The sequence below is a fragment of the Bartonella sp. AP9QHHD genome (assembly GCF_042195625.1).
Lineage (GTDB): Bacteria > Pseudomonadota > Alphaproteobacteria > Rhizobiales > Rhizobiaceae > Bartonella.
Window position 1 is genome coordinate 1 of the sequence record NZ_JBHIOP010000047.1, and the last position, 57,671, is coordinate 57,671.

At 36.8% G+C, this 57,671-nt stretch carries 48 protein-coding genes and 5 pseudogenes (1 of these 53 running past the window's edge); 35 read left to right on the forward strand and 18 right to left on the reverse strand.

What is annotated here, in order from left to right; genetic code table 11:
• The 11 genes and pseudogenes from ACFIK4_RS03540 to ACFIK4_RS03590 form a co-directional block, all read left to right on the forward strand.
• Positions 1-454: pseudogene (locus ACFIK4_RS03540) on the forward strand (filamentous hemagglutinin); the annotation flags it as partial.
• A complete protein-coding gene (locus tag ACFIK4_RS03545) occupies positions 451-864 on the forward strand; it encodes a hypothetical protein (RefSeq protein WP_273790553.1) in 414 nt (137 codons plus the stop codon). The pseudogene ACFIK4_RS03540 and the gene ACFIK4_RS03545, both read left to right, overlap by 4 nt.
• A gap of 12 nt (positions 865-876) precedes the next feature.
• Entirely contained in the window at positions 877-1,641 is a 765-nt protein-coding gene (locus ACFIK4_RS03550) for a filamentous hemagglutinin (protein WP_375675005.1), read from the forward strand.
• Entirely contained in the window at positions 1,638-2,042 is a 405-nt protein-coding gene (locus tag ACFIK4_RS03555) for a hypothetical protein (protein ID WP_375675007.1), read from the forward strand. Before ACFIK4_RS03550 ends, ACFIK4_RS03555 begins: the two co-directional genes overlap by 4 nt.
• A complete protein-coding gene (locus ACFIK4_RS03560) occupies positions 2,030-2,200 on the forward strand; it encodes a hypothetical protein (RefSeq protein ID WP_375675009.1) in 171 nt (56 codons plus the stop codon). Before ACFIK4_RS03555 ends, ACFIK4_RS03560 begins: the two co-directional genes overlap by 13 nt.
• A 21-nt stretch (positions 2,201-2,221) precedes the next feature.
• On the forward strand, positions 2,222-2,698 hold the full coding sequence (locus ACFIK4_RS03565) for a hypothetical protein (protein WP_375616816.1): 477 nt from the start codon (positions 2,222-2,224) through the stop codon (positions 2,696-2,698).
• Between the two features lie 727 nt (positions 2,699-3,425).
• Positions 3,426-4,439: pseudogene (locus tag ACFIK4_RS03570) on the forward strand (hypothetical protein); the annotation flags it as partial.
• Positions 4,434-4,732: pseudogene (locus ACFIK4_RS03575) on the forward strand (glycoside hydrolase family protein); the annotation flags it as partial. The pseudogenes ACFIK4_RS03570 and ACFIK4_RS03575, both read left to right, overlap by 6 nt.
• 53 nt (positions 4,733-4,785) lie before the next feature.
• Positions 4,786-5,013, forward strand: coding sequence for a hypothetical protein (locus ACFIK4_RS03580; protein WP_375612620.1), 228 nt, complete (start codon positions 4,786-4,788; stop codon positions 5,011-5,013).
• Positions 4,946-5,152, forward strand: a complete 207-nt coding sequence (locus ACFIK4_RS03585; RefSeq protein ID WP_375633750.1) for a hypothetical protein — start codon at positions 4,946-4,948, stop codon at positions 5,150-5,152. The genes ACFIK4_RS03580 and ACFIK4_RS03585 overlap by 68 nt, the downstream gene beginning before the upstream one ends.
• The gene (locus tag ACFIK4_RS03590; RefSeq protein WP_375611113.1) at positions 5,145-5,363 is read left to right on the forward strand and encodes a hypothetical protein; all 219 of its coding nucleotides are present in this window, start codon (positions 5,145-5,147) and stop codon (positions 5,361-5,363) included. The genes ACFIK4_RS03585 and ACFIK4_RS03590 overlap by 8 nt, the downstream gene beginning before the upstream one ends.
• A gap of 60 nt (positions 5,364-5,423) precedes the next feature.
• Here ACFIK4_RS03590 and ACFIK4_RS03595 read toward each other — a convergent pair whose 3' ends face one another.
• On the reverse strand, positions 5,424-5,696 hold the full coding sequence (locus ACFIK4_RS03595; protein WP_375668549.1) for a type II toxin-antitoxin system YafQ family toxin: 273 nt from the start codon (positions 5,694-5,696) through the stop codon (positions 5,424-5,426).
• A gap of 9 nt (positions 5,697-5,705) precedes the next feature.
• Positions 5,706-5,986: pseudogene (locus ACFIK4_RS03600) on the reverse strand (type II toxin-antitoxin system RelB/DinJ family antitoxin).
• A 277-nt stretch (positions 5,987-6,263) separates the two neighbouring features.
• On the opposite strand from ACFIK4_RS03600, the gene ACFIK4_RS03605 reads away from it, so the two are divergent.
• The 3 genes from ACFIK4_RS03605 to ACFIK4_RS03615 all read left to right on the forward strand — a co-directional run bounded on the left by ACFIK4_RS03605 (position 6,264) and on the right by ACFIK4_RS03615 (position 9,310).
• Positions 6,264-7,226, forward strand: a complete 963-nt coding sequence (locus tag ACFIK4_RS03605; protein WP_375611114.1) for an L-threonylcarbamoyladenylate synthase — start codon at positions 6,264-6,266, stop codon at positions 7,224-7,226.
• 2 nt (positions 7,227-7,228) lie between these two features.
• Complete coding sequence (locus ACFIK4_RS03610; protein ID WP_375611115.1) at positions 7,229-8,638, forward strand: FAD-binding oxidoreductase; 1,410 nt, start codon at positions 7,229-7,231, stop codon at positions 8,636-8,638.
• Between the two features lie 144 nt (positions 8,639-8,782).
• A complete protein-coding gene (locus tag ACFIK4_RS03615; RefSeq protein WP_375638047.1) occupies positions 8,783-9,310 on the forward strand; it encodes a DUF6101 family protein in 528 nt (175 codons plus the stop codon).
• 1,086 nt (positions 9,311-10,396) lie between these two features.
• Here the strand turns inward: ACFIK4_RS03615 and purD are convergent.
• Complete coding sequence (gene purD, locus ACFIK4_RS03620) at positions 10,397-11,671, reverse strand: phosphoribosylamine--glycine ligase (RefSeq protein WP_375638048.1); 1,275 nt, start codon at positions 11,669-11,671, stop codon at positions 10,397-10,399.
• A gap of 90 nt (positions 11,672-11,761) precedes the next feature.
• Here purD and ubiA point away from each other — a divergent pair, with 90 nt between their 5' ends.
• Complete coding sequence (gene ubiA, locus ACFIK4_RS03625; RefSeq protein WP_375628320.1) at positions 11,762-12,766, forward strand: 4-hydroxybenzoate octaprenyltransferase; 1,005 nt, start codon at positions 11,762-11,764, stop codon at positions 12,764-12,766.
• A 238-nt stretch (positions 12,767-13,004) separates the two neighbouring features.
• Here the strand turns inward: ubiA and pdxH are convergent, their stop codons facing one another.
• On the reverse strand, positions 13,005-13,628 hold the full coding sequence (pdxH, locus tag ACFIK4_RS03630; RefSeq protein WP_375628318.1) for a pyridoxamine 5'-phosphate oxidase: 624 nt from the start codon (positions 13,626-13,628) through the stop codon (positions 13,005-13,007).
• 325 nt (positions 13,629-13,953) lie between these two features.
• On the opposite strand from pdxH, the gene ACFIK4_RS03635 reads away from it, so the two are divergent.
• The 8 genes from ACFIK4_RS03635 to ACFIK4_RS03670 all read left to right on the forward strand — a co-directional run bounded on the left by ACFIK4_RS03635 (position 13,954) and on the right by ACFIK4_RS03670 (position 22,580).
• Positions 13,954-14,859: a DnaJ C-terminal domain-containing protein gene (locus ACFIK4_RS03635; protein ID WP_375675014.1), complete on the forward strand. Its 906-nt coding sequence runs from the start codon at positions 13,954-13,956 to the stop codon at positions 14,857-14,859.
• Positions 14,860-14,986: 127 nt separating this feature from the next.
• Positions 14,987-15,805: an enoyl-ACP reductase FabI gene (gene fabI, locus ACFIK4_RS03640; protein ID WP_375675016.1), complete on the forward strand. Its 819-nt coding sequence runs from the start codon at positions 14,987-14,989 to the stop codon at positions 15,803-15,805.
• A gap of 147 nt (positions 15,806-15,952) precedes the next feature.
• Entirely contained in the window at positions 15,953-17,041 is a 1,089-nt protein-coding gene (aroC, locus tag ACFIK4_RS03645; protein WP_375613029.1) for a chorismate synthase, read from the forward strand.
• A gap of 15 nt (positions 17,042-17,056) precedes the next feature.
• On the forward strand, positions 17,057-18,160 hold the full coding sequence (gene ribB, locus ACFIK4_RS03650) for a 3,4-dihydroxy-2-butanone-4-phosphate synthase (RefSeq protein ID WP_375668546.1): 1,104 nt from the start codon (positions 17,057-17,059) through the stop codon (positions 18,158-18,160).
• A gap of 7 nt (positions 18,161-18,167) precedes the next feature.
• Positions 18,168-18,422, forward strand: coding sequence for an exodeoxyribonuclease VII small subunit (locus ACFIK4_RS03655; protein ID WP_375611123.1), 255 nt, complete (start codon positions 18,168-18,170; stop codon positions 18,420-18,422).
• Positions 18,423-18,662: 240 nt separating this feature from the next.
• On the forward strand, positions 18,663-20,570 hold the full coding sequence (gene dxs, locus ACFIK4_RS03660; protein WP_375675020.1) for a 1-deoxy-D-xylulose-5-phosphate synthase: 1,908 nt from the start codon (positions 18,663-18,665) through the stop codon (positions 20,568-20,570).
• Positions 20,571-20,586: 16 nt separating this feature from the next.
• Positions 20,587-21,330 carry a TlyA family RNA methyltransferase gene (locus ACFIK4_RS03665; protein WP_375613026.1) on the forward strand — a complete coding sequence of 248 codons (744 nt, stop codon included), beginning with the start codon at positions 20,587-20,589 and terminating at the stop codon, positions 21,328-21,330.
• On the forward strand, positions 21,327-22,580 hold the full coding sequence (locus tag ACFIK4_RS03670) for a class I SAM-dependent RNA methyltransferase (protein ID WP_375638051.1): 1,254 nt from the start codon (positions 21,327-21,329) through the stop codon (positions 22,578-22,580). The genes ACFIK4_RS03665 and ACFIK4_RS03670 overlap by 4 nt, the downstream gene beginning before the upstream one ends.
• Before the next feature lie 558 nt (positions 22,581-23,138).
• Here ACFIK4_RS03670 and tldD read toward each other — a convergent pair.
• Both tldD and ACFIK4_RS03680 read right to left on the reverse strand, forming a co-directional pair.
• Positions 23,139-24,563: a metalloprotease TldD gene (gene tldD, locus ACFIK4_RS03675; RefSeq protein ID WP_375611127.1), complete on the reverse strand. Its 1,425-nt coding sequence runs from the start codon at positions 24,561-24,563 to the stop codon at positions 23,139-23,141.
• 110 nt (positions 24,564-24,673) lie between these two features.
• The gene (locus ACFIK4_RS03680) at positions 24,674-25,213 is read right to left on the reverse strand and encodes an invasion associated locus B family protein (RefSeq protein WP_375628307.1); all 540 of its coding nucleotides are present in this window, start codon (positions 25,211-25,213) and stop codon (positions 24,674-24,676) included.
• A 344-nt stretch (positions 25,214-25,557) separates the two neighbouring features.
• Between ACFIK4_RS03680 and cyoE the strand changes: the two genes are divergently transcribed.
• The 4 genes from cyoE (at position 25,558) to rnhA (ending at position 29,163) form a co-directional block, all read left to right on the forward strand.
• Positions 25,558-26,493 carry a heme o synthase gene (cyoE, locus tag ACFIK4_RS03685; RefSeq protein ID WP_375613023.1) on the forward strand — a complete coding sequence of 312 codons (936 nt, stop codon included), beginning with the start codon at positions 25,558-25,560 and terminating at the stop codon, positions 26,491-26,493.
• 182 nt (positions 26,494-26,675) lie between these two features.
• Positions 26,676-27,731 carry a 4-hydroxy-3-methylbut-2-enyl diphosphate reductase gene (gene ispH, locus ACFIK4_RS03690; protein WP_375611130.1) on the forward strand — a complete coding sequence of 352 codons (1,056 nt, stop codon included), beginning with the start codon at positions 26,676-26,678 and terminating at the stop codon, positions 27,729-27,731.
• The gene (locus ACFIK4_RS03695) at positions 27,731-28,690 is read left to right on the forward strand and encodes a homoserine kinase (protein ID WP_375611131.1); all 960 of its coding nucleotides are present in this window, start codon (positions 27,731-27,733) and stop codon (positions 28,688-28,690) included. Before ispH ends, ACFIK4_RS03695 begins: the two co-directional genes overlap by 1 nt.
• Positions 28,691-28,695: 5 nt before the next feature.
• A complete protein-coding gene (rnhA, locus tag ACFIK4_RS03700) occupies positions 28,696-29,163 on the forward strand; it encodes a ribonuclease HI (RefSeq protein ID WP_375611132.1) in 468 nt (155 codons plus the stop codon).
• 26 nt (positions 29,164-29,189) lie between these two features.
• On the opposite strand, the gene ACFIK4_RS03705 is transcribed toward rnhA, so the two are convergent.
• Positions 29,190-30,068, reverse strand: coding sequence for a protein-disulfide reductase DsbD domain-containing protein (locus ACFIK4_RS03705; RefSeq protein ID WP_375675025.1), 879 nt, complete (start codon positions 30,066-30,068; stop codon positions 29,190-29,192).
• A 71-nt stretch (positions 30,069-30,139) separates the two neighbouring features.
• On the opposite strand from ACFIK4_RS03705, the gene ACFIK4_RS03710 reads away from it, so the two are divergent.
• Positions 30,140-30,724, forward strand: a complete 585-nt coding sequence (locus ACFIK4_RS03710; RefSeq protein WP_375606402.1) for a YqgE/AlgH family protein — start codon at positions 30,140-30,142, stop codon at positions 30,722-30,724.
• Positions 30,725-30,766: 42 nt separating this feature from the next.
• On the opposite strand, the gene ACFIK4_RS03715 is transcribed toward ACFIK4_RS03710, so the two are convergent.
• The 7 genes from ACFIK4_RS03715 to ACFIK4_RS03745 all read right to left on the reverse strand — a co-directional run bounded on the left by ACFIK4_RS03715 (position 30,767) and on the right by ACFIK4_RS03745 (position 41,613).
• Positions 30,767-33,652, reverse strand: coding sequence for an EAL domain-containing protein (locus ACFIK4_RS03715; RefSeq protein ID WP_375675027.1), 2,886 nt, complete (start codon positions 33,650-33,652; stop codon positions 30,767-30,769).
• 397 nt (positions 33,653-34,049) lie between these two features.
• On the reverse strand, positions 34,050-35,324 hold the full coding sequence (locus ACFIK4_RS03720; protein WP_375675029.1) for a M16 family metallopeptidase: 1,275 nt from the start codon (positions 35,322-35,324) through the stop codon (positions 34,050-34,052).
• 83 nt (positions 35,325-35,407) lie between these two features.
• On the reverse strand, positions 35,408-36,805 hold the full coding sequence (gene thrC, locus ACFIK4_RS03725; RefSeq protein WP_375631597.1) for a threonine synthase: 1,398 nt from the start codon (positions 36,803-36,805) through the stop codon (positions 35,408-35,410).
• Between the two features lie 637 nt (positions 36,806-37,442).
• Positions 37,443-37,805, reverse strand: coding sequence for a hypothetical protein (locus tag ACFIK4_RS03730; protein WP_375613017.1), 363 nt, complete (start codon positions 37,803-37,805; stop codon positions 37,443-37,445).
• Positions 37,806-38,014: 209 nt separating this feature from the next.
• Positions 38,015-38,377, reverse strand: a complete 363-nt coding sequence (locus ACFIK4_RS03735) for a hypothetical protein (protein ID WP_375628296.1) — start codon at positions 38,375-38,377, stop codon at positions 38,015-38,017.
• Positions 38,378-38,566: 189 nt separating this feature from the next.
• Positions 38,567-38,923, reverse strand: coding sequence for a hypothetical protein (locus tag ACFIK4_RS03740; protein ID WP_375668543.1), 357 nt, complete (start codon positions 38,921-38,923; stop codon positions 38,567-38,569).
• A 1,994-nt stretch (positions 38,924-40,917) separates the two neighbouring features.
• Entirely contained in the window at positions 40,918-41,613 is a 696-nt protein-coding gene (locus ACFIK4_RS03745; RefSeq protein ID WP_375613014.1) for an HAD family hydrolase, read from the reverse strand.
• 369 nt (positions 41,614-41,982) lie between these two features.
• Here ACFIK4_RS03745 and ACFIK4_RS03750 point away from each other — a divergent pair, with 369 nt between their 5' ends.
• The gene (locus ACFIK4_RS03750) at positions 41,983-43,071 is read left to right on the forward strand and encodes a site-specific DNA-methyltransferase (protein WP_375613050.1); all 1,089 of its coding nucleotides are present in this window, start codon (positions 41,983-41,985) and stop codon (positions 43,069-43,071) included.
• 755 nt (positions 43,072-43,826) lie between these two features.
• On the opposite strand, the gene mutY is transcribed toward ACFIK4_RS03750, so the two are convergent.
• Positions 43,827-44,885 carry an A/G-specific adenine glycosylase gene (mutY, locus tag ACFIK4_RS03755; RefSeq protein ID WP_375675033.1) on the reverse strand — a complete coding sequence of 353 codons (1,059 nt, stop codon included), beginning with the start codon at positions 44,883-44,885 and terminating at the stop codon, positions 43,827-43,829.
• A gap of 203 nt (positions 44,886-45,088) precedes the next feature.
• Between mutY and ACFIK4_RS03760 the strand changes: the two genes are divergently transcribed.
• From ACFIK4_RS03760 to ppdK, 3 genes are all read left to right on the forward strand, one after another.
• Positions 45,089-45,589, forward strand: a complete 501-nt coding sequence (locus ACFIK4_RS03760; protein WP_375638055.1) for a DUF721 domain-containing protein — start codon at positions 45,089-45,091, stop codon at positions 45,587-45,589.
• 82 nt (positions 45,590-45,671) lie between these two features.
• Positions 45,672-46,328 carry a DsbA family protein gene (locus ACFIK4_RS03765; protein WP_375611143.1) on the forward strand — a complete coding sequence of 219 codons (657 nt, stop codon included), beginning with the start codon at positions 45,672-45,674 and terminating at the stop codon, positions 46,326-46,328.
• A 174-nt stretch (positions 46,329-46,502) separates the two neighbouring features.
• Positions 46,503-49,169 carry a pyruvate, phosphate dikinase gene (gene ppdK, locus ACFIK4_RS03770; protein WP_375613012.1) on the forward strand — a complete coding sequence of 889 codons (2,667 nt, stop codon included), beginning with the start codon at positions 46,503-46,505 and terminating at the stop codon, positions 49,167-49,169.
• Between the two features lie 1,760 nt (positions 49,170-50,929).
• On the opposite strand, the gene ACFIK4_RS03775 is transcribed toward ppdK, so the two are convergent.
• The gene (locus ACFIK4_RS03775; RefSeq protein ID WP_375613011.1) at positions 50,930-51,763 is read right to left on the reverse strand and encodes a peptidoglycan-binding domain-containing protein; all 834 of its coding nucleotides are present in this window, start codon (positions 51,761-51,763) and stop codon (positions 50,930-50,932) included.
• 1,050 nt (positions 51,764-52,813) lie between these two features.
• Between ACFIK4_RS03775 and ACFIK4_RS03780 the strand changes: the two are divergent.
• Both ACFIK4_RS03780 and ACFIK4_RS03785 read left to right on the forward strand, forming a co-directional pair.
• Positions 52,814-53,189: pseudogene (locus ACFIK4_RS03780) on the forward strand (DUF5330 domain-containing protein).
• Between the two features lie 108 nt (positions 53,190-53,297).
• Positions 53,298-53,708, forward strand: coding sequence for a SufE family protein (locus tag ACFIK4_RS03785; protein WP_375611146.1), 411 nt, complete (start codon positions 53,298-53,300; stop codon positions 53,706-53,708).
• Positions 53,709-53,806: 98 nt separating this feature from the next.
• Here the strand turns inward: ACFIK4_RS03785 and ACFIK4_RS03790 are convergent, their stop codons facing one another.
• Positions 53,807-54,244 (reverse strand): MucR family transcriptional regulator, encoded by a 438-nt coding sequence (locus tag ACFIK4_RS03790; protein ID WP_012754848.1) that lies wholly within the window; start codon positions 54,242-54,244, stop codon positions 53,807-53,809.
• Positions 54,245-55,099: 855 nt separating this feature from the next.
• On the opposite strand from ACFIK4_RS03790, the gene ACFIK4_RS03795 reads away from it, so the two are divergent.
• Positions 55,100-57,193 (forward strand): S9 family peptidase, encoded by a 2,094-nt coding sequence (locus tag ACFIK4_RS03795; protein WP_375638056.1) that lies wholly within the window; start codon positions 55,100-55,102, stop codon positions 57,191-57,193.
• A gap of 82 nt (positions 57,194-57,275) precedes the next feature.
• Here ACFIK4_RS03795 and ACFIK4_RS03800 read toward each other — a convergent pair whose 3' ends face one another.
• On the reverse strand, positions 57,276-57,671 hold the 3' portion of the coding sequence (locus tag ACFIK4_RS03800) for a superoxide dismutase (protein WP_375668539.1). The gene runs 207 nt beyond the window's last position; only the last 396 of its 603 coding nucleotides appear in the window; its start codon lies beyond the right edge, outside the window; the stop codon is at positions 57,276-57,278.

The window sequence follows — 57,671 nt, forward strand, 5'->3', positions numbered from 1 at the left end:
AGAAGCAAAAGATTTGGTGTATAGCCATGGTATTACAGGGTTAGAACTTTATGGACATAGCCGTGGTACCATGACATTGGGGAATATGCTGAATTCTTTCAAACAAGAAGGTGTTCACGGTATAGCCGACAACACGAATATCAATTTCTATGGACCCGCCTTTAATGTTTTAGTTGCATCCGGTCTGTTAGGTTATGTGAGTGATGGCAAACAAACCACTATTGGTTTTGATGGGAATAGATATGACTTTGTAAGCAGAATTATTGGCGGCAATGGCTATACCTACGGGACACTCCCTGCTGGCAGTAACGTTTGGACAGAATGGTTGAGAGTGGCTACAAATCCCATAAGTTCCCATACCTGTCTTGGAGACGCGGGCGATAAGTGTAACGTGCGTTATGGCTCATCTCATCGTGAACAAGTTCCTTCAAGTAAATCATGGAGTAAAAAATGAAACAAACCTTAAAATTATTAAGTGCTGTAACTCTATTCAGTATCGCTGGATGTCAGTTTAATAAGCCTCCTTCAGGATACTTGACTGCTTGGGAGAAGCCAGGAGCAGATTTTACTGAAATAGGAAAAGCATTATTAGAATGTGGTATGCCAACGCCTTATGATGTATTTCCAGAAAATAGAAAGCAGAGCATCAATGCAAAAGCAACAACTTATGCTTGCATGATTCAATCAGGATTCCGCTATAAAGATGAAGAAGTAGCAAGAGCGGGAGGGTGGTGTTATACTTTTAGAGCCGAAAACTTGCCCATTTGTCGTCCAGGTGCTGTGATCCCGAGGCCCAGTGTCAAGAAGCGCTTAAACAGCCCTTTTTGTAAAAAATATAAAAATGCACCTGAATGCAAACCTTAAGTCTTGCTAGTGATGATCAACAATCCGCCATCCTTGCCTTCACTTGGAATGGCGCGATTGTTTCCTCACGCACATTATTTAACGGATGAAGAACAACAGAATTTACAAAAAGGTTCTGATGGCAAGGTTCATTTTTTCCTCAATGGTATTCTTACAACACCCTATGAGGCGGCTGTTTATGCAGAGCAACATGCGGAGAATAAAAATGAACCGCTTTATTTTGTTGTGTTCCCAGAAGCCGATTCTGCTATCTCAGAACTTCTAGTCGCGGGCTATCAGAAGTTTATGGAAAATAACTTTTGGGGTTTGACCAATTCCACACAAGTAGCAAAAGATTTGATGTATAGCTATGGTCTCACAGGATTAGAACTTTATGGACATAGTCGCGGGACAATGACATTGGGAAATATGCTGAATTCTTTCAAACAAGAAGGTGTTCACGGTATAGCCGACAACACGAATATCAATTTCTATGGACCAGCCTTTAATGTTTTAGTTGCATCCGGTCTGTTAGGTTATGTGAGTGATGGCAAACAAACCACTGTTGGCTTTGATGGGCATAGATATGACTTTGTCAGCAGAATTATTGGCGGCAATGGCTATACCTACGGGACACTCCCTGCTGGTAGTAACGTTTTGACAGAATGGTGGAGAGTGATCATGAATCCCATAAGCTCCCATACCTGTCTTGGAGATGCGGGGCGTATGTGCAACATGCTTTACGGCTCATCTCATCGTGAACAAGTTCCTTCAAGTAAATCATGGAGTAAAAAATGAAACAAATCTTAAAATTATTAAGTGCGATAACTCTATTGAGTATAGCTGGGTGCCAGTTTAATAAAACTCCTGGGGGGTATTTGAGCGCGTGGGAGAAAAATGGTGTTACTGATTTTACTGAGGTAGGAAAAGCCTTATTAGAATGTGGAATGCCAACCCCTTATGATACTGATCCAGAAAGCAGAAAGCTCAGCTACAATGCAATAGCAACCATAGAAGCTTGTATGATTCAATCAGGTTTTCGTGATAAAGTGGGAGGGGGAACTTGGTGTGTAAATCATAAAGCCGAGGATCTTCCCATTTGTCGTCCAGGTGCTGTCATACCACAGCGCAGTGTCAAGAAGCGCTTGAACAGCCCGTTTTGTAAAAAGCATCCAGAACAATATGAATGCTATCCTTAAGTTTTGCTGTTTGTGATGATCAACAATCTGCCATCCTTGCCTTTGCTTGGAATGGTGGGATTGTTTTCTCAACCAATCATCTCAATATTGTTCACCGTTGTTTAAGCAGCGATGACAGAAAATATCAACAGGCTTACGAGCTTTTTTATTGTAAATAAATCCATTGAAAGAGGGGAAGAATGAAGAAAATCTTAAAACTATTGAGTTGCATAGCTCTCTTAAATACAGCTGGATGTGTTAACCAACCTCCTCCATCAACTTTAGCATTATGGGAAAAACCAGGTGTCGATAAAGCGATGATCCAACAATCCTTATCAAAATGTGGTTGGAAACCGGTTTATGCTTCTTCTAGTGATATGAATTCGTATGCGAGTGAATTTGCCTCAGTTTATGAGTGCATGAAAAAAGCAGGTTTCCGATATAAACTGCAAGATTCAAAAGGGATCTATTTTACACAACCTCCCAAAAGTGGCTCATTCCTAAGCAATTTAATGATAGCAGGATATCAGCAATTTATGGACAATGACACCTTTGGTGTGACCAACAAAACGAAACAGGAACGGGCTTTACTAACGCATTTTGAGGATGAAAGAAAACGTCAGCAAAAGCAAAAAGCTTTACAAAAGCGATCACCAAAGCGTCCTCCCCATCGTTAAAAGGTCGTTGGATAAAATCACGAATGAAGTAGGGGATCAAAGCCGTCTCCTTCTTTATTCAAGCGGGTGGCACTTTAAATAAGGCAGCATTCATGGTGTTGGCGCTGATATTATCGCTGGTACCAATCCTGTTTATGCAAATGGTGAGCAGAGCGGGAATATCACCTTGGGAGCAGGTAAAGATATCATTTTTGAAAGTGTACAAAACCAGCTCGTGGGTGTTGCTACAGCCCTTGGCTCTTAAGACGATTCATAAGAATCATTTTTACTCCTTTCTTCTATAGTTTTTACCCACACATCAGCCCCGCTTATGATGTGCAAGCAAGTGATTTTGATTGATTCAAGATAAACAGATTTGAAATGAGAGAATCCTACGTTATTCGGGAGGCTAATTCAATATAAATAACGCTAGATTATTATTATAAATCAATATCTTGTTATATAAAAAAAACTAATCCGTAGGAGATTGTTGGAAATGTTGGAACTATCCTTGGTACTTTTGCTGGGCTTAGCAACGTCAGAGCGAAAGAAAATATCGTACGAGTAGGGCAGCGAGATGGACACAAACTCTATGAGTATAATTACAAGGGCGCCCCAGAGCGCTATCGCGGTGTAATGGCGCAGGATGTTTGAAGTCAAAACCTGAAGCTGTTTTCTTGCATAAGGCGATAGGTTTTTTGCATGTAGATTATAGCAAGCGTGGCTGTGAGATGGAAAGGGTGCAGTGATGGAACAAGAAAACACAAATTCTCTTTTAAAGTTGTTTGATCCAAAATTTTTGCGTCCTTTAATGTATCAGGTTATACCGCAGTTACCTAGATATTTATTGCAACAACGCTCGATGCCTCCAAGCACGCCGTTGGAAGGACGATACAAGCCAAGTTTTTTAGAACGGGCTGCTTGTCGCACAGACCCTTTTGATGCGAGCAATGGGGATAATACTCCACAAAAATTGAGTCCTACAGAGCTTATTCGTGGTTCTCAAGCAGGGACAGAACAAGCTGGGAAAAAAACGCCAGCAGAATTGATTATGTCTACAGATGATTTAAAGCGCCAAATGCCTCCATTGCCGGATGTTTCAAAGGATACTGTTAAGGTACAAGAGGCGCCAGAGCAACAAAAGCATGACTTCTCAGAGTAGGGAGGTGTTGCATCAATGATTCCTCAATCTCCACTTGTTGGGAACATTGATCAGTCTAGTGGGGATGAAGCTGGTCGACAGCAAAAAGATGTGATGGATTATATTGCTCAACTTAATGAGAAATCTATAGCGGCAAACTCTTTGAAAAACGATTCTGGAAATGATGAGGAAAAGCTTTTTGATGCACCTATAGGAGAAGAAAAACATTTGAATGCACACTTACCAGAAGAGGAGCATTTAAAAGCAAATGATATGCCAGAACAGGCAACCGATTATGTAAACGCCGTTGGGAACTTTATTCATAAAGATGCAAATCCAAGCAGCTTATGGGAGCGTTTTAGAAAATCAGAATTTTCCGAGCATCTCATGGATTTTTTTGCGGGGTTAGCATCAGGAAAAACACCACAAGAAAGTTTTTCAAATGCATCTATCCTTATGCGGCAGGGCAACAAGGAACGCGCACAACATAAACAAACTTTGCAATTTTTACGCTCTAAAGGGTATAGCGATGAAGATGCGCAAGCACTCACGCAATATCCAGATCTTGCCATGAAAATCATAGGCAACACGTTAAGCCCTCAAGAAGGCTATAGAACACTACTTAAAAGGCTTAATCGGGGGATTATGAATCTGTACCAACCGAATTGCAGAAATGGACCAAAGCGGGAGGCAAACGTTTACAAGGTCTTGTACACCGGCGTGTAGCAGAGGCAGGACTATGGGCGAAAGGGGCTTATGTTTCTTCCAATTATCAAACAGTAGAAACGCAAGCACCAACAGGGTTTCTCAAAGCAGAAGCATTGGCACCGATTATTGGTTCTTTCTCAGGTCTTGGCGGTTTTTTAGCGGGCAATGGTCTAGTTCAATGGGCTTTAGCCGCCATTATGGTTTGAGCGGCATGTACTGGCATTTTCTTTGTTGCTAAACGCTTTCAGGAGCACCGCCTATGATCTTATGGATGAAAAGAAACTTGATGGTAACAGGTGCGGCTTTAGCCGCTTTTTTTATTGCCTTAGCAAAAGCTTTTACTCTTGGGAAAAAAGTAGAGCAACAAAAGCAAACAGAAAAAGCTTTAAAAGCAGCCACAACACGGCTTGAGGTGGAAAGTGAAGTTAATCAAAAAAGTGATGCTGATATGCGTGCTGCTCTCTCTCACTGGTTGCGCGACAAATAAATATGCTTCTTCTTGTGTTGGCTGGTTGCCAATTTATTTAGACAAGAAAGATCTGAACGCCATCAGTTCCAATTTAGCAAGAGAGATCTTAAAGCACAATACTCTAGGTGAACGCTTGTGTGGGTGGAAACATGGTTAGAAAAAAATCCAAAAAACACACAGAGCTTACAGAATCAGAAAAAGAAATGCTTCAAGAAATGATCATCACCTATCAAAGCGTGAAAATGATGTCTCGCTTGATGAAGTGGATAGCATTTTTTCTTTTTTTGCTTATCCTTGATTTTGCACGCCTCATGGATGCAATAGACAACATCTTCGCACATTTAAAACAATGGTTCTCAAAAAATTAGAAAAACTGACATACAAGCAAAACTACGAAAAATTCTTTTTACTATGAATTGGAGATCCAATCATAAGCGTAGTTCAGAATGCAAACCAAGTCGTAAAAGCTCTAGTGTTTTGGCATCTGGCTTTCGATAGATCAAAACTAAATCTGGCTTGATATGACAATCACGACAATTGCGCCATTGACCTGTTAGCGCATGATCTCTCCAATGCGCTTTTAGCGGTTCATTCTCCGCTAACGCTTTGACTACAAGCAGCAAATCCTTCTCTAGTGTATTAGCATACCTACCTTTGCTTTCACGTTTAAGGTCAGACCGGAATGAACGCGTATAGACAATATAGCAAGCTTAGGTTTTCTTTTCAGATTTACGCATTTCGGTTCTATCTTCGCGTATCATGGTCCTTAAGCTGTCTAATGATGTACGTTCGACGCATCCCATTTCGGCATCCTCGATAGCTCGTAATGTTTCCGGATTTGGTTGAAAGATCCAAGCGGTAATGTTCGATCTCTAGCAATGCGGGTCATAAACATGCGTACTGCATCCGATACAGTTAAACCCGTAGACTTAATAACTGCACTTGCAATTTCTTGAACTTGATCAGGTATGCGGGCTTGAATTTTTCCCATTTCTAAATCCCCTATTCAATTGTAGTGCAATGTACTGCACGTTAAGTCTATGTCAAGAGTTTCAACAATAGCTTTTCACAAGAGAACTTAGCAAAATTCAAAAAATTATTAGAGAAAGTTAGAAGAATAAGATATGTTTTGTAGAAGAATATTGGAAAATCCTATTCCCTAACCTTTATTTATGAACCCCATACTTAAAAAAACATATAAATCAATGTGATATATGAATAAAAAAGAGCATAATATCACTAAAAGAGTGTTATAGAAATGATGTGTCATGACGATTCTACCACTCGATAGTGCTTCGATAAGAGAGGCAATAGCGCTTCTTGAACAAGGGAAGTTAGTAGCGTTACCAACGGAAACTGTTTATGGATTAGCGGGCGATGCAACCAATGGGAGGGCAATTTCTTCTATTTACTCTACAAAGGGTCGTCCACAAATTAATCCTCTTATTGCGCATGTTAGCGGCATCGAAATGGCGGAACGTTATGTTAAAATTGACTTTCTTTCACGCCAATTAATAGAGGAATTTTGGCCAGGGCCTTTGACATTGGTTTTGCCTTTAAAGGAACAGCATAATATCCATCCTTTAACAACCTCTGGTTTGAATACCTTGGCTGTTCGTTTTCCAGACAGTCGTTTTGCGGAAGTGGTACAACATTTTGGCCGTCCACTTGCTGCTCCTAGTGCGAATCAATCGGGGCGTCTTAGCCCTACTTCAGCTGAGGCTGTTTTTGCATCTTTGGGGGAATCTGTTCCTTTGATATTGGACGGAGGACCTGCTAAAATAGGGCTGGAATCAACGATTATTAAAATTTGTGGTGAAAATATTTATCTTTTGCGTCCAGGGGGGCTTGCGGCTGATAAAATTGAAGAGGTTGTGGGGAAGCCTTTAAAACGGATAGATCAAAGGGCGGCGATTGAAGCTCCTGGGATGTTAAAATCGCATTATGCTCCCAATGCTACGGTTCGTTTGAATGTAGAAAAGGTGGAAAATGGTGAAGCGCTTTTAGCATTTGGTTCAAAGCGTGTTATGGGGGCTGAAAATGCCGTTTCTATTTTAAACCTTAGCGAAGATGGAAAGTTGGAAGAGGCAGCCTCTCATTTATTTCAATATATGAAGGAACTAGATTCATTTAAAGTGAGATGTATCGCAGTAGAACCTATTCCATCATACGGATTAGGAGAGGCTATCAATGATCGTCTTATACGGGCTGCGGCTCCAAAGGAGAAATGAACATGGAGCAGGAATTAATTGAAGGGTTTAGGGAAATTGTTGGTGCTAAGCATGCTATAACGGATCAAGCTTTGATTGCACCGTATTTGCTTGAAGAGCGTGGGCTTTTTCATGGAAAAACACCTTTACTTTTACGTCCATCTTCTTGCGCAGAGGTCTCATCGATTATGCAGTTAGCGAGCAAAACGCGCACACCGATTGTGCCACAGGGTGGAAATACAGGGCTTGTGGGGGGACAACAACCAGATGAAGGAGGAGGGAGCGTTCTTTTATCCATGGAGCGATTAAATAAGATTAGAGCTATAAATCTTGAGGGAAATTTTGTTGTTGTAGAGGCTGGTGTTATTTTACAGGATTTACAGAAAAAAGTGGATGAATCAGGTCGTTTTTTCCCTCTTTCTTTGGCATCTGAAGGTTCTTGCCAAGTAGGAGGAAATCTTTCGTCGAATGCTGGAGGGACAGCTGTTTTAGCTTATGGCAATATGCGTGATCTTTGTCTTGGTTTAGAAGTTGTTTTACCGGATGGGCGTATTTTAGATGATTTGCGTTTTGTTAAAAAAGACAATAGCGGTTATGATTTAAAAGATCTTTTTATTGGTGCAGAAGGCACATTGGGAGTTATAACCGCAGCCGTTTTGAAGATGTTTCCAAAAATAAAAGGAAAAGCTGTTGCTTTGGTGGGATTATATAGTCCGGCGAAGGCCTTAGAGTTTTTATCTCTGGCTCAAGAATATGGAGGAGGGATGTTGACAGGTTTTGAGCTCATGGGAAATCCCAGTTTGCAAATGGCTTTAGATTATAAGATGTGTGAGAAGCCTCCTCTTCAGCGGAAACATGAATGGTATGTATTAATGAACATTTCATCGTTGCAAGGCAATGATGAGGCGTTATCGGTATTGAGTACTATTTTAGAAGAAGCTTTAAAGAACGCGGTGATAGAAGATGCAGTTGTTGCGCAATCTTTAAAACAGCAAGATTTTTTTTGGCAATTACGAGAAAGTATATCATCAGCACAAAAGTTAGCAGGAGGGTCCATTAAGCATGATATTGCAATCCCACTTGCTTCTATTCCTGATTTTATTGCTGAGGCAGCGCTCATTGTTGAAGATATTGCTCCAGGAGCACAGGTGATTTGTTTTGGACACATGGGCGATGGAAATTTACATTATAATATTACACAACCTGTAGGAGCTGATACGACAGTGTTTTTGCAGTTATGGTCAACAATGAATCATCGCATTCATAGTTTAGTGGTGGACTATAGAGGTGCATTTTCTGCTGAGCATGGAATTGGTCAGCTTAAGCGCGAAGAACTTCGTTCTTTTAAATCGCCTGTCGCATTGGATATTATGCAAGGGATTAAAAAAACACTCGATCCTTTAGGGATAATGAATCCTGGAAAAGTATTATAATTCAAGAATGGTGATCATGCATTTTTGTTTAGATTTTAATAACCAAAAAAGAAACCAGTTGTTTTTTATTCAAACTTTTAATAATCCAGTGAGAAAAAGCTGCTAAAGGGTGTATGTTATTTAAGATAAATTGGGATAATGTATATGGCTAATCAATGCTTTAATCAGGCAAAAGCGGTGCTTGAATTTCGGTTAGATCCGTGCCATTTGCCACAAACGACGACATATTTTTCATCCAAAACGGGTAATCAGGTTATTTGTTCGTTAAATGAGCGTGGTGTTTCTTTTAAAACGGATATGCCTTCAAGCTTATCGCATTTAATACCCCCTTATCATTTTCAAGGAATTGCAGCACGTACCGTAAAAACGCGTTCAGGAGAAAGAGCTGTTTCATTAGAATTACTTCATGCCGATGAGGAAGCTTGTATACCGCTTTTGGTTTCCAGAGATTTGAATAATGTTCTTCTGGATTGGCGGTTATGGGCGGATACTTATGGCCTTCCCATGCTTATGATCAATGAAGATAATCGCATTCTGGTTGTAAAAGATCGTTCTGATTTACATCGATTTTTTGGTACAACAGCACATTCTAAACAAAAGCATTTTTTACTTCGTTATAGCAATCCGTTAGGCTTGCGTTTGGTGATTGCGAATCGAATTGCACTCCAGTAAATTAACATGCATTCATTTTTGTACGACCGTCAGCATTTATCTTGTTGTGCTGTAAAACATCGTTGTTTGGGGAGGTAACATAAGGCATGTAAACTTCACACATGAAGTGTTGTTAGAAGATATGGCGAATATTCTTAAGTTTGCTTGTAGGTCTTTGTGTAAGTGCAGCATATGAGTGGGAAGCAAGAGGAACCCGCTTAATGAGAATTCAGACCTTTACAGACGGGATTTGGTGTGACTTTTGGTTCTTGAAAACAAAGAGAAAGTCAATGATTGTAAATGAGAGTTTTTTGACACCATACATTGGCAGCAGGAATCGATGATATAAAACGCTTTTTTCAGAGAGGTAAAAACGGTTTTCATAACAATAGAAACTGTTTTTTTGCGGTATAATTTTGGGTTTTTGCCACATTATTAAAAACACCAGAAGATTACTGGAAGTGTTTTTGAATTTTTTTTTATAAATCATTTCTCCATGTTGAATGAAAGCTTTGAATATTGCAGAATATTCTTATTTCATCTCTCTTTTATAATCAAAATCATTTAGATAGAAAGGGTTATCGTAATATTGAGAATTGGAAAATACAATGATGGTATAGGTTTTTATTTTTATTCCAGAAAGCTGGCAGAATGGATTTATACTATTTGCAGGTAGTGTCGTAAAATGGGAATGATAAGCATGAGAGATATTGTTTAAGAATTTGTATGTGAATAACATAACTATCTTTTTTGGGCATTTTATTTTTCGTAAAAGCGGAATTTCACTAAAAACGCGATAAATAAAAGGAATGATAGTATATACGTTTTTCCTCAGGATTTTATAAGAAAGAAAGTGTTTATAAAAATGATGAGAAAATGCGTTTAAAGTAAAGACAACAGTAAAATGATTATTTTATATTACATCTTCAGATTCAGAAAATTTTCCTATTTTATCATGAGTAGATATCCTATTTACAATATTTGATTGTTCAAAGGAAAGCACACTTATTTTTTCAAAGTTATGGTCAACGTAAAACAGTGAGAAAATTTTTGTATCATGCTCTTATATAAAATAAGAAAATCGTAAAAAAAGAATATTCAAAGGATTTAATTTTCTCGCGCAACGGCTCTCCATCCGATATCTCGACGAACAAAACCTTCTGGCCAATCAATACAATCAACAGCTTCATAAGCACGTTTTTGTGCATGCGTAATCGTTTTTCCTGTTGCAGTTATATTGAGTACACGTCCACCATTTGCAATGAGTTCTCCATCACGCAACACTGTACCAGCTTGAAAAACTTTCACATCGGGAAGAGTGTTTACTTGATCAACGTTACGGATAACAGTACCTTTTTGGGGAGAGTCTGGATAACCACTAGCAGCCATAACAACGGTGAGAGCTGTTTTTTCAGACCACCGAAGAGGCTTATTTTCAAGTTTTCCTTGAGATGCAGCAAGAAAAATTGGCAAAATATCATCTTTGAGGCGCATCATTAAAACTTGACATTCAGGATCACCGAATCGTACGTTAAATTCAATTAATTCGGGTCCTTTTTGCGTTATCATTAATCCGACGAAGAGAATACCTTTAAAGGGGGCGCCCATTTCTTTCATGCTTTTTAAAGCTGGTTCAACAATTTCTTTGAGAGTACGATTCACTATTTCTTGGGTCATGATGGGCGCTGGTGAATAAGCACCCATACCACCGGTGTTTGCTCCAGTATCCCCATCACCTACACGTTTATGATCTTGAGCAGATCCAAAAGGAAGAGCAACTTTACCATCACAAAGGCAGAAGAAGCTTGCTTCTTCACCTTCAAGAAAAGATTCTACAACAATTTTGTTTCCTGCATCTCCAAATGTACTTTTGAAGCAGGCATCAACTGCGTTAAACGCTTCTTCCATAGTTGTTGCAACCACGACACCTTTGCCAGCTGCTAAGCCATCAGCTTTAATAACAATGGGAACACCTTGTTGCTGAATGTAAGCTTTAGCTTTAGAGGCATCATTAAAGCATTGGTAACTTCCTGTAGGAATGTTATTCTTCCGACATAAATCTTTTGTAAAGGCTTTTGAACCTTCTAGTTGAGCAGCTTTTTGAGTAGGACCAAATACACAGATGTTAGCGCTATTAAGAGAGTCTGTTATACCCGCCACCAAGGGTGCTTCTGGTCCTACAATTACAAGATCAATAGAATGTGCCTTACAAAAATCAATAACAAGGGGATGGTCATCAATGTTTAAATTAATATTTTCACCAAATTCTGTTGTTGCAGGATTTCCAGGAGCACAATATAACTTTGTTAGCAGTGGTGATGCTGCTATTTTCCATGCTAAAGCATGTTCTCGTCCACCTGAGCCAATAAGAAGAATATTCATTGCTTGCTCCTCTCATAAAAGATAATTAATCTCATCCCCTTCTCATAAGAATGAAATGTCTCTATCGCAAGACCAAAGGTAAATCATTTGATGAAAAAAAATAAAAATATCGCGCATGTTCAGTCCTATGATAGCCAAGGACGGGTTATGGATGCATCTTCCAAACAATGGGTCTACAGCTTCCTTCCCCGTTCTTTATGGTTTTATGCGCAATTGGCGCGTTGGGATCGACCTATCGGTTGGCAATTGTTGATGTGGCCTTGTTTTTGGTCAACAACAATGGCTTTTTTCTCTTATAACATGCATTACGATACTCTTTTATCAATGTTTCTTCATTGGGTTTGGTATCTTTTTCTTTTTTTTCTGGGGTCTATTGCTATGCGAGGGGCAGGATGTACTTGGAATGATCTTATTGACCATAAAATTGATGCTCAGGTAGAAAGGACACGTTCTCGCCCATTGCCAACAGGTCATGTGAGTCGGTTTCAAGCGAGAGTTTTTATCCTTGTGCAATGTTTTGTTGGTTTAGTCGTTTTATCACAATTTAATAGGTTTAGTTTTTTTCTAGGTATTTCGTCATTGATAGCTGTTGCATTTTATCCTTTTATGAAACGCGTAACATATTGGCCGCAGTTTTTTTTAGGCGTTGCATTTAATTGGGGGGCATTAATGGGGTGGGCTGTTGTCTTTGGAAGTTTAAGCTGGGCACCAATCTTGCTTTATGTGGGATCAATTTTGTGGACCATAGGATATGATACAATCTACGCACATCAAGATAAAGAAGATGACATTACTGTTGGTGTCCGTTCTACGGCTCTTCTTTTTGGTAAAGCAACCAAGCGTGCTTTAGTATTTTTGTATGGTGGTTTTGTGATGTTCGTTAGTCTAGCATTTTATTTAGCTGGAGTTCCTGTTCTTAGTTTTTTGGGGATTTTTGTGGCAAGTATCCATATGTTTATTCAAATTAAAGTCATTGATATAGATGACAGTTCACAATGCCTCAGGCTTTTCAAATCTAATTCGCTTATTGGTTTTGTGATTTTTGCTGGTTTAGTATGTGGGGGTATATGGATGATATTTTATCCTGCGGTCTAAAAATAAGTTAGCTAAAATCATAGTTTCTACTGAATACAGTATGTTTTTTTTTAATAAGCTTGTTGCTAATCTATTTTTAAGCAATACAGTAGAAAATATCACCAATTAACCTTTACAGTGAAAATAAAATTCTTCTATTTAAATAAAATAAATCATCTTCTTTTAGAATTTTTCGAATAAAAAATATTTGTTTAATTGTTGCGAAGAAAAAATCTTCATAACGATGAAGTTTGAAGGATTAGGGATAAAGTTTTTGTCTTTTCCAATCGCTGTGTTCAACACAATCCCGTGTAAAAAGCAAACGATCATGTAAACGAAATGGGCGATCGCACCAGAACTCTATAGAAAGGGGTTTAACACGAAACCCAGACCAATAAGGTGGTCGTGGAATATTGCCTAGAGCATAACGCGCAGTATATTGAGCAATTGCTTTTTCGAGCACAAAACGATTGTCTAAAGGTTGAGATTGTTTAGAGGCCCATGCACCAATTCGACTACCACGTGGTCGCGATTGGAAATAGGCATCGGCTTCCTGTTGACTTACTTTTTCAACGATTCCTCTAATTCTGACTTGACGACGGAGTGATTTCCAATGAAAACCTAAGGATGCTTTCATTGATTTTAAAATTTCTTGTCCTTTACAGCTTTCATAATTGGTATAGAAGACGAATCCTTGGGGACTGTAGTCTTTGAGGAGAACCATACGAACATTAGGGAGTCCTGTTTCGTCAACTGTTGCTAATGCCATAGCATTCGGATCATTTATTTCACTTATCGTTGCCTCTTCAAGCCACTTTGCGAAAAGTTCAAAAGGTTTTTGCATTTGCATAAAATGATCATCTGTTGGTATTTTTTTGCTCATAGTTTCTCCAAATATCAGTGAGCATGGGTGAGGCATTTTCTCATTTACTTTATCATCAAGAAGTCACAGTACCATTTTTTCTTATTTTCAAAAAGCCAATGCTATCGTGTATTTCTATGGTAGTTTAATTATTTTTACTTTAGCATAGACTACAAGGAGCTATATTAAATAAATATCTCATTTTATCTGGTATTTTAGTTTATTGATAGACATATAAAGAGAAAAGAAGAAATTATTCTTTAGAATAGACTGATGAAGCTATAAGGGATATTGAACAACGTATCAGTTGATATTTTGAAAACGAAGAAATTGAAAAGAGGGCAATATGCGTGATCCCTACACGGTTTTGGGTGTGGCACGTACCGCAAAATCGCAAGAGATTAAATCGGCATTTAGAAGATTAGCGAAGAAATATCATCCAGACCATAATAAAGATGATACAAAGGCTAAAGAGAAATTTGCTGAAATTAATCAAGCCTATGAAATTATAGGTGATAAAGATAAAAAGGCACAATTTGACCGCGGTGAAATTGATATGGAAGGAAAACCGCTTTATCAAGCCTATGGTGCTGGTGAAAATTTTAGCAATAAACAAAATCCCTTTTCAGGAGGAGCAAAGGGATTTGATTTTTCCTCTTCAGGTGGTGCAGGTTTTGATACGAGTGATATTTTTCGGGATCTGTTTGGAGGAGGTGGTAGCTTTTCGAATTCCACACACTATAACCGTCCCCAACAAGGAGCACATGTTCGTGCTAATCTTGCCATAACATTAGAGCAGATGGTTGGCGCAGAAAAGGTGGAGGCTGTTTTTCCAAATGGGAAAAAGTTAAAAATTAAACTTCCAGATTATATTGAAGACGGACAGGTTATTCGTTTAAAAGGTCAGGGAGAAGCGGTACCTCACGGGCAAGCAGGAGATGCGTTAATAACCATTCAGATTCAAAAACATCCTCGTTTTCGGGTTGAAGGAAGAGCACTCCATCTTGATTTACCAGTTTCTCTTAAACATGCTGTTTTGGGAGCAAAAGAAGAAGTTGAGACGTTGGAGGGGCGTGTGGTTTTAACGATTCCTGCGTGGTCAAGTTCTGATCGCGTTTTACGGTTGAAAGGGAAAGGGCTTCGTTTAAAAAATGGTACAAGAGATGATCTTTATGTGCATGTTCGCATTATGTTGCCGGGAGATGAAAATGCCGCCGCACTAGAACAGTTTTTGCAAATGCAACAAGATTAATTTTAAAAATTTTATATATAAAAGCGTAGTTTTTGTTTGATTTTAAACCAATTGCTTGAAGAAAAAGTTGACCTGTGTCATAGGCAGGTGAATAATACTAATTTTAAGTAACAATGGGGCAGTGCTGATGGCTAAGGGTAATGGTTTATTGTACGGTAAGCGTGGTTTAATTTTGGGGTTGGCCAATAATCGCTCCATCGCTTGGGGAATCGCTAAAGCGGCAAGTAGCGCAGGGGCAGAGCTTGCTTTTACCTATCAGGGTGAAGCAATGAAAAAGCGTGTCGAGCCTTTGGTTGAAGAATTAAAGGGATTTGTTTGTGGACATTGTGATGTTTCTGACAGTGTCTCTATTGATACGGTCTTTAGAGAAATAGAGAAGAAATGGGGAAAACTTGATTTTTTAGTTCATGCTATTGGTTTTTCTGATAAAGATGAATTAAGTGGTCGTTATATTGATATCAGCGAATCAAATTTTATGATGACCATGAATATTTCCGTTTATTCCCTAACAGCTCTAACGAAGCGTGCAGAAAAATTGATGCCAGATGGTGGTTCAATCTTGACACTAACCTATTATGGTGCAGAAAAGGTTGTTCCCAATTATAATGTAATGGGGGTTGCCAAAGCCGCTCTTGAAGCGAGCGTGAAATATTTAGCGGTAGATTTAGGTCCCCAAAATATTCGTGTTAATGCTATATCTGCTGGACCAATTAAAACGTTAGCGGCTTCTGGTATTGGTGATTTTCGTTATATTTTAAAATGGAATGAATATAATGCTCCATTACGTCGTACGGTAACAATTGAAGAGGTTGGTGATTCTGCGCTTTATTTTCTTTCAGATTTGTCTCGTTCTGTTACCGGTGAAGTCCATCATGTCGATTCGGGTTATAATATCATAGGTATGAAAGCAGTTGATGCACCAGACATTTCTGTCGTTAAAGAATAAAGTTTGGTTATAAGATTTTATTAGACAGCAGTAATTTGACCAAATTTAAGGTGTCCAAGAGTATTTGGGAGAAAAGAGCTGTTTTGTGTATAGCACACAACATACGTTATCGTTGTATATATTTGACAGAGAAATGGATCTTTTTTCATGTCGCATAATACATTTGGTCATTTGTTTCGTGTAACAACATGGGGTGAAAGTCATGGTGCTGCTCTTGGTTGTGTCATTGATGGTTGTCCACCTGGAATTATTTTTACTCTTGCAGAAGTTCAAGCTTATCTTGATAAACGCAAGCCAGGACAATCAAAATACACAACGCAGCGCCGAGAACCAGATGAAGTAGAGGTCCTTTCAGGAGTTGTTGTTCAAGACGATGGAACGACATTGGTGACAACAGGTACACCAATTTCTCTGTTGATTCGAAACACAGATCAACGCTCTCAAGATTATGGAGCAATTGCTCATCAGTATCGTCCAGGACATGCGGATTATACTTATGATATTAAATATGGCATTCGTGATTTTCGAGGCGGGGGACGTGCTTCGGCACGGGAGACGGCAGCACGTGTTGCAGCAGGTGCATTTGCTCGTAAAATCGTTCCTGGTTTGATTGTACGAGGAGCAGTGATAGCAATTGGTCCTCATAATATTAATCGTGATCGTTGGGATTGGTCAGAGGTCGATAATAATCCTTTTTTTACAGCTGATGCAGAGATGGTTCAAATTTTTAGTGACTATATCAGTAAACTCCGTAAAGAGGGGACATCTGTTGGTGCGGTTGTTGAGATCGTTGCAGAAAATGTTCCGGCAGGTTTAGGAGCCCCTATTTACGCAAAGCTTGATCAAGATATTGCCTCGTTACTTATGTCGATTAATGCGGTAAAAGGTGTGGAAATTGGTGATGGTTTTGCGGCAGCCCGCTTGAGGGGAGAAGAAAATGCGGATGAAATGCGAATGGGAAATGATGGAAAACCGCTTTTTTTATCAAATCATGCGGGAGGTATTTTAGGGGGAATATCGAGTGGACAGCCAATTGTTGCGCGTTTTGCTGTAAAGCCTACTTCATCAATTTTAACACCTCGTCGTTCCATTGATGTTGATGGTCATGATATAGACGTTATAACAAAGGGACGTCATGATCCATGTGTTGGGATTCGTGCCGTTCCTGTTGGTGAAGCGATGGTTGCTTGTGCTATTGCTGACCATTATCTAAGACATCGCGGTCAAGTTGGGTGATTGAAAAGGTGAACAATGGCGTATGATGAAAAAAAAATTGTTTCTGCACTTAAAGCTTTTGAACGCGGTGAAATTGTTGTGGTGACAGATGATGATGACCGTGAAAATGAGGGTGATTTAACTGTTGCTGCAGCGCATTGTACAGAAGAAAAGATGGCGTTTATTCTTCGTCACACAACAGGTATTGTGTGCACACCTATGCCAAAAAAAGAAGCAAAACGGTTTAATCTTTCTCCTATGGTACCAGATAATAACTCTGCACATGGGACGCAATTTACGGTTACTGTTGATTTTAAACACGGCATAACAACAGGGATCTCAGCACATGACCGTACATTAGCTGTACGTAATCTTGCGAATTCAAATGCAAGTGCGGATGATTTTGTTCGTCCAGGGCATGTTTTTCCTTTAATTGCGCATGAAGGGGGAGTGCTCATGCGTTCAGGTCACACGGAGGCCGCTGTTGATTTATGTAAATTAGCTAATTTGCCGCCGGTTGGTGTTATCGGTGAGTTAGTTAATGATGATGGAAGCGTTAAACATGGCGATCAGATTATGAAATTTGCGCAAGAACATCGGTTGCATATTATAACGGTTGCAGATTTAATTGCTTACCGCCAACGTAAGGAAATATTGATCAAGCATGTTGGAGAAATGCCTATTGAAACATTCGTAGGTCCCGCTATTGTTCAAAGTTATCAACTCCCTTGGGAAGTCGTTCAGCATATTGCAATTGTTTTTGGTGATGTCCGTGAGGGTGAGAATATTCCTGTGCATTTACATCATGAAAACATTATAAGTGACGTTTTTTGTCAAACTTCAGATATTATGGTGATAATGCGGCGTATGATGGAAAAAGAAAAACGTGGCGTATTTATTTATTTGCGTGAAGGATCTGTTATACAATCAACTGTTGGTATTCAAAACATGACAAGAAACAGTTCAGAAAACCATGTGCAGGCGATTGCACGCGAAGAAGAATGGCGCAAAATTGGTTTAGGATCACAAATTTTAAAATATTTAGGAATAGGCTCTGTTATTGTTTATGCTTCTAAAGAGCATCATTATGTAGGTTTGGAAGGTTTTGGAGTTCGTATATCCAGAACAGATATTTTTTGAGGTTCATATGAAAAAAGAGATACAAGAGGGGGATATTACGACCTTAAGCTTTGAGCAAGCGCTTAAGCAACTTGAAGTTATTGTCGAAAATTTGGAACGTGGCGATGTGCCTTTGGAACAATCCATTGATATTTATGAACGCGGTGAAGCGCTTAAAAAGCATTGTGAAAAACTCTTAAGAGTTGCTGAAGCTAAAGTTGAAAAAATCCAGCTTTCAGAAGAAGGTTTTCCAGAAGGAGTGGAACCACTTGATGCTAAATAATTTAAATCTTTTTGGATATTTATTGTGGGACTTAAGAGAAGCAATAACCTTAGTTTATAAACAGAAAGTTTTATTGATTTCTTTTTTATAAAATAAGTTAAAAATGAGGAAATTATAGCTCATCTCAAATAGAAAAGAGCATTTTCAGTAAAAAAGATGCAAAACTGTAAATAAAAGAGTAGAGAAGATATATTTTTATCATTGTGTTTTCTTGAGTTAAGATAATAGGAAGGATTTTTTTTGTCTCAGGTCTTAACACCATTGCTTGACCGTGTTTGTTTTCCGCAAGATTTGCGGGCATTACCTGAGTCTGATTTGGTACAGTTGGCTGATGAGTTGCGGACCGCAACAATTGATGCGGTTTCTGTAACAGGTGGTCATCTTGGGGCGGGACTTGGTGTTGTTGAGCTCACTGTTGCATTACATTATATTTTTAATACACCAGAGGATAGGATTATTTGGGATGTTGGTCATCAAACCTATCCACACAAGATTTTAACGGGGCGTAGAGAAAAAATTCGCACATTACGTCAGGAGGGCGGATTATCTGGTTTTACAAAACGTTCAGAAAGTGTGTATGATCCATTTGGAGCGGGGCATTCGTCTACTTCTATTTCAGCGGGGCTTGGTATGGCAGTGGCAAGTGCTTTGAAAGTAGAGACAAGACGCAATATCATAACTGTCATTGGTGATGGTGCAATGTCTGCGGGCATGGCTTATGAAGCCATGAACAACGCTGGTGCTTTGAATGCACGCTTGATTGTTGTTCTTAATGATAACGATATGTCTATAGCACCACCTACAGGTGCTATGAGTGCACATCTTGCACGATTAGTGTCTCGTCCTTCTTATCGTCATTTGCGTGAACGCGTAAAGATGTTGAGCGAAAAATTGCCAAAGTTTTTTTTGGATAAAGCTCGTCGTTCAGAGGAATTTGCGCGTGGCCTTTTGGTTGGGGGAACTTTATTTGATGAGCTTGGCTTTTATTATGTTGGACCCATAGATGGGCACAATTTGGGGCATTTATTGCCTGTTTTTAAAAATGTTCGTGAATATCCTAATGGTCCTGTTTTGGTGCATGTTGTAACCCATAAGGGAAAGGGATATCCACCTGCAGAGGCCTCGTCTGATAAATATCATGGTGTTAATCGTTTTGATGTCACGACAGGAAAACAGGTAAAAGCATCAAGTAATATTCTACCCTATACCAAGGTATTTTCTAAAGCTTTAATAGAAGAAGCTCGCCATGATGATAAGATTGTTGGCATAACAGCAGCGATGCCAACAGGGACAGGCCTTGATTCTTTTGCGAAAAAATTTCCTGAAAAAATGTTTGATGTTGGTATCGCTGAGCAACATGCCGTAACTTTTGCGGCAGGACTTGCTTGTGAAGGGTATAAGCCTTTTGTTGCAATTTATTCTACTTTTTTACAGCGTGCTTATGATCAAATTATTCATGATGTATCAATTCAAAAATTACCGGTACGTTTTGCTATTGACCGAGCAGGTTTTGTGGGGGCAGATGGTGCAACACATGCTGGAAGTTTTGATATTGTTTTTTTGGCCACTCTTCCTGAGTTTGTTGTTATGGCACCTTCTGATGAGCTTGAACTGATGCATATGGTGCGTACAGCTGCAGCTTATGATCAGGGACCAATTTCTTTTCGTTATCCGCGTGGTGAGGGGATTGGTATAGATTTACCGCAACGTGGTGAGTTATTAGAAATTGGAAAAGGGCGCGTTCTGCGTGAAGGAAATAGAATCGCTTTGGTTTGTTTTGGAACGCGGATGTCAGAAGTGTTGCAAGCTGCTGATGCGTTGGAGGCTGAAGAATTGTCTACAACGGTTGCAGATGCACGGTTTGCAAAACCTTTAGATAAAGATTTGATGCGTCGTTTGGCACGTGAGCATGAGGTATTGGTGACAATTGAAGAAGGGGCAATCGGTGGATTTGGAGCGCACATATTACAATTTTTAGCGCAAGAAGGGCTCTTAGAGCATGGTTTGAAAGTTCGTACACTAAAATTTCCTGATGAATATTTGAATCATGGTTCACCAGAAAAAGTTCTTTCACGTGTCGGACTTGACGCTATGGGTATTTTAAACACGGTTTTTGCTGTTTTGGGACGCGAGATTCGAACAGGATAGAAAATTCGAGTATGAGATGGCTTCCAGAAAAAGACTCGATATTTTTTTAGTTGAAAAAAACTTTTTTACGACACGTTCACGCGCACGTGATGCAATTATGCGCCAAACTGTTAAAGTTAACGGAGAAATCGTTTTTAAAGCTGGGCAAATCGTTTTTGATGATGCAGAGATTACCGTTTGTGATCCAGCGCAGAATTATGTTTCTCGGGCAGCGTTAAAATTGATTGCTGCACTTGATGCATTTCCAATTGTAACGGACAAAGTGACAGCCATTGATGTTGGTGCATCAACAGGTGGTTTTACGCAAGTTCTCTTAGAGCGTGGAGCAGATCATGTCATTGCCGTTGATGTTGGGCATCATCAATTTGATAAACGTTTATTGGGCAACAGTGCTATAACGTTATTAGAAGGCTTGAATGTCAGAGATTTTAAACAGGAACATTTAGGTGGGCGAGAAATTGATCTTATCGTTTCAGATGTTAGCTTTATTTCGCTCAAACTTGCGTTGCCTCCCGTGTTGTCTTTAGCCAAGAAGGGTGCCCAAGCTGTTTTACTGGTAAAGCCTCAGTTTGAGGTTGGTCGTAAACACTTTAGTAAGGGAGGAATATTAAGTCCATCAAGTGCTAAAGAAACTGCTGAGGCGCTTTTTGTTTGGTTAAATACACAAACAGGGTGGAGTGCAAAAGGTTTAATTTCTTCCCCTATTACAGGTGGTGATGGCAACGTGGAATATTTACTATTCGGAGAAAAACAAGAGTGAATGACAATGTCATAATCGATCATATCGGAGCAAATGGTTATGGTATTGCTAAGACGTCTCACGGCTTCGTTTCTGTTCCTTTTACTTTACCAGGAGAGTGTGCTGAAATTACTGTTCATGGAAAATATGCAACATATATAACATTAAAAGAAAAATCATCAGAACGCATTGATACTCTTTGTCAGCATTTTGGAGAATGTGGAGGGTGTACTCTTCAGCATTGGCATATGGATGCTTATCGCGTATGGAAACAACAATTGGTTGTTGAGGCGCTTAAAAAGTATGGACTTAATAATGTTGTTGCGCCTTTAATAGAATGTAAACCTTATAGCCGACGGCGGATTACTCTAACAGCATCCATGACCCCACAGGGGCAAAAAGTTGGTTTTAACCGTTATCTCTCTCATGAGATTGTAGCTCTTGAGGAATGCCCAGTAAGCCGTCCAGAGCTTATTTCTCAGTTGCATAATATCAGAGAGCTCTGTGCTTTTCTAAAGAGCTCTGCCAAACGGTTTCATGTTACGATAACATGTGTTGAAAATGGTTTAGATGTTGCTTTAAGCGGTTGCATTATACACCATGAATCACTTCGTCAGAGAATGATCAGTGCTGCTCTTTCATATGGGATTATACGTTTATCTGTTGACGGTGAAGTTTTGGTTGAACGAGAAAAACCAGAGATTTACTTTGGAGATGTCCGTGTTGAATTTCCTTCTGGTGGTTTTCTGCAAGCAACTTGTGAAGCTGAAAATATAATGGGCAATATTATTTTGACTCATTTAAAAAAAGCAAAGAATGCTGTTGATTTGTTTTCAGGGGTAGGAACATTTACCTTGCGTATGGCAAAAAAGATGAATGTTCATGCAGTAGAAAATAATGAAGATGCATTAAGAAATCTAAATACAGCAGCACGTTTTGCGACTGGTTTAAAAACGGTCACTTGTGAAAAACGTGATCTTTTCCGACATCCCCTTTCTGTAAAGGAACTTGAATGTTTTGAGAGTGTTGTTTTTGATCCTCCCCGTGCTGGTGCAGAGCAACAAGTACGTGAATTAGCGAAGACAACAGTATCACGTGTTGTGGCAATTTCTTGTAATCCTACTACATTTGCTCGTGATTTATCTCTTCTTGTTGCAGGGGGGTATACAGTAGAAAAAATCATACCGATTGATCAATTTTTATGGTCACCACATGTCGAAGTTGTTGCTGTTTTGAGCAAAAAGAAAAAAAAGAAAGGTTGGAAACTTTAGCCTGAAAGTTTTTTAATACTATGAAGATTTTTTAAAAGTTGACCTGTGTATTATTATAAAATTTCTCCAAAATTTATCTATAATAATAACCTTTTTCTCGTTGAGCTAAGAGCACTGAATGTAGAAAGTGCTTTTTTCTTTTAAGCTTTTTTATTATGAAATATAAAAGACAAGTTACCCCACACAAAAAAACCACACAAAAGACTAATATCTTACGAAAAAGATGTGTCTGAATAAGCCTGTGCCGTCGTTATATTTGCCATCCCCTAATGTTTCTTAAAACTCTTGGTACTTGAGACGGCCCATAAGAGGAATCTTTAGTCTTTTCTTGTACAGTTTTTATCCATATAACTCTCCCCGCCTGTAACGTATAAACGAATGATTTTGATTGATCCAACAGACACAGATTTAAAATGAGAGAATCTTGCGGTATTCAAGGTTCTAATACAATATGAATAACGCTAGATTATCTTTATAAATCAATTCATTGTAATCTCCCCCTCACAAAATGGTCATAATAGACGAGAAGGAGGCAATACTGGGAAGGAATGAGCAAGCTTATTCCTCTATAAGCGCAGTTCCACCGATTGTCATATTATTGATTCGAAGATGAGGTTGACCAACACCAACAGGGACATTTTGCCCTGCTTTTCCGCACATACCAATACCATTATCTAGTTTACTATCATTACCAATCATTGTGATACGTTTCATAGCATCCGGTCCATTTCCAATAAGAGTTGCACCTTTGATTGGTGCACAAATTTTGCCATTTTCTACTCGGTATGCTTCAGTACATTCAAAGACGAATTTTCCGGAAGTAATATCAACTTGTCCTCCACCAAATGAAACAGCATAGATACCACTTTTAAGTGAAGAAAGGATTTCTTCAGGTGTTTTATCTCCTCCTAGCATGATTGTATTGGTCATTCGTGGCATTGGTGCATAAGCATAAGATTCACGCCGTCCATTTCCAGTTGATTTACCTCCCATAAGCCGTGCATTAAGTCTGTCTTGCATAAAACCAACGAGTTTTCCATCTTCAATGAGAACGTTATATCCTGAAGGGGTCCCCTCATCATCGACAGTGAGAGAGCCACGGCATTGTGGAATTGTTCCATCATCAACAACTGTAACACCTTTTGCTGCAACTTGTTGTCCTAAAAGTCCAGCAAAAGCCGATGTTTTTTTACGGTTAAAGTCACCTTCTAAACCATGACCTACGGCTTCATGGAGCATAACACCAGGCCATCCGTTAGCTAAGACAACATCAAAAGATCCAGCAGGTGCTGCTTCTGCTTCTAAATTTGTTAAAGCCATACGTAAGGCTTCATCCGCGGCTTTTTTCCAATTGTCTTCATGAATAAATTGGTTAAATGCTTGTCTCCCTCCACATCCATAAAAACCATTTTCACGACGATTGCCTTCAGCTGCGACCACAGATATAGAAAGTCGCACAAGGGGACGAATATCACGAACCAAATAACCATCTGCACGTAAAATTTCAACATGTTGTAGCGAGCCGGAAAGAGAAACAGTCACCTGATGCAATTTATCATTTTTAGCACGTAAATAGGCATCAATTTTTTGCAAAAGAGCACTTTTTTCTTCAAATGATGGAGCATCAAGGGGATTATGCGGTTGATAAAGCCTTTTGTTTGTTTGTTGAGGTGCTATGCTATAAGTCCCTGCATGATTATTATAGGTAACAGCTTTAGCAGCTTCACTGGCACGTTTGAGTGCAGCAGCTGATAACTCACTAGAGTGAGCATATCCAGTAGCCTCTCCAGCAACAACGCGTAGTCCAAATCCCATATCTTGATGAAATGAGCCGTTTTTAAGCTGTCCATTATCAAATAAAAGAGCTTCGCTTTCTGTGTACTCAAGGTAAAGCTCACCATCATCAGCATGATGAAGTGTTTCCTGTATAAGTGATTGCACTTTAGAGGAAGCAATATCAAAATGATCAATCAGCGATTTCATAAGAATTATCCTATTTTTATGGGGGCTCAGAAGATTTTTATCAATCTAATTTTAAGAATCTTTCAAAATATACGATGAGATTTTGATTGTTTAAAATGTATTGATTTCATTCATGTCGGTAAGGTTGCATAGGCGTCGCCAAGACCATGAAGGTCAACAAAACCTCCAATCCCTTGTTCCGGAGTTGTAAAGATAAAATAGGTTGCCATTTTTCCTTTTAAAAAGAGCTGCAATATGTCTTCTTTAAGAAAGGCTTCAGCAACACAATTATCACCAAGACAACGACGATATTCCATTCTGCCCATATTTTTATCGTCAATTTTAATTCCAACGCCAGGACGTAATTCAACGCGAATCGGAACAAAAACACGCATCAAAGCACCTTGCTTTTGAGGAAGTTTATAAAATGTAACGCGCAAGGTAATATCTTGACGCCCTTGTGTGTGAACGTTTTGTACAACTTCACACTGTATGTTAGGTGTACCTGGTGGTAGAGAACACACTTTTGTCCATGCACCATAGGTTTGCGGAGCAGGGACATCTTGTGCATAGGGTGTTTGTGCAAATGCATGACTGATAAAACTACTATAAAGCGTGTAAAGAACAGCACCAATAAAAAAAGTTTTTTTGAGTAATTTATAAAGTATCACAGAAAATCCTATCCGACTCAACACCCACAACCATGCATAGATTTACATAAAAAAATGAATTCCCCATAAAAAACCATAACACAAAATCAGTATTTACCCAAATATATTAATTCATATGATATATTTTTATGATACATTTGTAATGTGGAGAGAACGTTGATTGAAAAAATGTATTTTTATTGCCAATATTTCCATTTACTTTTAGGGGATACGTGCGAAAGAGATATTTCATATTTTCTCAAAAATACGATTGGTCTTAATGGGTCATTTCCATACGCTAGATAATATTTGTCAGATAATATTGGATTTGTGAATGACAGAAATGGAAAAGGGCTTTGAGTGGAATGTCAGTTTCAGAAGAGTTATCGGTTGTGAATGGTAAATCAACGCCACCAAAATCCGGTATTGGTGATTACATCACATTATTAAAGCCACGTGTTATGTCTCTTGTGGTCTTTACGGCTCTGGTTGGTTTGCTTGTATCGCCTGTTCCTATCAATCCGTGGTATGGTTTTTTAGCAATTTTATGTATTGCTGCTGGTGGCGGTGGTGCGGGAGCACTGAACATGTGGTATGATGCTGACATTGATGCTGTGATGGAACGGACTAAAAAGCGTCCTATTCCCATGGGTAAAATCAGCTCCCAAAAGGCATTTATTTTTGGCATGGTTCTTTCTATGCTCTCGGTATTGGTTATGGGGAGCTTCATTAATTGGTTTGCGGCATTTTTTCTTGCGTTTACGATTTTCTTTTATGTCGTTATCTATACAATTTGGTTAAAGCGTATCACACCACAAAATATTGTTATTGGTGGTGCTTCTGGGGCTTTTCCACCAATGATTGGATGGGCCGTGACAACAGGGACAGTGAGTATTGATAGCTTTTTATTATTTTTAATCATTTTTATGTGGACCCCCCCTCACTTTTGGGCTCTTTCTTTATTTTCATCTCTTGATTATGAGGCTGCAGGTATCCCTATGATGCCTAATGTACGAGGTGAACATTCAACAAAAAAACAGATTTTATTTTATACTGTTTTGATGGCATTGTGTGCTGCTGCTCCTTGCTTTACTGGTCTTGGCGGAATTTTTTATGGTATTTTTTCAACAATTTTAAGCATTATCTTTATTTATTTTGCCTATCGTTTATGGAAAGCTGATACACATAATGAAACTATTTTGATGGCCAAAAAAACGTTTTTCTTTTCGTTACTTTATTTGGCAGCTATCTTTGGAATTCTTTTGATTGAATCTCTTGTTTGGTATTTTATCGCTCTTTAGTTGCGTAAAATGAAAGAGCAAATTTTAAAAGAGCTTTTCTTCAAGAAAATGCTGTAAGAAAACACGATAGAGTGTGTTCTTATGCAAAAGATGATATTGCACGTTTTTTTACATTGCTTATTCATGTATAATAATAGGTTGTTTGAATATATAGCTAAAACTATAGAGATTAAGGATGATTTATGTCTGGACTTCCCCCTTTAACGATACGTCTTTGTGGTCCACGTGGATTTTGTGCAGGGGTTGATCGTGCTATCCAGATTGTTCTGCTTGCATTAAAAAAATATGGTGTTCCAGTATATGTTCGTCATGAAATTGTACACAACCGCTACGTAGTTGAGGGATTACAGCAACGGGGTGCTGTTTTTGTCGAAGAACTTAATGAGATTCCAGAAGAACATCGCAATCAACCAGTTGTTTTTTCTGCTCATGGTGTACCAAAATCTGTTTCAGAAGAAGCACGATACTATAATTTGTTTTATCTCGACGCAACATGTCCGTTGGTCTCGAAAGTTCATAAACAAGCGATACGACATCAACGTCATGGTCGTCATGTTATATTGATTGGTCATGCTGGTCATCCTGAGGTGATAGGGACAATGGGACAGCTTGAAGAAGGGGTTGTGACGCTTATTGAAACGATAGAAGATGCTTTGCATTATCAACCCAATGATCCAGATAAATTAGGATTTGTTACACAAACAACGCTTTCTGTTGAAGATACTGCAGGAATTATCGATATATTACAACAACGTTTTCCTACATTAGCAGCACCAGCGGCTGAATCAATTTGCTATGCTACAACGAATCGACAAGATGCGGTTAAAGCAGCGGCAAAGGGGAGTGATTTGTTTTTGATTGTTGGAGCACCAAACTCTTCTAATTCACGACGTTTAGTAGAGGTTGCCGAAAAGTCTGGTGCGCGGCAAGCTATTTTAGTTCAGCGCGCTGATGAAATTAATTTTGAAAACCTAAAATCTCTTTCTATAGTCAGTCTTTCAGCAGGGGCTTCGGCTCCTGAAATTATTATTGATGAAATTATTTCAGCATTTCGTGAGCGTTATGATGTCACAATAGAATTAGCTGAAACAGTGGTAGAAACGGAAAAATTTTTAGTGAGTCGCGAATTACGCGACGTCATTTTAACGTCTCAAGATATGGCTTTCGTTAATGGTCAAGCAAATAATGCAAAAAATGAAAATCAGAATACAGACATGTCTACAACGAAAGCAGAATAATGGCCGTTTATACAGATATTCACCCAAATGATTTAAAAGTGTTTTTAACACGTTATGCAATAGGATCACTTTTGTCTTATCAAGGTATAGAAGAGGGGATTGAAAATTCTAATTTTATGTTAGAGACAACACAAGGGCGATTTATTTTAACACTTTATGAAAAGCGTATTTCAAAAGATGATTTACCTTTTTTTTGTCGCTTGATGCAGCATTTAGGACAGCGTGGAGTTCCTTGTCCTCAACCTGTTATTCAAAATGATGGAATGATGATCTGTGAACTAGCAGGACGTCCTGCTGCTATTATTACTTTTCTGGAAGGAGAGTGGATCCGCCAGCCCAATATAGATCATTGTGGCGAAGTGGGGACGGGGTTAGCACAATTACATTTAGCAGGACAGGATTTTACACTCAGTCGTAAAAATACTCTTTCTGTTATGGATTGGAAGGTATTGTGGCAACGTTGTCAAACCAAAGAAGATGCATTGTTAAAAGAATTTGGACAAAAAATTGAGTTGGAATTGGCTTTTTTACAGGAAAATTGGCCATGTAATTTACCAATAGGCATTATTCATGCAGATTTATTTAATGATAACGTTTTTTTTGTGAATCATCGTCTTTCTGGGATGATAGATTTCTATTTTGCTTGTAATGACTTTTTTGCTTATGATTTAGCGATCTGTTTAAATGCTTGGTGCTTTGAGCCTGATCATTCCTATAATCTTACCAAAGCACGTAAGTTATTGGAAAATTATCAAAAAATAAGACCATTGATCCCTTTAGAATTGGACAAGATGGTCTTATTAGCTCGTGGTGCATCTCTACGTTTCTTACTCACACGTCTATATGATTGGTTTAATACACCGCCTAATAGCTTTGTTATTAAGAAAGATCCATGGGAGTATTGGCACAAGCTTTGTTTTTTCAGTAATGTAAATTCGCTAAGTGAATTAGGTTTTTAAATTTTATGGCAACTCAACAAAAAGTCGTTGAAATTTATACAGATGGTGCTTGCTCAGGGAATCCTGGAGTTGGAGGATGGGGAGCAATTTTACGCTGGAATGGTCATGAACGGGAGCTTTATGGCGGTAAGGTCCATACGACAAACAATCAAATGGAACTCATGGCGGCAATTTGTGCATTAAAGGCGCTTAAAGAGCCCTGTTTGGTCGATCTTTATACAGACTCAGTTTATGTACGTAACGGTATATCTAAGTGGATTGAAGATTGGAAAAAGAATAATTGGCGCACTGCATCAAAAAATCCTGTTAAAAATATGGAGCTATGGCAAGCTCTTGAGGATGCTAGTTCTTGTCATACAGTTAGATGGCACTGGGTAAAAGGGCATGCGGGACATCCAGAAAATGAACGCGCAGATGCCCTTGCTCGCAAAGCAATTACTCAATATCGTGAAAATGGACGTTTTCCAGCATAATTGCTTTTTGAGAGCTTTTTCTTTTATCACGGAGACGCAAGAGGGGTTGGCTGCGTATGGAATATGAATGTTCCACTTAAGGCGTGATCTTTAAAAGCAACTGTATAAAAAATTTTTTGGTTTATTTCTTCTGGTGTGAAATAGAGTGGAGCACTGAAGAGTGTATATTCTGCGTTATCACTGACTTTTCTTGCTGCTCCAATTTGCATTTCTCCTCCATCTAAAAAGAGAGAGGAAGGAGTGGTTTTGTTGTTATTTTGTATTTTTATAAGAAGGGTACTATTATTTTTTTCAGCACTTATTTTTAGTGCATTCTGCGTCATGCGGGGCAAAGAATTTTGCGCCTTTTTTAAGAAGGAAGCAGGAAGCTGTTTATTTTTAAGAGCAGATGGCGAAAAATCAAAGTTAACAGTAAATGGAAGACAGATTTTATTACATAATCCAAGAGTGAAAGCACCACTTAAATTTTTGCTTGAACCAGAAAGATTGAAGGGCAATATTACTTTATCTTTATAACCTAATGACCAATCATTTTCTGTTTCAAAAAGCTGTGGAGTAGGATAAAAGATTTCATAAGAAATCTGTTGGTTGAAATTAAAAAATGGTGCCATGCCAGAATTACCTGGATTACGCCAGTAAGTTTTCCATCCTGGTTTAAGCACAATTTCAATAATACCTTCTCTTATTCCAGAAAGAGAAGGTTCAGTGATTGCTAATCGGATACGACCACCCTCTGATTCATACCAAGATGTTGCGAAAAGCTGGAGTTTTTGTTCTGTTTGAGCATTTACAGGAATGTTAAGTAATTTTAAAACTAAGAATGTTAAGCATAAAGTAACTAAAAGCTTTTTATAAAAGAAAGTTGCGATATTTTGTAACTTTGTAAATATGTGACTTTTTTTCATTGGAGTTTTATTTTCCTAGTGTACTAAATGAACAAACTTTTATCATGTAAATTATGGAGAATAGCAGATTAATGAAGCAGTGTAATGGCTTTTTGGGTGGTCAATTACTCATAGCAATGCCTGGAATGAATGACAAACGCTTTATTCGTTCTGTTATTTATATTTGCGCGCATTCTGATGCTGGTGCGATGGGCATCATTCTCAATCAATTGCATCATATTGATTTTCCAGAGCTTTTGCTTCACTTAGGAATCATAGACAGTGGCCAAAAAAAAAGTCTTTCTGAACCGATAAAAAATTTTCCAGTTCGCTATGGTGGTCCTGTTGATCCTTCGCGTGGTTTTGTCCTTCATTCAGATGATTATGCTTGTGAAGAAACTGTTTTTATTGCGGATAAGATCTGTTTTACTGCGACAATTGATATATTAAAAGCGATCAGTTGCGAACAAGGTCCGCAACATGCACTGGTCGCATTAGGCTATGCTGGATGGAAAGCGGGGCAACTTGAGGCAGAAATTTCTACAAATGGTTGGCTAATCAGTTCTACATCACCTAGTTTTCTTTTTGAAAGCGATTTAAGCTGCAAGTATGATAAAAGTTTAACACGCATGGGTATCGATCCAACTTATCTTGCTTCTGAAATGGGACACGCGTAGAGTTTTTTCTAAGCTTTTTAACTTTACACGTTATTTTATCCCTTATGTTTTTATCTTATAAGGGAAATGGCTCTGAACGAGCGTAATTAATTCTTCTATGGCAATCGGTTTCGTCACAAGTGTACTTTGAACATATTTACAACCTTCTTGACGGAGGAAGATTGCTTCTTTTTCATTTTCAACACCTTCTGCGATAATTTGCAAATTAAGATCTGTTGCCATATTAATGATAGACTTGAGAACAATTTTCTTCTTAAGAGAGTCGATTGAGATAAGTGAACGATCAAGTTTAACCATATCAAATGGATAACGTACGAGATAGGTCAGAGACGAATAACCTGTTCCAAAATTATCGAGTGCGAGATTCATTCCAAGTGTTTTAATTTGTTCAAGAAAGTGCGCTGATTGTTCAGGATTATTTCTTAAGACAAATTCAGATATTTCAATCATTAAGCGTCCTTTGTGGAGCGGATGCCGAAGCAAAGCGGCACGCAATTGACTGATAAAACGAGGATGAATCATTTCTGCGCTTGGTAAATTAATTGAAATAAAGAAAGATTGTTGGGAAAACTTTTCTTGTACATTTATAAGATCGATAATGGCATTATCAATGATAAATTGTGACAAATCCATAACAATTTGTTCATTTTCTACGATTTTTATGAAATCAGAGACATTTAAATTTCCATAAGTGGGATGATGCCATTCTACAATTGTTTCAAAACCAATAATATGTCCGTCTGATAAATTAAGAATAGGATGGTAGAGGATTTTCATCTCATTACGTTTTATTGCATAATGAACATCTTTCTCCAGAGTATTATGTTCGAGACCCAAAGTGCGAAAATTAGGACGAAAAGGTTCAATATGGTTCCCACCCATTTGTTTTGCGCGAATCATCGCTAACTCACTATCATTAAAAATATCTTTAGCCGTCGACCGGCTTTCACTCCATGTAACCAATCCGATAGAGGTTGAAAGGATTATTTTATTTTCTGAAAGTGAAATAGGTGCTGAAATTGTTTTGTGCAAATGATCTGCAAATGCTGCAATTTTTTGTGGTTCGGTTTCACTGAGTAAAATAATTGCAAAGCGGTCTGCTGAAAGACGCGATAAGGTGTCTTGAAAGTTAATGAGACGATTTAAACGACGTGCGATTATAAGCAGTACAGTATCCCCAACTGCTATGCCTAATTTGCGATTAATTTGGCGAAAATTATCAAAATCAATCATAAAGACGGTTGGTCTAATTTTGATATTTGCTTTCGCTAAAGAGGTATAATTTTGTAGTCTATCAAAGAAAATTTGTTGGTTAGGAAGTCCGGTTAAGCTGTCGTGGATTGCATCATGCAATAAGCGTTCTTCGGATTTTTTATGGTTAGTAATATTGACAATGGTTCCAATGACACGTGTGATTTTTCCATCTTTTTGCATAGCCGGACGTGCACGAAGAGAAAACCAATGATAATAACCACCACCGGAAGAAAGCCGAAAAATTTGATCAATGCGCCCTTTTTTATTTTTAAGAATGATATCCAATACGGCTTGAAAGCGTTCACGATCATCATGGTGCAAGGCTGAAATCCAGTTGCGCATAGGTCCATTGAGGTTATGAATTTCAGTACCAAAAAGGGTTGCCATGTTTGGATGTACAACAATACGGTCACGCTCAATATTCCAATCCCAAATAATATTTCCAGCTCCCTTTGCTGCGAGTACTTGTTGTTCAAGGTCGGAAAATATTCCTTCATGGAAAGCGTCATTAGAAAAAGTTTGTTGCAGGACAGTAAAGCTAATGAGAAGAACAATGAGCACTAATCCTCCCGCTAATGCTGGCTGGATAATATCATTGTTTAAATGTCCAGCTATGCAGGCATAGGCTCCAACACACCAAAAGCTAATGAGCAACCATGTTGGAATAAGCATAATGGCGCGGTCATAGCTTCTGATTGAGAAATAGATGATTAATATTATACCAAGCACAGCGGTAAGGCCAAAAGACAAACGCGCAATTCCAGCTGCTCTGATGGGATCATAAATAGCAAAGGCTCCTAGACTGCAAAACGCAATGGTCCAAGCGATAGCACCGTAATTAAAATGATAATGCCAGCGGTTAAGGCTGAGATAGGTAAAAAGAAAAATGAAGAGTGTAGCAGTAAGTGCTACTTCTGTACCAGCACGCCAGATTGGTTGGGTTGTGAGTGTAACTGCAAAGAATTTATTTAAAAAGTTGAAGTCAATACCAATATAAAAAAGCACTGCCCAAGCAACTGCCGCTGTTGCAGGAAACAGCCCTGTTCCACGGACGACGAAGAGAACAGTTAACAAAAGCGCTAAGAGACCTGATATCCCAAGAAGAATACCATGATAAAGCGTATAAGAATTAATTGCATCTTTATAAGCTTCAGGTTGCCATAAATAGATTTGCGGTAGATTTGCAGAGTTAAGTTCGGCCACAAATGTAATAACAGCACCAGGGTTAAGGGTAATACGAAAGATATCAGAGTTTGCACTAAGTTGACGATCGAGGGAAAAACCTTCGCTTGGCGTTATGGATTGAATCCTTGATGATCCAAGGTCTGGCCAAAAAAATCCAGAACGTGCCATGCGGTAATGGGGGGCAACGATGAGACGATCAACTTGTTCATCTGTTGGATTTGCAAGAGAAAAAACTGCCCAATTTCCGGAAAATTTTTCATTTTTTGCCTGCACTTCAATACGCCATACAATACCATCTGGTCCTGGTGCTGTACTTGTTTGAAAAATAGAGTTGTTTGTGTGGTGAATTTCAATTGCTTTTGAGAGATCAAGAGCAGCATCTTGAGAAGAAATTTTAACTGGTTCAATTGCTTGTGCTGATGTAAGATGGACAAAAGAACTAACGACTACAATGAAAATGATGTCAATTATTTTACGCAAACTCTTCACAATGTCCCACTCTCAATATTTTAGGATGTTTAATTTTCATTTCGACTTTTGAGAAAAAACGTCCACCTTTTATAATTTATTTACATAATAAATTGTTATCACTTTTCTTAAGTTATGTGATTTTATATACAAATAGACCACACACCCATTTGCTTCAATGGAACCTGAAGCGAATGAAATTTTATATTTTAAAAGGGCAAAGTTAAACCATGAATTTTCAGATTTCACGGATATACCTTCACTTATTAGAATCTTTATCACATGAAGTATGAATTGGGTAGTTTTGTACGCCTATTTGCCCAATATTTCCAAAACTTATTTAATGAGGAGAGCTTTTGTGGTAAATTTTATGATAAAATATGTGACGTTATTGTGATGTTGCATTGAAAAGAAGTTTTTACTTTAGCTTGTATGAAAGAGTTGACGTTAAATCATCAAAATTTATAAGGGGTCCTACAGGTCCGACAGCAGTTAGTGTTGGAGTGGAGTTTGTAAAAAGACGATGTGCTAAATCAGTTAATCTTTTAGGAGTGATGAGATTGAGGCGTTCAATTGTTTCCGATATTGGAATTGGTCGACCATAAAGGAGTATTTGGCGAGCAATGAGATGTGCTTGACTAGAGGGATTTTCCTGTGACATTGTCAGATTTGCACGATATTGCGTTTGTGCTCGTTGCAGTTCGTTGGCGTGAATATTTTTGCTGACCTTGGAAAGTTCATCAAGAATCACAGGAATAAGTTCTTTGAGCCCTTCTTGTCCGGTAGCTGCGTGAACACCAAAAAGCCCAGTATCTGAAAATCCCCAATGAAAAGCATAAATAGAATAGCATAATCCACGTTTCTCTCTTACCTCTTGAAAAAGACGTGAAGACATACCACCACCAAGAATGATAGAAAGAATTTGAGCTGCATAAAAATCACGCGCGTGATAAGCACGCCCTTCAAACCCTAGAACAACTTGTGTATCCATTAAATCGCGATATTCACGAAAGTCGCCACCGACATAATTTGCAAGATTAGTAAGAGGTGCGGTTGAATGGGAGCGAAAAGTACCAAAACGACTTTCAACTTCTCGCAAGAAACTTTCGTGCTTTACAGCTCCTGCAGCAACGACAATCATACGATCTGCACTATATTGTTTATTGATGAAATCATGGAGATCAGTAGATGTAAATGATTGAATAGTTTTAGCTGTTCCTAAAATAGAGCGTCCAAGGGATTGATGACGAAAGGCTGTTTCTGTAAAGTGATCAAAAACAATATCATCAGGAGTGTCATGGGCAGCACCAATTTCCTGAAAGATTACTTGTTTTTCTCGTTCTAGTTCATCGTCGTCAAATTTTGAATGCATTAAAATATCGGCTAAAATGTCTATAGCAAGTGGGATATCGCTTTTAAGTACACGTGCAAAGTAAGCTGTTGTTTCAATACTGGTTGTAGCATTGATTTCACCGCCAACATCTTCAATATCGGTTGCAATTTGAAAAGCAGTACGGTTTTCGGTTCCTTTAAAAGCCATATGCTCAAGAAGATGAGCAATACCATGCTGTGTAGAGGTTTCATTGCGTGAGCCCACTTTAACCCATATTCCGAGGGCAACACTATCAATTTGTTGCATTGTATGTGTGGCGATAGTCAAACCATTACTAAGGCGACATATATCTACATCCATGTATCTACAACTCCATTAAATAAGCTAAACACCTCATTGCAAGGGTATCAGAATATTCTTGATTTAAATTAATGCAGCTAACTTTAATAAGATGCACGCGATTTTAAAGAAATATAATCTTTTACTATTTTTTCATCATTAGCAAGATTTATAAAATGTTCTTCGTGTTTCATTACATCATTGAGATGAGATGGCCATGGAGCATGAAGGCCACAAGCGCTTTTAATAGTATCAGGAAATTTAGCTGGATGAGCCGTGGCAAGAACGATCATTGGAATATGCGGTTTTTTGTTTTCACGCGCTACTTGAAGAGCGACCGCTGTATGTGGATCAACAAGATAGCCACTTTCCTTATAGACACTATCAATTGTTTGAGCTGTTGCAGCCATGTTGCTTTTTCCAGCGGAAAATAGGGAACGAATATTTTTGAGTTGCTTTTCATCAAGAGTAAAGAGACCCGTTTTTTTCAAGTTTTCCATTGCATTGCGAATCCACATTGGATCACGATTGCCACTTTCAAAGAGCAAACGTTCAAAATTAGAAGAGACCTGAATATCCATAGAAGGTGATGTTGTATGGACTATTGGTTGTGTTTTGTAAGTACCACTGGTCAATGTACGTACAAGGATGTCGTTATCATTCGTTGCGATGACCAGTTGAGCAATGGGTAATCCCATACGGGCTGCGACATAACCTGCAAAAATATCACCAAAATTTCCAGTAGGAACAGTAAATGAAACAGCTCTATCAGGTGCTCCTAAAGAAAGTGCAGATGAAAAATAGTAAACAATTTGCGCCATGATACGCGCCCAATTTATAGAATTAACACCTGAAAGTGCTCTTTTTTTACGAAAATTGTGGTCATTAAACATTGCTTTGACAAGAGCTTGGCAATCATCAAAATTTCCTTCAATGGCAATGGCATGAACATTGGAACAATGATTGGTTGTCATTTGCCGTTGTTGAACAGGCGATACACGTCCTTTAGGAAATAAAATAAAAATATCTGAGTGTTCTTTTCCAGCAAAAGCCTGTATTGCAGCTCCTCCTGTATCACCTGATGTTGCAGCAATAATCGTTGCACATCTATTTTTTTCAGTCAAAACATAATCCATCAGTCGAGAAAGAAACTGCATTGCTACATCTTTAAAAGCTAAAGTAGGACCATGAAAGAGTTCAAGGATAAATTCATCTGCTCCAGTTTGTCGTAACGGACAGATTGCTGGATGGTGAAAGGTTGCATAAGATTCAGCGATCATATTTTCAAAAGCTGTATATTCGATTTCGTTATTCACAAAGGGCCACAGAATAGTTTTAGCAATTGTTGTATAGGACTGACCACGAAGTGCTCGTAACGCATCAAATGATAGCTGAGGAAATTTATCTGGCAAATAAAGTCCCCCATCACTTGCCAACCCTGTCATGATTGTTTCCGTAAAGCTTAAAGCAGGAGCTTCACCTCTCGTGCTGATATATTCCATAAGTCTTATCCTTTTTTTATTTCTGGCAAATTGATGAAGTTATTTATTTCACGTTTTTCATAATATTTAAATTATTAAATGGATAGAGCTTCTTTTCTTCTTTTTAATTCAATAATGAAAGGAAATAGCCTTAAGCATTTTTATTTTTGAGATATAAACGCCAAATGTTCACAGAAAATCTGTTACAGTCAAATTTTTTTTCTCTATTATTCATTCACTTAAATTTTACAACGTATCTTCACTTGTACACCTTCTTAAATAATAAAATTAAATAGATAGAATGGTATTTATTGAAGAACTTTTGTATAAAACTCAATCATTCATAGTTATTTTATGCTCTTAATACTTTGTAACAATTAAATCTGCTAAACTGAATGTTAAAATGATACATCTCAGAACTCACATTGGAAGATTTATAAGGTAATTTTATGGCATTTCGTGCGCAAATCTATACTTTGAATAATCTTTTTTAGCTTAATTTATCACTTTGTATAATAATAGATATTATATTTGTGCTATACAGTATGGTAACCTAAAGTTTATCCATAGAAAACATACAACAGCCTGCTAAATGATGGGAAGCAGGCTGTAAAGTATTTTCATTTTAAATAGAAAAAAATAACTAAGTATCTTTGAATTATTTGCCTTTAATTTTTCCTATTGCCCATCCGATTATCCCGCTAAATATGGCCATAACAGATCCAGTCAAGAATCCAAAACCCAAAGCTCCTACTGTAGAAAAAACTCCTAGCGTAATTGGTTCAAACACTTTCTCAAATTTTCCTTCAAAGGCAGATTCACTTTTTGCTTTATGAGTGAAACTTGGGACATAAAGAGCAGCTATATCGATAGCTTTTTTCTTTCCTTGTTCTATTAAAGAGACAGTTTCCCATTGAGTATCATTTTTCAAATGATTGGCATGAACATTTATAACTTGTGAAAGCAGAAAAGCAACTGCTATAAAAATATTTAATACGTAAGTTTTCAATACTTTAATCATAGTTTACCACCAATACTTTTATTTTAATCTGAATTGAATAGATGCATCGGCAGAATTAGTGCACATTGAGAGAAACAGAAGCATTTAAAGCTTTTTTCACTCTTAGTGTGATAATTCATTAGTTTTTGTCATCAACAATGGATAAACACGGAATATGTTCATAGTTTATATTTCATATGAGAAGGTCTTATTCTGATGAAATTTCAATTTTAACGAGATTTAAAATACAATATTATTTTACTTATTATCCATCCTAAAAACATGCCTATCGTACTTGATGCATATCCAAGTGCCATCCCCATACCAAAAGCCCCGAGTGTAAGAGGTTCAACAACCTTTTCAAATTTTCCTTCAATAGTAGCTTCATTACCCACTCCACGATTTAGACTAGGTCTATAGAGAGAAACGGTATGGACTGCATCCTTTCTTTTCTGTTCTATTGCAGAAACAAAAATATTCTCACGATGAGTACTATTTTGTAAAGAGTTTGCATGCACATTTACAACCTGAGAAAGAGAAAAGGCAGAAATAATGAAAATACTTAATATATGATTTTTAAATAATTTAATCATAATTTACCTCAAATATTTATACTATTCAATATATATGCGTAAATTTATACTTAATTTATACTTTGGATATTTGGATGTAATCTACAACATTTATATTTTGTAGCATAATGAGCTTCATTATGTAATTATTTACAATGAATTATAGCCACATAATAAAGCTATTATTATAGAGTTCTAGACGAGGTTGAATTATTTGAACATCAATACTATGTCCTTTATCCAACTTATTATCGATCCTATAAAGCTCATTACATGTCCAGTAAACAATAGCCCCATTCCTATAGTCATAGGCTCAACGACCTTTTCAAATTTTCCTTCACCTATTGTTCCATGTTCTGTTTGATAATTTACAGACGGAGCATAGAAAGCAGTCGTAGAAACTACATCGGATTTCGCATATTTTACTTGTTCCATTGGGAAAACAGAAAATTCCTCTTTTGGAGTATCGTTTTTCAAATAGTTTGCATTAACATTTACAGTTTGTGAAATAAAAAAAGTGCTCACTATAAAAATGCTTAAAATATAATTTTTAAATATTTTTACCATAACTTTACCTCAAATATTTTTAAGTTATATATGTAAGAAATATACATAATGTTTATGTATATCACACTATATACAAGCCATATAGTTCAATATGTATTTTTAGTCAATAATAAAAATACATATAAAAATATAACTATAATTTTTATAAACGTTATTGTAAAAAAGTAACAGTCATAATTACAAATTATATTTTTTAAAAACTTTATACAATATTTTATTATGTGTTATATATAAAATAACATATGGTTATCGTATAATTTTTATAAAATGACATTAATATATTTTTTAAATACATTTATAGATAATAAAATTGATCAAAATTTTTACATATTAAATATATAAAAAATTATTTATTATCGATAGTATAATAGAAAAAATGAAAATTATGATGTGGTTATAAAAATATTATTAACAATTAAAATATGAATGGACACGCTAAAATTTTATTATTTATAGTATTTATTATAGATAGTCATTATTGTAGAATGTGTGTTCTATAGATATTATTAAATTATTATTCAATGGTTATTTAATTGCATCGTGATAGCAGAATAATAATTCTTACTTTACTATTAAATATATACATTTATCTTATAGATAATAATATGTTATAGATACTAAAAAATGTACAATTTTCTCATAGTGTAAAGTAGAGCTCGAATTGGATAGAGATAAATGATATTATCTTTTTATTGCCAATGTGAACAGCATATTACTATGATGCAAGGCAGTGTATAGAAGAATATAATTTAGACATATTTATGAGTGCCGAAAGATCAGCATTAGATAATATTTTCAACACTTTCTTCTTTCCAAACTGAAAAGCCGCTTTTATTTTTAGAAAGTGGATTACTTTTGAAAAGATCTGATTTCATTGCTTATTTAAAAAGGCTATTAAGTGCTTTCGGAAAATTTTAAGCAACTATTGGTATCGCTGTCGCTTGTTTAACATGATTATATGTTTCATATTTATGTGCTTTTTTAAAGAAACCGTTCTCAAGGTACTCAAGCCTATTTTGCAATGATAGATATGATGATAAAGCCCCCATAATATAAAATTCTTAGGGCATCAGAATTTTTGACGTTTATAAAGAAGAAAGATGGCATTGCCATACACTTTTCTCGCTCCTAATGTTGCTACAATTTTTGCCTTTTGAGATGATTCATTAAAAGGCATTTTTATTTCTTTATTTATTTAATTCAGCATATCTAGGTTTGAAATGAGAGAATCTTACAATATTCGGTTTTTTTGCTTAATTTGAATCATGATAAATTATGATTATAAATCAATATATTGTCTGTAAATTACTTGGTATGAAATATTTTTTATAAAATGCACATCTTCATAAGAGTGTATTCTTTTTGTTTTTTGTAATCTTAGGGAGGTTGTACCAATTGATGCTGTTAAAATACTATTTAAGCAGCAAAGTAAATAAGCCTTCAACAAGTTTATGAGATTTGGATTGAGTAAATATAAGCCTTTGTAACTCAACAAGGACGCATTTGTCATTTTCAATAAAGTCTTGTGTTCCATAGATTCCGCGAATTTTAATATTTTTTCCATGATCAATAGGCACATCCCTTACAATTTTACCATAGTATGTGATTTTTTTGATCAGATGAAAGAGGCTAGCAATTCTCACATCTTATCGAGCAAGGCATCGTAATATTCCTTTTTTGACAAATATAATAATTTATCAGGATGAGCTGCTGAGGTTGGGAGTGGGATATCGGAGTTGAGATAGATAAGCAGGGTTTAATTTTCATGAGTTGGCACCCCTGTTTTTGGCTTTTTTTAAAGCACGTGCAATGGTTAACAGACTTATGATTTCAATGAGGCGCTATATTTTTCCTTCACATTGAGATGCAATTCACCCGTGTCGTGAATTACGCATTTATTGAAGTTATTATAAAAGGAGCAGCGAGAAGAGCAGGACATTTGAATAAAAATGCTTCTTACAAGAGTTTACAAATTGATATATTCAAGAGATTTTTTATAATAGATCTCGCCATACTGCCATTGCTTCTAAGACTTCTCCTAAATGAGCATGTTTTGCAATAACTGTTTCTGCACCAGCTTCTGCAAGTGCATTAGAGTGGCCAAGATAGCTATGTGATCCTCCCGTAAAGCCGATGACACGCATGCCTGCTGCTATGGCTGCGTGTACACCATGAAGTGAATCTTCTATAACGATAGTGTTTTGGGGCTCTGCCTGTAATTGTTGTGCGGCAAAAAGGAAAACATCAGGGGCCGGTTTCGTTCTTTTTGTTCCAACTTCAGGTGCTGAAAATATTTTACCTTCAAAAAGGTCATAGAGATCAACCGTGATGAGCATCTCTTTTATATCTACGCTTTTTGCATTAGAGCAGATACAGTAGGGATAGCGTGTTTGGATAATTTCTACAGCTTCTCTTACATCATCAATAGCCCGTAATTTAGTTTTTATTTGTGTACGAAAAATATTAGTCATTTGATCTATGAGATGAGCAGAAATAGGTTTTTCTGTTTCCTGTTCAACGTGTTTAAGAATATCGCGAAAGATAAGCCCTGCAAAACGCTCACTCAATTCTTCGGGTGATATTTCATATCCTGTTTGTTTGAGCAATTGAGATCCAATTTTTGCTGCAAGATATTCAGAGTCGACGAGAACTCCGTCACAATCAAAAATAATAAGATCTATCTGAGGCATAAGATATTCCTTTACATGTTACGAGATGGACAACTTTCATGAAAACGATATTGAGAAGATCTTATTTCATAAAAATACGCTTTGAAAATGATTCTTAATTCTTTTACGAAATAAAAGATATGGGAACAGTACATTGAAAAAAAAAATTAAGGTTTCATTCATATGAAAGTTTTTTTTACTAAAAAAACAAAAACAATCATCAATTTTGTAGAACTTTAACGATACGTTTACGCTATTTTGTAAATATAGATGGGTAATGCGGGCCTATAAACTATTTGGGTTGATTATAGGGCAAATTCAGTTAATTTTGTTGGGTTTTTCATGACAGTTATTCAGCTTCAAAAAGATTTCCTTCGTACTCCCTCACAAATGCCATGGCGCAATAAAATTTTTAAAGGAGATTGTGTTTCCGTTTTAGAAAAACTTCCAAAACATTCTGTTGATATGATTTTTGCGGATCCACCCTATAATTTGCAATTGGATGGAGCTTTATACCGTCCAGATCATTCGCTTGTTGATGCGGTTGATGATGCATGGGATCAGTTTGAGAGTTTTGCTGCTTATGATGCTTTTACTCGTGCATGGTTGCTTGCTTGTCGTCGTGTATTAAAACCCAACGGAACACTTTGGGTTATCGGATCTTACCATAATATTTTTCGGGTTGGGACGGCATTACAAGATTTAGGTTTTTGGATGCTTAATGATATTATTTGGCGCAAGAATAATCCGATGCCTAATTTTCGAGGGCGCCGTTTTCAAAATGCTCATGAGACGCTTATTTGGGCCGTGCGAGATCAAAAAGATAAAAAGTACACATTTAATTATGATGCCTTAAAAGCGGCAAATGAAGATCTACAAATGCGTTCAGATTGGCTTTTCCCTCTCTGCACTGGAGCTGAACGTTTAAAGGATGATTCGGGGCGTAAATTACATCCAACACAAAAACCGCAAGCGTTATTAGCGCGTATTATTATGGCTTCTAGTAAACCTGGTGATGTTATTCTCGATCCGTTTTTTGGTTCGGGAACAACAGGTGCTGTTGCCAAGCTTTTAGGGCGTGATTTTGTTGGGATTGAACGCGAGCAAGATTACATCGATGCAGCATGTGAGAGAATTGCGGCGGTTCAACCTTTAGCGCAACCAGAACTAGCGATTTTGGATAGAAAAAAAGCAGAACCGCGCGTAGCATTCAACAGTTTGCTTGAAGCAGGTTTACTCTATCCTGGAGAAGTTCTGTATGATCGTAAGAAGCAAGTATCTGCTATTGTAAGAGCTGATGGTACGATTATGCATGGTGGTGAAGCGGGCTCAATTCACGCAATGGGAAGAAAGGCTCAAGATTCGCAGAGTTGTAATGGTTGGACCTTTTGGTATTATGAGGAAAATGGACGGTTGAAGTCCATAGATCATTTAAGAATGATCATACGTTCACAAATGTTAAAAACGGGTGTTTTATGAACTAAGCTGATCGCTTCATTCTATTGACCACCAATATACCTGATCTTGATTGAGATGGACGTGAGGGTGTTTTAGTCTTTCTTAGATGTTTTTTATTGACACACTAAATCTCGCTTGTAAGCGACAAGCGAGTATTTTATGCTTCTTTTAGAAGAAATTAAAATGAGAAATTTTCAATCTATGTTCTCATTTTAGTTCCAAAACAGTAAAATTTCAATATAAGCTTATAAAAATGAAATATCAGAATTAAAAGGTTCATTCAGAAGTTCAAAATTAAGTGCTTTTTTGAATACGTACATCTGTAAAGTGCATATAATATATTGATTATAAAGATAATTTAGCGCAACTCATATCGAATTGCCCTCGGAATATCGTCAAGTTTTCTTATTTCAAATTTGTTCCATATTGAATCGATGAAAATTACTTTCTTGCATGTCATAAACGGGGTTGGCGTGTGAATAAAAATTGTTAACGAAAGAACTAAAAGTACCTCTTATAATCCGTTTCACGTACCAAGGGATGTTGAGGGGGCTGGTAAATATAACGATGGTGCTAACTTGCTCCGTCATAAGCGAAAAAAGGATAGATCCTGAAATTTAAATCTAAAGCTTCTAAGCGTTTCTATCGCTCCTTAATTTTTGTCTGTAGAAAAAATTGGTTATTTCATTTTTTAAAATTTTTCTTTTACAGATTAATAAATGATCGCTAGAGATACAAAAGTCTCCATTAGAAAACATTTTTATGAATAGGGAAGGTTATTTAAATCTAAAAGAATTGGGAAGTGCTACGGAAATGGCTTTTTTCATAACAGTAGGTAATGCTTCTTCGGCAAGATGTTGAATGTTACACCACCAACCATTTTCACAATTCATTTCATGAACATCTTCGGTATAGTAAACATCAAGTTTTAGAGAAAAGTGAGTAAAAACATGCGTAATTTGTCCTTTGAATTGCCAATTGGCAGTAAAGGGTGCGTTTTGTAGCCCATTTTCGTTGTTTATGCCAATATTGTTAGGAATTTGGGTCATTCCACCAAGGAGCTTTTGCGTCTGTCGTTTTTCCAAATAAATTTGTTTCTTTTTATTAAGGACCACAAAAGCAATACCTGTTTTTGAAGGGCGTTCTTTTTTAGGGGCTTTAACTGGAAAAGACTCCGGTTGTTGCATCTTTTCTGCTTTGCATAAACATTGAAGAGGGCAGGTATAACAAGATGGTTTGCGTGGAGTACAAATTGTTGCTCCCAAATCCATCATTGCTTGAGCAAAGTCACCAGGACGATTTAAAGCAGTAATTTTTTGTGTTTTTTCTTTAATTTCAACTTTTGCTTTTTGCAATATTGAAGTGATAGCAAAAAGTCGCGCTACTACACGTTCGACATTACCATCAACCACTGCTACAGGGTGGTTAAAAGCAATCGCAGCAATGGCTGCGGCAGTATAATCTCCAATACCGGCTAGAGTTCGCAATTCTTTTACAGATTGTGGAAATTGTCCCGCGTAGTTTTCAACAAGCTGTCGCGCACATTTTTTAAGATTACGTGCGCGTGAATAATAACCAAGTCCAGCCCATGCTTTCATGATATCATCTTGGGAGGTTTTTGCTAAAGAGGAAAGATCAGGCCATAGTTTTAGAAACTTTTTAAAATAAGGCTTAACTGTTTCAACGGTTGTTTGTTGAAGCATGATTTCAGAAAGCCAAACTTGATAAGGATCAGGACGGATACCTTGTTTTTGCTTTTCGGGGGTAATCCGCCATGGAAGATGTCTGTGATTTTGATCGTACCAAGCAAGGAGGTGCGAAGAAATTTCATACATGATTGCTTTCAAGCATAGGGAGATATAAAATGCAAAAGAAAAAATTATTTATTTTGTAATTCATGTTTTTTGCTCTTTTATTGTCAAGGCTCTGGTGAGAAAAGGCTTTTTATTTTGTTGATATTTCATAAATTGAGGAGGCAACAATTTTTAGATGAAACAAATGATTTTAATTTAGTAAGCGGTTGAACAATGATCTAAAAATGAGAAAACAACTTAAAAAACGTATCTTTTATTCTCTTTCTGAGGCGGTATACAAAATACTTGATCCAGTTTTACGCAAACGGACAGGGCTTAATGTAGCGCTTATAGAACATTGGCCACAGATTGCGGGCTATGATATCAGTGAACATACAATGCCGCTTAAAATTATTTGGAAACGTCGTGCAGATCAAGATGAAGTTTTTCAGCCAGCAACACTTGTTGTCGCATGTGAAGGATTTGCTGCGTTAAAATTGATGCATGAAACAGAGGAATTACTTCATAGAATTAACGGATTTTTTGGCTATATTGCTATTGATCGCATCAAGATTGAGCAAAGGAGTATGTCGGTTTTTATGAATCACTTGCCTCTAAAACCGCCTTTGAGTGAACAAGACAAAAAATGCGTGGAAAAAATGCTTGAAGGAATTGAAGATAAAAGTTTGCACCAAGCACTTTATCAACTTGGCTGTTGCATTTTTTTGGAAAAAAATAATAAATAGAAAGATATTTTATATATTTTTCTTTAATATATGAGAAAGCATTGGATTCCTATTCGTTAATAACAACAGAAAAGTATTATTTATGGTAAAATATCGTTCTTTTTTATCTTTCGGGATAATTTTTCTCTTCATAACGATTGTACAAAACAGTGTAACAGTTGCTTTAGCGCGTGATCCCAAATCAGTGGCAACTGTTGATATGGCAGAGCTTCTCCAATCGGGTAAAGTAAAGGATCGCTTTGAGGGAGAGGCGGATGCACCAGTCGTCATTGTTGAGTATGCTTCGTTGACATGTACCCATTGTGCGCATTTTTATAATGATATACTTCCCCAAATTCGTAAAAAATATATCAAAACAGGAAAAGTAAAACTTATTTTCCGAGAATATGCTTTTGATCCTCGGGCAACAGCAGGTTTTATGTTGGCACGGTGTGCACCGGAAGATCGCTATTTTCCTTTGATAGAAGTTTTATTTCAAAAACAAAATGAATGGGCTTTCGGAAAAAATGCTCTAACACCATTGAAGAAAATTGGCTTAATGGCTGGTTTTACAGATGAAAGTTTTACTGCGTGTTTGAAAAATCAGTCCATTTTAGATGAAGTAAATGCATCTTTTGAACGCGGTAAAGAGCTTGGTGTCACAGCAACACCTACTTTCTTTATTAATGGTAGTAAATATGAAGGTGCCATGAAAGTAGAAGAATTTTTTTCGGTGATTGATAGTTTTCTAAAAAACTGAATCTTAATCTTCCAGAAGATGGATAGTGATACTTTTGGTCATTATCTCTTTTGGAAGGATTAATATTATGCATTTATGAAGCGATATCGTTGAGCCAATTTTGAATCAAATCATTGCTTTTAAGTGAGCCTGGGTTGAATGATGTTTTGAAGCTGATATGGGAGGATTTGTACAGTGAAAAAATGGGTTTATAGTTTTGGAGATGGAAAGGCAGAAGGAAGTGCAAGTGAGCGTAACCTTCTCGGAGGTAAAGGGGCTAATTTGGCAGAAATGAGTAATCTTGGTTTGCCCGTACCACCCGGATTTACGCTGACAACAGAAGTTTGTAATTTTTATTATGCCCATGACAAATCATATCCAGAAGAGCTACAGGAATCTGTTAAGCAAGCACTAAGATACGTTGCTGAACAAACAGGACGTGAATTTGGGAATGAACAAAGACCACTTTTGCTGTCTGTTCGTTCAGGGGCTAGGGCTTCTATGCCAGGGATGATGGATACAGTGCTGAACCTTGGCATGAATGATAAAACTGTAAAAGCAATTGCTTTACAAGCCAATAATGAACGTTTTGCTTATGATAGTTATCGGCGTTTTATCCAAATGTATTCTAACGTTGTTTTGGGGCTAGACCATTCGTATTTTGAAGAGATTCTTGATGAAGTAAAAGCATGCAATGGTTACACTATTGATACAGAAATGACAGCAGATGATTGGAAGAATGTTATTATTTCTTATAAAGCCTATGTTGAAGAAAAATTAGGAACCCCTTTTCCACAAGATCCTGAACAACAGTTATGGGGGGCAATTGGAGCCGTTTTTTCAAGTTGGATGACAGCACGTGCAGTTACTTATCGCCGTTTACATAGCATTCCTGAAAGTTGGGGAACGGCAGTTAATGTGCAAGCTATGGTTTTTGGTAACATGGGAGAAGATTCGGCAACAGGTGTTGCTTTTACACGCAATCCATCGACAGGGAAAAAAGAACTTTATGGTGAATTTTTAGTTAATGCGCAAGGGGAAGATGTTGTGGCGGGCATTCGAACGCCTCAAAATATTACAGAAAGTGCGCGTATTGTTGCTGGTTCAAATAGACCGTCGTTAGAAAAAATTATGCCTGAGGCTTTTTTGAAATTATGTCAGATTGCGCAGAAGCTTGAGCAGCATTATCGGGATATGCAAGATCTCGAATTTACCATTGAAAAAGGTAAATTATGGATGCTTCAGACTCGTTCAGGAAAACGCACGGCTCGTGCGGCTCTCAAGACGGCAATTGAAATGGTTGAGGAGGGGTTAATAAACCGTGAAGAGGCTGTGATGCGTATTGATGCAAAGTCGCTGGACCAACTTTTGCATCCAACACTTGATCCTAAAGCAGAACGTTTTGTTATAGGACGTGGTTTACCTGCTTCTCCTGGAGCCGCAACTGGTGAAATTGTTTTTACTTCAGAAGAGGCAGAAACTGTGTCGGCGGAAGGTCGCAAAGTTATTTTGGTCCGTGTAGAAACAAGCCCAGAAGATATTCATGGTATGCATGCTGCAGAAGGAATTTTAACAACGCGTGGCGGTATGACAAGTCACGCTGCTGTTGTTGCGCGGGGGATGGGAAAACCATGTATTTCTGGTGCTGGCAGTGTGCGGATTGATTATAACACAAATACGTTGTTTGCCTCAGGAGAAAGCTTAAAAAAAGGTGATGTTATCACAATTGATGGTGGAAGTGGAGAAATTTTCAAAGGGAAAGTTGCAATGTTGCAGCCTCAGCTTTGCGGAGACTTTGCAAAATTAATGGAATGGGCTGATGGGATGCGACGTATAAGAGTTCGCGCTAATGCTGATACACCATCTGATGCCCGTATGGGGCGCTCTTTTGGGGCTGAAGGTATAGGTCTTTGCCGTACGGAGCACATGTTTTTTTCTGATGAACGTATCGTTGCCATGCGTGAAATGATTTTAAGTCATGATGAAAGTGGTCGTCGTAAAGCACTAGATAAGCTGTTGCCAATGCAGCGTTCAGATTTTAGTGAATTATTTGAAATTATGTGTGGTTTACCTGTTACTATCCGCTTGCTAGATCCACCGTTACATGAATTTTTGCCTAAAACGAAAGCAGAAATTCTTGATGTTGCAACAGCTATGGGTGTTTCTGCTGAAGTGCTTGCTGAACGCACTCAGCAGTTGCACGAATTTAATCCTATGCTTGGATTACGAGGATGCCGTTTAGCTATTACTTATCCTGAAATTGCAGAAATGCAAGCGCGGGCGATTTTTGAAGCAGCAGCAGAAGCTGCCCAAAAATCTGGATCTCCTGTTATGCTTGAAATTATGGTGCCACTGGTTGCACTAAAATCTGAACTCGATTTTGTGAAAGCGCGTATTGATCAGGTTGCTGAGGAAGTGATGAAAGAAAAGGGAAGCACTATTCAATATATGGTTGGGACGATGATTGAACTTCCAAGAGCGGCGCTTCGAGCAGATGAAATTGCTGAAACTGCTGAATTTTTTTCATTTGGAACAAACGATTTGACACAAACTACTTTTGGGATTTCCCGTGATGATGCAGCTCCTTTTTTGGCAACCTATTTTCAAAAAGGTCTTTTAGAGCAAGATCCTTTTGTGTCTATTGACCGTGATGGAGTAGGGGAACTTATTACCATTGCTGCACAGCGTGGACGCTCAAAGCGTGCAAAAATAAAATTGGGAATTTGCGGTGAACATGGAGGCGATCCTGCCTCTATTGCTTTATGCGAAGAAAATAACCTGGATTATGTTTCGTGTTCTCCTTTTCGAGTGCCAATTGCTCGTTTAGCAGCAGCTCAGGCCGCAATAGCAAAAAGGATGTAATGGGTTAATATTTTTTGTTGTATCGTTATTACTGAAATAAATTTTTATATATTCTTTTATTTTCTTTAATAAAGGGAATAAAAATGCTTCTAAAATGCACGATAAGTTGTGTTACGCGAGAAAGTGTTTTTTTTAGAGGTTTATGAAAGAAAATATAAAGCACAGGATAGACAAAGATGTATTATTAATGCACTTTTTATTGGCGAACCTCTTGATAGAGAGAAACGTGTTATTGTGCAGTCAATTTACGCGTTTGCTTTTTTATAGGGGAATGAGCTCCTCACGCAAAATAGAATGCTCCAAACAAATGCATTTTTTTTTGCGCATCATGCTGTTTGAGATAGACATTTCTCAATGGATGCCCCATTTTACATTGATATTCGTGGAATGGGGATTATGTAAAACTCCCCGTAAGTTTATAAAAATCTTCCCAAAATTTATAAACTCCATTATGCACTCCCATCTTTACATTTATAAAGGAATATCAAAGTTACACAATCTATTGATTTATAAAGATAATTTTTTATTTCTCATATTGAATGAAAGCTGTAAATATCATAAGATCTTCTTATTTCGACTTCTTTTATAATGAATCAATCAAAACCATGTTTTTTGTATGTTACAGGCGGGATGAGCGTCTGTAGATAAAAAAATAAAGCAAGGATATGCCTCTTATGAAACGTCTCAAGTGTCAAGAGCTGTCACAAATTGAAGGTAGGTACAGTGTGTAATGGTGCCGGCTTGCTTCTTGACAAAAAGCGTAAAGATGATGCGCGGCGCGTGCAGTGGGACTACTATTATTATTCATGGGCGTTGTTGCGAAGTGGTTTTAGGTGCTTTAGAGATGTTTTTTAAGAAAGCCCGTGAATGGCAATCCAAGTATATTCCGTTTGGGACATTTTGTTTTAGGTGAGGGGGAGTGAGACCAAAAAGACATGTGATAAAGTAAGAGCATGAGGCAATAGGTAATTTCCGTTATTTTAAAGATATTGCTTTAGATGTCTTTGAAAGGCGTAAAGCTGAATTAAAAGGAAATGACAAAGATGAAAACTGGTTTTTACCTTAACTTTTCATATTTTTCCCAAATTAGGCTGTTTTCCTGTTTTAAGAGATTATACAAACAGAGATGCGTAATATTCTTGCCTCCATTTGGCATATAAAAGCTATAACAGCTGAGAGAAGTACTAAACTGTCTTAACATTTTTTTCAAACATACTGCTGCGGTAAGTTTGGATGTTGATTTATAGGCAATACTAAACGCACACGCTCTCTTAAGAAGACAATGTCATAAAACACATAACTTTCCAGCAATAGATTAGAGAGAAGTGCCGGTTTTTATCAGACACTTTGCAAAACAACAACCATAACACAATTAGCTTTACGTCTATTTATCCTTACAGGTGTTTGCACAAATTCTTTGCATCATATTTATAAAGATCAAATTGACGATAATATATGGACAATTCGTGGTTCGATAATATGAAAGGTTTACATGATACTACAAAAATTTCGTGTCCTTTTATCATCAGAGGCAATAAAAATGCTAGAACAAGCGCGTTTGCTATTTTGCAATATTCTTTTTTCTGCAATCGGTTGTGGTTTTTTTGAAGAAAATTATACGGCTCAATATGTAATGTGTAAGAAAACCATTCTGATTGATTGAAAATAAGAGGGCTTGAGATGAAGGAATGTTTGAGGGGAGCATTAAACAAACGAAAGATGAATTATCATTATAAATTAAGAGATTATTATGATTAGCTTCAATTTAATAAACCAATTTCACGCATTTTCATTAAAATTGTGTGATTAATTTTACCTGTTACAGGAAGATCAAATATTTTTTGAAACTGTTTTAAGGCTTCTATCGTCTTTTGATCTTCTATTCCTGTGACAATAACCTCCTCATTCCCAAAAATATGTAAAGCTTTTTGCACTTGTATAATATCTTCAACAGAAGGCTCTAAAATAGCTTCTTTTAAGTGTGTCATATTTTTTGTATTGTTTGTTTCTATTTCGCTTTGCTTAATTAATATCGCGATTTCATCTGCTGCGGGATTAGATAGAACATTCTTTTGCATTCTCTGAGCAGTTTGCTGTTTCCATAAAGTGATGGCTCGGCGTGTTTTAGGTCCTTCCAGTCCATCTAATGGTCCATCATAAAGTCCTAATTTTGCTAGTTCTTTTTGCTTTTCCAGCATGCTTGCTGATTGAGAGGGTAAAGGTGAATTTGTGTGCTTATGACTTTGAGAATGTACAGAAGTTACACGGGAGAGTTCTTGTGATTTTTCTTCTTTTTCCGATAAAGTAGAGCTCTTACCTATACTTTGAACAGAGGAAAATTTCATTTGAGTTAAAATATTTTGATGCGTTGTCATTTGCGAAAATAAAGCATTAAATGAAATAAATAAAAAACTAATGCTAAAAAGAAAAGATCCAACAAAAAATAAAGTATTTTTTCGTGTATAGAAATAAAGAGTTTTTGCACTCCAAAAAATAAAATGAAAAATTATAAGAAGAAGTGTTATAACAATACTACTATAGTATTTACGGTGTTTTACAGTTTTTTTTCGGTAGGTCTTTCGTTTTGTTGCCATTACTTTTATTTTCAGTTGCGTTTATTTTTTACAAAGAAACAAATATAAATTAGGAAACGAATATGAATCAGTTTTTACTTCCAGCCAGAGAGAAGTGCATTGACATTATTGATTTTTCCTTTCAAACTCCTAAAATGAGCGGCTCCATTATATCAATTTATAAGTTGATAAATCAACAAGAGTTCTTATCAACGTTTATTCATTTTATTTTATACAAATCTTTAATGTGTATAAAGAGAGCACCAAATGATTAGCATTCAAGATCATTTTGGTATTTGCAAACTGCATTATCACATATAATTATCTAAACAATAATGCCACGTTATTCTTCATTTTGGGGCATATGTTTGCCTATTATTTAAAATAAAATTGAAAATATTTGCCTATAACGCTAAAAAGATGACAATCATTATCTATTCTTTATAATTTACATATAGATGGTTACTTATCCATAAACGGTTTGGTAATAATAATTATCTCTTAATATTATTATATTTTGGTATAAATTCCTTCTATTAAATAATTTTCATAAGTATTAATTAAATTGATGTTTACAATGTTATAGAAAAAACTGGCTTGAGATGTAATCATAAGAGATGCAGTTATTTTTTGATGTTTTTATTGACAGGTTGACTATTTTCATAACATTCCAGTAAAAATTTTATAGATAATATAAATATTTTATCGACACTAGAGTCAGAATAACAGAGTTTACTCTTTTTAGCTTTTTCAACTAAGCTAAGATGGTGGACTATTATTTAAAATAATTATGTACACAACACGATTATCTCTCTCATTTTTTATCATAGTATGTTCATTAACATGACCAGCTTGTAAGTGTATAATTTTGATGTTAATTTTTTACTGAATAGACAATGTATCCCATTTTATACAGCGGAATTGTGCCATATTTATAAAAAAGCCAATGATATAGATCCAATACATGAATACTCAATTTTATAAAAAGCACATTTTATAAATTGTTTATAAAGCAACAGTGTATAAAATGCTTCTTTTATTGTATTTACCACTGCGGTACATTGATTGTCCATGATACGTTTTTTAATCAAATTATCATTTTTTTTATTTTTTATTTTTGTCATTATTTCATTTTTTGTAGCAGATCCAAGCAGTAACCATTCTTCTAGCCCCCAAAATAATGAGACAACAACGAGCGATGTGATTGTTGCTTTTAAGGAAGCCTTAAATGACTTAGGCGCATTTTGTGACCGTAATATAAAAACCTGCAAAGTAGGAAAATCCTTTTTAAGTTCACTTGGTGAGCGCGCATATTACGGTGCAAGAGCTGCTTATGAATATTTAGGGAACATATTAGGAAACAAAAATGATATCAGAGACTTCCCCTAATGTTTCTTACAAAATCGAAATACAAGAGTTCTTACAAAACCATGCAATGTTATCTTGAAATAAGGATTTTTAACGTTCTTCGTGTTATTTATGTTAGGAAGAATAAATATTTATTTTTTATAAGTGTATTCAAGAATGATTATTCAAACGAAACAGGACTAAAATAATGGCGGAAACAATCGGTAATATTATAGAGAACTTTTCGCTTTTGGATAATTGGGAAGATCGTTATCGTTATGTCATCGAGCTTGGCTATGAATTGCCACCTTTTCCAGAAAGCGCTCGAAACGATGCTCACAAAGTTCCTGGTTGTGTTAGCCAAGTGTGGCTTCTATCTTCACGTAACAACTCAAAAGATCCAATATTGACGTTTCAAGGTGATTCCGATGCTCATATTGTGCGTGGACTCATTTACATACTTCTTGCTTTTTATTCAGGCAAAAAAGCTTCTGAAATTCGCAATTCTGATGCTCAAGAGCTCTTTGAAAAACTTGGTTTAAATGAAAATCTTACACCACAACGATCAAATGGTTTGAAATCAATGATTAAACGGATTCGTAACGAAAGCTATATGTAATCCCCTTGGTAGAAATTGCTATATATACAAAAGCTTCACACAAAACATGTATACTAAAATTAACTTTATGCACGAAACCATTTTTTCGCAAAATAAGATTATTTAGTTTTTTTCCGTTTGCTTTTGCGTCCAAGCCCCATTTCTTTGGCCAAAGCCGATCGTGTTTTTGCATAATTAGGCGCCACCATAGGGTAAGAACTATCTAACTGCCATTTTTCACGATATTCCTCTGGCAACATTCCATAATGTGTCATGAGATGACGCTTTAGAGATTTAAACTTCTTTCCATCTTCAAGGCAAATGAGATAATCAGGAAATACTGAACGCTTCGGATTAACGGCAGGCCTTTGTTTTTCAACTTCGACTTCTGTTAACTCTAGATTCCCTGCTTTACGAAAAGCAGCATGGACATCAGCAATTAAACTTGGCACTTCAGTCGGTCGAATAGAATTATTACTCACGTAGGCAGCAACAATATCAGCAACCAATGTAATAACTAAATTGCTTTCAGTCTCTAAGACTGCACGATGTTCCATTCTTGTTTCCTTTAATTTAAAATTGAGTAATTCAAAATCGAGATATAGTGCATATACTCATGATATAAAGATCTCATGCACATGAGTTTCATATTGTACAAAAATCTTTTTTGTCAATTCAATTATTCTATAAAATTGCCAAAACACAAAAAAATCAAATAAATACCTATTTTTTGTCATAATATACAATAAGAAAAACGAAATTATTACATGCTAAAATATATTTTTACCCTATAAAATATCATACATAATATATAATACATCACAAATATAAAAAAATATATGATAAAATTTATTTATTTTTTTTGAGAACGTAAAAATAAAATTACTAATTATAAAAATATAATATATAAATTATTATATTTTGTTTTGAATACTTATAGTTTAGTAAGTTTATGTTTAATAAGTTTTAAATTTGTTTTTATTATTTATATTTATAAAATTTAATAATAAAAAACATGATATATTATAAATATGACATAATAGTATTATTTATAATATAAAACTATTCATTAAAAGGAGATAGGACATTTTTATTTTTTATACAGTAATAATAATATTTTAGATATATTTATTCCTTTCTGTAAAATTATGCGATTATACTGTTTCAAAAAAAATCAATTCTTTTTCTAATAGTTTAATTGTTTTACCAGTCACTTTCATTATAAAAGTGGTGTTATATCCCTAGAAAACAATAGCTGTGATATGTAATGAACAGAAAGGTATTAGTTTTAAAAATTATCATGGTGCTATTTTTGCAAGTGAATAGAACTTATAGGTTTTTACACTTGCATCAATCATTGTGATTCTAACATATAAACGAAGCTATTAACATATTTTAATATAGGATTGTGTATGACTCGCACTTTTGCAATTCCTCCCAAAGCATCTAGAATCACTCATAAGGAAATATATCATGGTATTTTTCGTGATGATCCCTATCATTGGCTACGTGCGTCTAACTGGCAAGATGTTTTTAAAGATCCTAACTGTCTTGATCCCAATATTCGACATTATCTTGAAAAAGAAAATGCTTATCAATCAGCTCAAATGGCTGATACAAAACCATTACGAGATTTGCTTTTTACCGAAATGAAAAACAGGATCCAAGAGAATGATAGTTCTGTTCCTATAAAACATGGCCCTTTTGCTTACGGATTCTCTTATGTTACCGGAGGCCAACAACCACATTATTTTCGGACACCAAGGAATGGCGGAGAAAAAAACGTGTACCTTAATGGTGATGTCTTGGCAGAAGGCAAAGAATATTTTAAATTTGGTTCAGTTCAAGAATCTCCTGACCATACACATGTGGTATGGACCTATGATGACAAAGGATCAGAGTTCTATACAGCTAAAATTCGTAATTTTGAGACATTATCTGACTGTACGGACATAATTACTGATACATCTGGTCAAATTGTATGGGATGCTAGGTCTGAAGGTTTTTTCTATACTAAGATGGATAAAAACCACCGACCTTCAGAGCTCTATTATCACCAATTAAACACAGATCAATCACAAGATAAGCTTATTTTTCGTGAAGACAATCCTGGTTTTTTCTTAGATGTAAGCGGTTCTAAGCTTAATGATGTTATTTATATTAATATTCATGATCATGAAACATCCGAGATCTGGTTAATTCCTGCTGAGGCGCCTTTTACTGTTCCCCAATGTGTACGGAAACGACAAAAAGGTATTGAATATTTACTTACAGAAGGTGGTGATGTCTTTTATATTCTAACCAATTTAGATAATGCAAAAGATTTCAAAATTATGGTAGCGCCATATACATCTCCACAATCAGAAAATTGGTCTGAGTTTATCCCACATCAGCTTGGGTGCCTAATATTATCCCATGATGCTTATCAAGATTTTCTTGTCTGGATCGAACGTTTTGAGGGGCTTCCACGTATAAAAGTAATGGAACGTACCACTAAACAAGTTAATTCCATCGCTTTTACTGAAGAGGCTTATTCTTTAGGTCTGCAAGGAGTTGCAGAATATAACAGTCCAACTATTCGTTTTTCCTATTCGTCTATGACAACACCTGATCAAGTGTTTGATTATGAGATGAAAAATTGTAAACGAATGCTTTTAAAAACGCAAATAATTCCCTCTGGGCATAATAAAGATGCATATGTAACACGACGTATTACAGCAATAGCAGACGATGGTGAGAAGATTCCTATTTCACTTTTTTACCACAAAAACACTCCCCTTGATGGTGGTGCGCCTTGTCTGCTTTACGGTTATGGTGCTTATGGGATTTCTATTCCTGCCAGTTTCAATAGTAATGTACTTTCTCTAGTGAACAGAGGTTTTATTTATGCCATTGCTCATATTCGCGGAGGAAAAGAAAAGGGAGTAGAATGGTATGAGAAAGGAAAACATCTCTTTAAGCACAATACATTTACAGATTTTATTGCTTGTGGGCGTTACCTTGTAAACAATAAATTCACTTCTCACGACCGGCTGATTGCTCATGGTGGTTCAGCAGGGGGGATGTTGATGGGAGCCATTGCCAATATAGCTCCACAGGATTTTGCTGGGATCGTAGCAAATGTGCCTTTTGTTGATGTCTTAGCGACAATGTTAGATGCTTCATTGCCACTCACTCCTCCAGAATGGGCCGAATGGGGGAATCCTCTTGAATCAGAAGAAGATTATAAGCTTATTGCTTCCTATTCCCCTTACGATAATGTCAAAGCTCAAAACTATCCCCCTATACTTGTGATGGCAGGATTAACAGATCCTCGTGTAACTTACTGGGAGCCTGCAAAATGGGTGGCAAAATTACGAGACCTAAAAACAGACGATAATGCAATTTTATTACGTATTAATATGGATTCAGGGCACGCTGGTGCAGCTGGACGTTTTTCAAAGCTAGAAGAAGTTGCCTATATCTATGCATATATTCTAAAGATAGCAGGAAAAGACTTTTGCTAATCCATAATATCTCTGTATGAAAGTCTCCGATAATTTATTGGATTATAGAGACTTTCATACACTAAAAAATTATTGAGACAGTTTAAAATTCACATTCTTCATAAAGTTTCAAAACATAGTCCCAATTAATTAAATGGTCTACAAAGGATTCGAGGTACTTCGGTCGAGCATTGCGATAATCAATGTAATAGGAATGTTCCCACACATCGACACCCAAAATAGGGTGAGCATTGTGCACTAAGGGATTTTCACCATTAGGTGTTTTCATAATTTCAAGCTTGCCATCTTTAACAGCAACCCACGCCCATCCAGCACCAAATTGGGCACCAGCAGCAGCAATAAAATCAGCGCGGAATTTATCGTAACCACCTAGATCAGCGTCAATAGCTTTTGCTAACTTTTCAGGAAGTTTTTGACCACCACCATCTTTTTTCATCCAAAGCCAAAAATGGTTATGATTGTAATACTGTGCTGCATT

Bases quoted from the DNA above. Each gene is read 5' to 3' on its own strand.
- ACFIK4_RS03705 (WP_375675025.1), bottom strand. From the start codon at position 30,068: ATGAAAAAAAGTCACATATTTACAAAGTTACAAAATATCGCAACTTTC.
- ACFIK4_RS03720 (WP_375675029.1), bottom strand. From the start codon at position 35,324: ATGGATGTAGATATATGTCGCCTTAGTAATGGTTTGACTATCGCCACA.
- thrC (WP_375631597.1), bottom strand. From the start codon at position 36,805: ATGGAATATATCAGCACGAGAGGTGAAGCTCCTGCTTTAAGCTTTACG.
- ACFIK4_RS03785 (WP_375611146.1), top strand. From the start codon at position 53,298: ATGGCGGAAACAATCGGTAATATTATAGAGAACTTTTCGCTTTTGGAT.
- ACFIK4_RS03735 (WP_375628296.1), bottom strand. From the start codon at position 38,377: ATGATTAAATTATTTAAAAATCATATATTAAGTATTTTCATTATTTCT.
- ACFIK4_RS03555 (WP_375675007.1), top strand. From the start codon at position 1,638: ATGAAACAAATCTTAAAATTATTAAGTGCGATAACTCTATTGAGTATA.
- ACFIK4_RS03710 (WP_375606402.1), top strand. From the start codon at position 30,140: ATGAAGCAGTGTAATGGCTTTTTGGGTGGTCAATTACTCATAGCAATG.
- aroC (WP_375613029.1), top strand. From the start codon at position 15,953: ATGTCGCATAATACATTTGGTCATTTGTTTCGTGTAACAACATGGGGT.
- ACFIK4_RS03795 (WP_375638056.1), top strand. From the start codon at position 55,100: ATGACTCGCACTTTTGCAATTCCTCCCAAAGCATCTAGAATCACTCAT.
- ACFIK4_RS03695 (WP_375611131.1), top strand. From the start codon at position 27,731: ATGGCCGTTTATACAGATATTCACCCAAATGATTTAAAAGTGTTTTTA.
- ACFIK4_RS03745 (WP_375613014.1), bottom strand. From the start codon at position 41,613: ATGCCTCAGATAGATCTTATTATTTTTGATTGTGACGGAGTTCTCGTC.
- ACFIK4_RS03655 (WP_375611123.1), top strand. From the start codon at position 18,168: ATGAAAAAAGAGATACAAGAGGGGGATATTACGACCTTAAGCTTTGAG.
- ACFIK4_RS03665 (WP_375613026.1), top strand. From the start codon at position 20,587: ATGGCTTCCAGAAAAAGACTCGATATTTTTTTAGTTGAAAAAAACTTT.
- ACFIK4_RS03760 (WP_375638055.1), top strand. From the start codon at position 45,089: ATGAGAAAACAACTTAAAAAACGTATCTTTTATTCTCTTTCTGAGGCG.
- ACFIK4_RS03605 (WP_375611114.1), top strand. From the start codon at position 6,264: ATGACGATTCTACCACTCGATAGTGCTTCGATAAGAGAGGCAATAGCG.
- ispH (WP_375611130.1), top strand. From the start codon at position 26,676: ATGTCTGGACTTCCCCCTTTAACGATACGTCTTTGTGGTCCACGTGGA.
- ACFIK4_RS03545 (WP_273790553.1), top strand. From the start codon at position 451: ATGAAACAAACCTTAAAATTATTAAGTGCTGTAACTCTATTCAGTATC.
- ACFIK4_RS03730 (WP_375613017.1), bottom strand. From the start codon at position 37,805: ATGATTAAAGTATTGAAAACTTACGTATTAAATATTTTTATAGCAGTT.
- purD (WP_375638048.1), bottom strand. From the start codon at position 11,671: ATGAATATTCTTCTTATTGGCTCAGGTGGACGAGAACATGCTTTAGCA.
- ubiA (WP_375628320.1), top strand. From the start codon at position 11,762: ATGAAAAAAAATAAAAATATCGCGCATGTTCAGTCCTATGATAGCCAA.
- ACFIK4_RS03590 (WP_375611113.1), top strand. From the start codon at position 5,145: ATGGTTAGAAAAAAATCCAAAAAACACACAGAGCTTACAGAATCAGAA.
- pdxH (WP_375628318.1), bottom strand. From the start codon at position 13,628: ATGAGCAAAAAAATACCAACAGATGATCATTTTATGCAAATGCAAAAA.
- ACFIK4_RS03615 (WP_375638047.1), top strand. From the start codon at position 8,783: ATGGCTAATCAATGCTTTAATCAGGCAAAAGCGGTGCTTGAATTTCGG.
- ACFIK4_RS03565 (WP_375616816.1), top strand. From the start codon at position 2,222: ATGAAGAAAATCTTAAAACTATTGAGTTGCATAGCTCTCTTAAATACA.
- ACFIK4_RS03775 (WP_375613011.1), bottom strand. From the start codon at position 51,763: ATGGCAACAAAACGAAAGACCTACCGAAAAAAAACTGTAAAACACCGT.
- fabI (WP_375675016.1), top strand. From the start codon at position 14,987: ATGGCTAAGGGTAATGGTTTATTGTACGGTAAGCGTGGTTTAATTTTG.
- ACFIK4_RS03635 (WP_375675014.1), top strand. From the start codon at position 13,954: ATGCGTGATCCCTACACGGTTTTGGGTGTGGCACGTACCGCAAAATCG.
- ACFIK4_RS03750 (WP_375613050.1), top strand. From the start codon at position 41,983: ATGCCATGGCGCAATAAAATTTTTAAAGGAGATTGTGTTTCCGTTTTA.
- ACFIK4_RS03550 (WP_375675005.1), top strand. From the start codon at position 877: ATGATCAACAATCCGCCATCCTTGCCTTCACTTGGAATGGCGCGATTG.
- mutY (WP_375675033.1), bottom strand. From the start codon at position 44,885: ATGTATGAAATTTCTTCGCACCTCCTTGCTTGGTACGATCAAAATCAC.
- ACFIK4_RS03580 (WP_375612620.1), top strand. From the start codon at position 4,786: ATGATCTTATGGATGAAAAGAAACTTGATGGTAACAGGTGCGGCTTTA.
- ACFIK4_RS03610 (WP_375611115.1), top strand. From the start codon at position 7,229: ATGGAGCAGGAATTAATTGAAGGGTTTAGGGAAATTGTTGGTGCTAAG.
- tldD (WP_375611127.1), bottom strand. From the start codon at position 24,563: ATGAAATCGCTGATTGATCATTTTGATATTGCTTCCTCTAAAGTGCAA.
- ribB (WP_375668546.1), top strand. From the start codon at position 17,057: ATGGCGTATGATGAAAAAAAAATTGTTTCTGCACTTAAAGCTTTTGAA.
- ACFIK4_RS03765 (WP_375611143.1), top strand. From the start codon at position 45,672: ATGGTAAAATATCGTTCTTTTTTATCTTTCGGGATAATTTTTCTCTTC.
- ACFIK4_RS03560 (WP_375675009.1), top strand. From the start codon at position 2,030: ATGCTATCCTTAAGTTTTGCTGTTTGTGATGATCAACAATCTGCCATC.
- ACFIK4_RS03740 (WP_375668543.1), bottom strand. From the start codon at position 38,923: ATGGTAAAAATATTTAAAAATTATATTTTAAGCATTTTTATAGTGAGC.
- rnhA (WP_375611132.1), top strand. From the start codon at position 28,696: ATGGCAACTCAACAAAAAGTCGTTGAAATTTATACAGATGGTGCTTGC.
- cyoE (WP_375613023.1), top strand. From the start codon at position 25,558: ATGTCAGTTTCAGAAGAGTTATCGGTTGTGAATGGTAAATCAACGCCA.
- ACFIK4_RS03790 (WP_012754848.1), bottom strand. From the start codon at position 54,244: ATGGAACATCGTGCAGTCTTAGAGACTGAAAGCAATTTAGTTATTACA.